The 57,671-nt window shown below is 45.7% G+C and carries 47 protein-coding genes and 1 other RNA gene (2 of these 48 cut by a window edge); 16 read left to right on the top strand and 32 right to left on the bottom strand.

Features of this window, described 5'->3' with window-relative positions:
- The 10 genes from QUA23_RS06880 to QUA23_RS06835 all read right to left on the bottom strand — a co-directional run.
- Positions 1-128, bottom strand: partial view of a methylated-DNA--[protein]-cysteine S-methyltransferase gene (locus tag QUA23_RS06880; RefSeq protein ID WP_333075283.1) — the 5' end (the start) only. The gene continues 802 nt to the left of window position 1, outside the view; only the first 128 of its 930 coding nucleotides appear in the window; it begins with the start codon at positions 126-128; the stop codon falls past the left edge of the window.
- Positions 129-401: 273 nt separating this feature from the next.
- The gene (locus QUA23_RS06875) at positions 402-908 is read right to left on the bottom strand and encodes a MogA/MoaB family molybdenum cofactor biosynthesis protein (protein WP_006632696.1); all 507 of its coding nucleotides are present in this window, start codon (positions 906-908) and stop codon (positions 402-404) included.
- An 83-nt stretch (positions 909-991) separates the two neighbouring features.
- The gene (gene psb28 / locus QUA23_RS06870) at positions 992-1,327 is read right to left on the bottom strand and encodes a photosystem II reaction center protein Psb28 (RefSeq protein WP_333075282.1); all 336 of its coding nucleotides are present in this window, start codon (positions 1,325-1,327) and stop codon (positions 992-994) included.
- Between the two features lie 202 nt (positions 1,328-1,529).
- Entirely contained in the window at positions 1,530-2,990 is a 1,461-nt protein-coding gene (locus QUA23_RS06865; protein WP_333075281.1) for a DUF1565 domain-containing protein, read from the bottom strand.
- Positions 2,991-3,297: 307 nt separating this feature from the next.
- A complete protein-coding gene (locus QUA23_RS06860) occupies positions 3,298-3,894 on the bottom strand; it encodes a Uma2 family endonuclease (protein ID WP_333075280.1) in 597 nt (198 codons plus the stop codon).
- A gap of 208 nt (positions 3,895-4,102) precedes the next feature.
- Positions 4,103-5,113, bottom strand: coding sequence for a PD-(D/E)XK motif protein (locus QUA23_RS06855; protein WP_333075279.1), 1,011 nt, complete (start codon positions 5,111-5,113; stop codon positions 4,103-4,105).
- Positions 5,110-7,890 carry a Z1 domain-containing protein gene (locus QUA23_RS06850; protein WP_333075277.1) on the bottom strand — a complete coding sequence of 927 codons (2,781 nt, stop codon included), beginning with the start codon at positions 7,888-7,890 and terminating at the stop codon, positions 5,110-5,112. The genes QUA23_RS06855 and QUA23_RS06850 overlap by 4 nt, the downstream gene beginning before the upstream one ends.
- Positions 7,891-7,940: 50 nt before the next feature.
- Positions 7,941-9,170 carry a DNA cytosine methyltransferase gene (locus QUA23_RS06845; protein ID WP_333075276.1) on the bottom strand — a complete coding sequence of 410 codons (1,230 nt, stop codon included), beginning with the start codon at positions 9,168-9,170 and terminating at the stop codon, positions 7,941-7,943.
- Positions 9,171-9,755: 585 nt separating this feature from the next.
- Entirely contained in the window at positions 9,756-11,483 is a 1,728-nt protein-coding gene (locus QUA23_RS06840; protein WP_333075273.1) for a hypothetical protein, read from the bottom strand.
- Between the two features lie 124 nt (positions 11,484-11,607).
- Positions 11,608-12,453: an SMP-30/gluconolactonase/LRE family protein gene (locus QUA23_RS06835; RefSeq protein WP_333075271.1), complete on the bottom strand. Its 846-nt coding sequence runs from the start codon at positions 12,451-12,453 to the stop codon at positions 11,608-11,610.
- Positions 12,454-12,853: 400 nt separating this feature from the next.
- On the opposite strand from QUA23_RS06835, the gene QUA23_RS06830 reads away from it, so the two are divergent.
- The 6 genes from QUA23_RS06830 to QUA23_RS06805 all read left to right on the top strand — a co-directional run bounded on the left by QUA23_RS06830 (position 12,854) and on the right by QUA23_RS06805 (position 21,149).
- Entirely contained in the window at positions 12,854-15,988 is a 3,135-nt protein-coding gene (locus QUA23_RS06830; protein ID WP_333075269.1) for a BTAD domain-containing putative transcriptional regulator, read from the top strand.
- Between the two features lie 192 nt (positions 15,989-16,180).
- Positions 16,181-17,389 carry a flavin monoamine oxidase family protein gene (locus QUA23_RS06825; protein WP_333075267.1) on the top strand — a complete coding sequence of 403 codons (1,209 nt, stop codon included), beginning with the start codon at positions 16,181-16,183 and terminating at the stop codon, positions 17,387-17,389.
- Positions 17,390-17,634: 245 nt separating this feature from the next.
- A complete protein-coding gene (locus QUA23_RS06820; RefSeq protein ID WP_333075266.1) occupies positions 17,635-18,156 on the top strand; it encodes a DUF4242 domain-containing protein in 522 nt (173 codons plus the stop codon).
- A gap of 151 nt (positions 18,157-18,307) precedes the next feature.
- Positions 18,308-19,039 (top strand): pre-peptidase C-terminal domain-containing protein, encoded by a 732-nt coding sequence (locus QUA23_RS06815; RefSeq protein ID WP_333075265.1) that lies wholly within the window; start codon positions 18,308-18,310, stop codon positions 19,037-19,039.
- Positions 19,040-19,274: 235 nt separating this feature from the next.
- Positions 19,275-19,994, top strand: a complete 720-nt coding sequence (locus QUA23_RS06810) for a peptidylprolyl isomerase (protein WP_333075264.1) — start codon at positions 19,275-19,277, stop codon at positions 19,992-19,994.
- 81 nt (positions 19,995-20,075) lie between these two features.
- On the top strand, positions 20,076-21,149 hold the full coding sequence (locus tag QUA23_RS06805) for a class I SAM-dependent methyltransferase (protein WP_333075262.1): 1,074 nt from the start codon (positions 20,076-20,078) through the stop codon (positions 21,147-21,149).
- Positions 21,150-21,476: 327 nt separating this feature from the next.
- Here the strand turns inward: QUA23_RS06805 and QUA23_RS06800 are convergent, their stop codons facing one another.
- Entirely contained in the window at positions 21,477-23,201 is a 1,725-nt protein-coding gene (locus tag QUA23_RS06800; RefSeq protein ID WP_333075261.1) for a zinc metalloprotease HtpX, read from the bottom strand.
- A gap of 226 nt (positions 23,202-23,427) precedes the next feature.
- Here QUA23_RS06800 and QUA23_RS06795 point away from each other — a divergent pair, with 226 nt between their 5' ends.
- On the top strand, positions 23,428-24,711 hold the full coding sequence (locus tag QUA23_RS06795) for a glutamate-5-semialdehyde dehydrogenase (RefSeq protein ID WP_333075260.1): 1,284 nt from the start codon (positions 23,428-23,430) through the stop codon (positions 24,709-24,711).
- On the opposite strand, the gene QUA23_RS06790 is transcribed toward QUA23_RS06795, so the two are convergent.
- The gene (locus QUA23_RS06790) at positions 24,696-25,721 is read right to left on the bottom strand and encodes a radical SAM protein (RefSeq protein ID WP_333075259.1); all 1,026 of its coding nucleotides are present in this window, start codon (positions 25,719-25,721) and stop codon (positions 24,696-24,698) included. The genes QUA23_RS06795 and QUA23_RS06790 overlap by 16 nt on opposite strands.
- 46 nt (positions 25,722-25,767) lie before the next feature.
- The gene (gene tcmP / locus QUA23_RS06785) at positions 25,768-27,084 is read right to left on the bottom strand and encodes a three-Cys-motif partner protein TcmP (RefSeq protein WP_333075258.1); all 1,317 of its coding nucleotides are present in this window, start codon (positions 27,082-27,084) and stop codon (positions 25,768-25,770) included.
- 301 nt (positions 27,085-27,385) lie between these two features.
- Here tcmP and QUA23_RS06780 point away from each other — a divergent pair, with 301 nt between their 5' ends.
- Complete coding sequence (locus QUA23_RS06780; RefSeq protein WP_333075257.1) at positions 27,386-28,753, top strand: serine/threonine-protein kinase; 1,368 nt, start codon at positions 27,386-27,388, stop codon at positions 28,751-28,753.
- 153 nt (positions 28,754-28,906) lie between these two features.
- Entirely contained in the window at positions 28,907-29,263 is a 357-nt protein-coding gene (gene folB, locus QUA23_RS06775) for a dihydroneopterin aldolase (protein WP_006632705.1), read from the top strand.
- 105 nt (positions 29,264-29,368) lie between these two features.
- Here folB and nuoK read toward each other — a convergent pair whose 3' ends face one another.
- From nuoK to QUA23_RS06720, 11 genes are all read right to left on the bottom strand, one after another.
- A complete protein-coding gene (nuoK, locus tag QUA23_RS06770; protein WP_228042566.1) occupies positions 29,369-29,674 on the bottom strand; it encodes an NADH-quinone oxidoreductase subunit NuoK in 306 nt (101 codons plus the stop codon).
- Positions 29,675-29,753: 79 nt separating this feature from the next.
- Entirely contained in the window at positions 29,754-30,377 is a 624-nt protein-coding gene (locus QUA23_RS06765; RefSeq protein ID WP_333070831.1) for an NADH-quinone oxidoreductase subunit J, read from the bottom strand.
- Between the two features lie 116 nt (positions 30,378-30,493).
- Complete coding sequence (gene ndhI / locus QUA23_RS06760) at positions 30,494-31,069, bottom strand: NAD(P)H-quinone oxidoreductase subunit I (RefSeq protein ID WP_333042046.1); 576 nt, start codon at positions 31,067-31,069, stop codon at positions 30,494-30,496.
- Between the two features lie 103 nt (positions 31,070-31,172).
- Complete coding sequence (gene nuoH / locus QUA23_RS06755) at positions 31,173-32,291, bottom strand: NADH-quinone oxidoreductase subunit NuoH (protein ID WP_333075256.1); 1,119 nt, start codon at positions 32,289-32,291, stop codon at positions 31,173-31,175.
- A 351-nt stretch (positions 32,292-32,642) separates the two neighbouring features.
- Positions 32,643-33,033, bottom strand: a transfer-messenger RNA (tmRNA) gene (gene ssrA, locus QUA23_RS06750).
- A 179-nt stretch (positions 33,034-33,212) separates the two neighbouring features.
- On the bottom strand, positions 33,213-34,991 hold the full coding sequence (locus tag QUA23_RS06745) for a serine/threonine-protein kinase (protein WP_333075255.1): 1,779 nt from the start codon (positions 34,989-34,991) through the stop codon (positions 33,213-33,215).
- A 61-nt stretch (positions 34,992-35,052) separates the two neighbouring features.
- The gene (locus QUA23_RS06740) at positions 35,053-35,289 is read right to left on the bottom strand and encodes a type II toxin-antitoxin system prevent-host-death family antitoxin (protein ID WP_333075254.1); all 237 of its coding nucleotides are present in this window, start codon (positions 35,287-35,289) and stop codon (positions 35,053-35,055) included.
- A 94-nt stretch (positions 35,290-35,383) separates the two neighbouring features.
- Positions 35,384-35,827 (bottom strand): hypothetical protein, encoded by a 444-nt coding sequence (locus QUA23_RS06735; RefSeq protein WP_333075253.1) that lies wholly within the window; start codon positions 35,825-35,827, stop codon positions 35,384-35,386.
- A gap of 137 nt (positions 35,828-35,964) precedes the next feature.
- Positions 35,965-36,492, bottom strand: a complete 528-nt coding sequence (locus QUA23_RS06730; protein ID WP_333075252.1) for a GNAT family N-acetyltransferase — start codon at positions 36,490-36,492, stop codon at positions 35,965-35,967.
- Positions 36,493-36,533: 41 nt separating this feature from the next.
- Complete coding sequence (locus QUA23_RS06725; protein ID WP_333075251.1) at positions 36,534-38,534, bottom strand: glycosyltransferase family 39 protein; 2,001 nt, start codon at positions 38,532-38,534, stop codon at positions 36,534-36,536.
- Positions 38,535-38,815: 281 nt separating this feature from the next.
- A complete protein-coding gene (locus QUA23_RS06720; protein WP_333075250.1) occupies positions 38,816-39,394 on the bottom strand; it encodes a hypothetical protein in 579 nt (192 codons plus the stop codon).
- 361 nt (positions 39,395-39,755) lie between these two features.
- Here QUA23_RS06720 and QUA23_RS06715 point away from each other — a divergent pair, with 361 nt between their 5' ends.
- Together QUA23_RS06715 and QUA23_RS06710 are read left to right on the top strand one after the other, a co-directional pair.
- Positions 39,756-40,088 carry a DUF565 domain-containing protein gene (locus QUA23_RS06715; RefSeq protein WP_333075248.1) on the top strand — a complete coding sequence of 111 codons (333 nt, stop codon included), beginning with the start codon at positions 39,756-39,758 and terminating at the stop codon, positions 40,086-40,088.
- A gap of 202 nt (positions 40,089-40,290) precedes the next feature.
- Positions 40,291-41,451, top strand: a complete 1,161-nt coding sequence (locus tag QUA23_RS06710; protein WP_333075320.1) for a glycerate kinase — start codon at positions 40,291-40,293, stop codon at positions 41,449-41,451.
- A gap of 208 nt (positions 41,452-41,659) precedes the next feature.
- Here QUA23_RS06710 and QUA23_RS06705 read toward each other — a convergent pair whose 3' ends face one another.
- Positions 41,660-42,028 carry a hypothetical protein gene (locus QUA23_RS06705; protein ID WP_333075246.1) on the bottom strand — a complete coding sequence of 123 codons (369 nt, stop codon included), beginning with the start codon at positions 42,026-42,028 and terminating at the stop codon, positions 41,660-41,662.
- Between the two features lie 327 nt (positions 42,029-42,355).
- Here QUA23_RS06705 and QUA23_RS06700 point away from each other — a divergent pair, with 327 nt between their 5' ends.
- Positions 42,356-42,883 (top strand): orange carotenoid protein N-terminal domain-containing protein, encoded by a 528-nt coding sequence (locus tag QUA23_RS06700; protein ID WP_333075244.1) that lies wholly within the window; start codon positions 42,356-42,358, stop codon positions 42,881-42,883.
- Between the two features lie 249 nt (positions 42,884-43,132).
- Here QUA23_RS06700 and QUA23_RS06695 read toward each other — a convergent pair whose 3' ends face one another.
- Positions 43,133-45,001, bottom strand: coding sequence for a PAS domain-containing sensor histidine kinase (locus QUA23_RS06695; protein ID WP_333075243.1), 1,869 nt, complete (start codon positions 44,999-45,001; stop codon positions 43,133-43,135).
- Between the two features lie 398 nt (positions 45,002-45,399).
- Between QUA23_RS06695 and QUA23_RS06690 the strand changes: the two genes are divergently transcribed.
- Together QUA23_RS06690 and QUA23_RS06685 are read left to right on the top strand one after the other, a co-directional pair.
- Complete coding sequence (locus QUA23_RS06690) at positions 45,400-46,119, top strand: response regulator transcription factor (protein WP_333042026.1); 720 nt, start codon at positions 45,400-45,402, stop codon at positions 46,117-46,119.
- A 483-nt stretch (positions 46,120-46,602) separates the two neighbouring features.
- On the top strand, positions 46,603-48,255 hold the full coding sequence (locus tag QUA23_RS06685; protein WP_333075241.1) for an alpha-amylase family glycosyl hydrolase: 1,653 nt from the start codon (positions 46,603-46,605) through the stop codon (positions 48,253-48,255).
- A gap of 110 nt (positions 48,256-48,365) precedes the next feature.
- On the opposite strand, the gene QUA23_RS06680 is transcribed toward QUA23_RS06685, so the two are convergent.
- Positions 48,366-50,999: an EAL domain-containing protein gene (locus tag QUA23_RS06680; protein WP_333075240.1), complete on the bottom strand. Its 2,634-nt coding sequence runs from the start codon at positions 50,997-50,999 to the stop codon at positions 48,366-48,368.
- A 361-nt stretch (positions 51,000-51,360) separates the two neighbouring features.
- Positions 51,361-52,164, bottom strand: coding sequence for a DUF2267 domain-containing protein (locus QUA23_RS06675; protein WP_333075239.1), 804 nt, complete (start codon positions 52,162-52,164; stop codon positions 51,361-51,363).
- Positions 52,165-52,713: 549 nt separating this feature from the next.
- Between QUA23_RS06675 and QUA23_RS06670 the strand changes: the two genes are divergently transcribed.
- Positions 52,714-53,172, top strand: a complete 459-nt coding sequence (locus tag QUA23_RS06670) for a response regulator (RefSeq protein WP_333075238.1) — start codon at positions 52,714-52,716, stop codon at positions 53,170-53,172.
- Here QUA23_RS06670 and QUA23_RS06665 read toward each other — a convergent pair.
- The 3 genes from QUA23_RS06665 to QUA23_RS06655 all read right to left on the bottom strand — a co-directional run bounded on the left by QUA23_RS06665 (position 53,126) and on the right by QUA23_RS06655 (position 55,967).
- A complete protein-coding gene (locus QUA23_RS06665) occupies positions 53,126-53,557 on the bottom strand; it encodes a DUF2294 domain-containing protein (RefSeq protein ID WP_333075236.1) in 432 nt (143 codons plus the stop codon). The genes QUA23_RS06670 and QUA23_RS06665 overlap by 47 nt on opposite strands.
- A 108-nt stretch (positions 53,558-53,665) precedes the next feature.
- The gene (locus QUA23_RS06660) at positions 53,666-54,043 is read right to left on the bottom strand and encodes a BON domain-containing protein (RefSeq protein ID WP_333042016.1); all 378 of its coding nucleotides are present in this window, start codon (positions 54,041-54,043) and stop codon (positions 53,666-53,668) included.
- A 265-nt stretch (positions 54,044-54,308) separates the two neighbouring features.
- On the bottom strand, positions 54,309-55,967 hold the full coding sequence (locus tag QUA23_RS06655; RefSeq protein ID WP_333075234.1) for an alpha-amylase family glycosyl hydrolase: 1,659 nt from the start codon (positions 55,965-55,967) through the stop codon (positions 54,309-54,311).
- Between the two features lie 840 nt (positions 55,968-56,807).
- Here QUA23_RS06655 and QUA23_RS06650 point away from each other — a divergent pair.
- A complete protein-coding gene (locus QUA23_RS06650; protein WP_333064000.1) occupies positions 56,808-57,056 on the top strand; it encodes a hypothetical protein in 249 nt (82 codons plus the stop codon).
- 163 nt (positions 57,057-57,219) lie between these two features.
- On the opposite strand, the gene QUA23_RS06645 is transcribed toward QUA23_RS06650, so the two are convergent.
- Positions 57,220-57,671: the 3' portion of a cyanophycinase gene (locus QUA23_RS06645; protein WP_333075232.1), read on the bottom strand. The gene runs 394 nt beyond the window's last position; only the last 452 of its 846 coding nucleotides appear in the window; its start codon lies off the right edge, out of view; its stop codon occupies positions 57,220-57,222.

Genomic DNA, 57,671 nt, shown 5'->3' with positions numbered 1-57,671 from the left:
TCACTCAGTCCTATGTGTTGGGCCACAGTTGCCAGATTGGGCTGGTTTAGGTGGTGTTGTCGCATAAAGGCGATCGCCCGAGCAATCCGGTGATAATCTTCGCTAGCATAGACACTCGCATTCTGCATCGAAATCATCTAGTGTAAGTCAAGGGAATTTTGATGTTTCCTCACTTTAGCCATAGAGCAGGCTCAAAGCCACCCGTTTCTTGCGGTGAATTTAGTCAGTAGATTTTAGATTGAAGAGATTGAAGAGATTGAAGAGATTGAAGAAAGCTACCTCACCGATCGACCCAGGGGCTGGCGATGAGGATGAGCGAGCTTTTTTCTCGATCCGCAGATGAATCGGGGGGCTTGTAACCAAATTGCTTGATTGTCAATCAATTAACCGAACTTTCGCCCTCACCCACCGCGCAACTGCGTCACCAAGTGAACTAATTCTGGTAAAATTAGCTTTTCCACAGCTAGTTTCACGCCATTGCTAGAGCCCGGAAGAGAAAAGACTAACTTGCCTTGATACACGCCTGCAACTGCGCGAGAGGCGATCGCCCTCGAACCAATTTCTTGATAGCTCAAAAACCGAAATATCTCACCAAATCCTGGTAAAATCCTGTCTAGCAAACTCTCCATCACATCATAAGTCGTATCTCGGGGAGCGATGCCCGTGCCGCCGTTAAAAATGATTGCATCCACATCTTCACGCTGGGAAAACGCCTGCATTTGCAATACAATTTTGGCCGCATCATCTTTAACAACAGTGTAAGCTACCACCGAGTGACCCGCATCTTTTAGCAGCTTCTTAGTTAACAAGCCACTATTGTCGGTTTCAGCGGAGCGCGTGTCGCTAACAGTAATGATAGCGCAGTTTACGGTTATTTTAGATAAGTCGGGGTGAGGAATTTGCGTCATAGTTTCTTCTTCTAAGCAATCGGCAACCGGCAACCGGCGATCGGCTAATTACCAATTACCAATTACCAATTACCAACTACCCATTATGCCTTGCTAAATCCTAAACCGTTTGCTTCCGAGTAGCGTTCCATGAAACGGATAAATCGATCCCATTCAGCGGAACTTTTCATTATATAAAGAGCTTCCAAACCCGCAGGCTGACCGTTGATGAACTTAGCCTTAACCTCGCGAGTGAGGAGTTCGCCTTCGTCGTCGATCAGGTACATTCCAGTAATGTCTTCGGTACTGGTGCTGCTGAGAGCTTTGGGATTTTCAAAGAGAAACGTGGCAGTGCCTTGCTCTCCGCTTTTAGAACGGGTTAGGCGCACTTCGGGCACAACATCTTCGTCTATACCCCGAGAAAATTGAATTTTAGCCATAATCTGACACTCGAACCTTAAGGATTGCTTAATTTCTTAATGTTTAATCATAAAACGATTCGGGTACTCGCAAATCAAGACTTGGGAGAGTGGGAGTGGGTGAGAGTGGGTAAGAGTGAGGCAATCGGTGACAAGGGCGAGAGGATATGGGTTGGTTCTTTGTACCCCAAGAAGTTATCCTCTCCCTTGTCTCCTAATTCCCTCAGACGATGTAGGGAGAGTTAATGGGCTCGGTTCGGTTTGTGGCTACCAGAGTTTGGTAGATGAGGGCGGATATCTCGCCACGGGTGATGTCGTGGGCGGGAGAAAACTTTTCGCGCGCGGGATAGTTGACCACGATTTTGCGCTCTGTGGCGGTTGCTATCTCGTCGGTGGCAAAACTGGGAATCTGAGCTCGATCGACATAAACGCTCAAAGAATTAGGGTTGCCCCCCGCCAACTGCAAGCCGTTTACCAAAGAAACGATCGCCTGAACTCTAGTCAAATTCTGCTCCGGGCGAAACGTGCTGTCTGGATATCCAGCCAAAAAGCCAGCTCGATTAGCTTGGTCGATCGCTCCCTTGGCCCAAAAATCCGGCGCCACATCCTTAAAAACCGTCGCCTCACGGCGCGGCACCAATTCAAACGCCTTCGCCAGCATAGCCGCATACTGAGCTCTAGTTACAATCTCGTAAGGTTGAAAAGTGCCGTTGGGAAACCCGCTAACAATATTCATCTTTGCCAAGCGATCGATAAAATCCTTGGCCCAATGCGTGGTGATGTCACTAAACTGTAGCTTGCCAGGAGTCGGAGTTGGCGTCACATTGCCCAAATCAAATAAACCTTTCACCCGCGAAGAATTGAGCTGATTTCCCACCGCAGAAATCTTAACCCCAGTCGCGTTTTGCAAGTCTAATTCACCGTTATTTTGAAAAATATTGCCGCCCAAATCTTGAGCAGTACCAATATCTGGCAGCGACTTCCCCACCGCAGTCAAACCGTCTTCGGTATTTTTTTCAATGCGATTCTTACGCAAAATCGGCTGAGATTCCCCCGCTAAAACGATACCGGATCGATTTTCCAAAATTTGGTTATTAGCAATCAAAGGAGCCGACTGAGCTTGCAGAGAAATGCCGAAACCCGTCTTTTGAAAAATATTGCGCCGTATTGCTCCTTTAGCAGTTCCCGCCGTAATTACGCCAGCGGCTGAGTTTTCCACAAATATGTTGTCGAGAATCGCAGGATTAGCAGTGCCCGTGGCAAAAACGCCTTCGCCCTTACAAAGTGTGAAAGTGCAGTTAGCCACAGTCGGAGAAGTTGACTCAATCCAGACTCCTGTGCCGCGACTATCGAGATTAGTAACAGTTACTCCGCGCAATTCCGAATTAGTTGCTAGCAGTATCGTGATATTTTGGCCCGCAGCGGTGGGACTGACAAATTTGCCGCTGCCTTGAATCAGAATGCCTCTACCTTTGTTAGCTTCATTGCCAATAACTTTTACTCCAGAGGGAATTTCCAAGGGGAATTTTTCGCCACTAGCAGCGCTGTAAATTCCCGGTGCTAACTCAATAGTGCTTCCCGATGCAGCGCGGGCGATCGCGCGGGCTATAGTTTTGAATGGGGCCGATTGGGTGCCCGCTCCGGCATCACTGCCTGTTTGCGGGTTGACGTAAAGTGTTGCCATGTTTTTGTTAAAGAGATAATTGGCGATCAAGCTTTTGTGCAATTTTCATTGTCTGCGAACTTTACCCCGGATTTATATTCACCTTTGATTGCGGAGATTATTTAATTGCCCGATATCCGCAACATTACCTCTCAGGAGTGGCAACAGCAGGGGGATTGCCCCTACAAAAGACTGTATTTCTCGTTCCCAGCAACAGCAGAACCAGACTTATTTAAGAAGTCCGGGATGTGGGGATGCTATTTTTTCCAGATGTTGCCAAAACCACTAAAATTTCGAGCGCCAATTAGGAAAATCGAACGTCTTGCTGTCATGTAATATCGATCGAGATTCCCTGGCCAAAAACCTTAACCGCTTCAGCCAAATCCGTTTCACCCATTAAAATGCAGCGTCTTAGCAAATCGATATCCAGCGTTTCCAATCCTGACAGTTGACTCTGAATTACTTGCTCGTAGCCATCTTCGCGGAGATGATACAGCCGCAGCGTGCCATCTTCCCAAAACCAGATTTCAGGCACGCCCAAAGCCCTATATTTTGGCAACTTGCTCAGTCCACCGCTAGTATAAACCACCTCGATCGACAAATCGGGAATCAACTTAGGTTCTCCCAAACAAAACGATTTGTCTGCTTGAGTAGAAGCTTCTCCCGTCTTCTCCTGCGTCATTGAACCAGAAGGGTAAAACTTAATACCTTGTTGCAGCAGAAAAGTGGTCACCAAGTAACCAATGATTTCAGAAAAATTTTCGTGTTGGAATCCCGGCATCAGAATCTCGATCGCCCCTGCGAAAAAAGACAACTTTATGCCAGGGGAATCTTCCGAAACCTTCTGGATTAACTTGAATTGCTCCCAAGTGCCGTTGAGCACCACTCGCCCATCGAGAGTTTCCCGATCGAGAACTTGTGTCATTGACCCGCACCATTATCTCCTATCGGCATTATAACGCATTGTGCGATCGCTCCTAAAGAAGAGCCATGCAGCAATTGTAGCTGAGGAATCCGAACAGTTCTTTCTGGTTTTTGAATATAACAGGAGCGACGCGAGTCTTAATTTTGAAATATAGCCCTCAAGGGCAGCAAATGGGATTAGGAGCAGATTCGGTATTAATTTGGCTTGTTCACTCATGGCTGCCGCTGATTAGAGAAATTACATCTAATTCTGGTATTGAAAAGCGTCGGCACTCGGCAACGCTGATAGTGTAGCGAACATCGCCAACGCCATTTCGGATATCCGATTCAATAATTCTGGGAAAATCTCTCTCGACTTTGAAATAGTTAACTTCTCGTGGGGTATAGCCAATTTGTTCATAGTAGGGAATATGTATATCCAGATAGCCAACTTCAAAAAGGAGTATTTCTAATTCTTCTTTGGCTATAGGGTCGTTTTCTAGAAGTGATCTAAGACTGGCGACAATATCCGGTAGAGATTCACCTCGTTTTTGTCTAGCATCAAGGGATAGGTGCAGTAAAATCAGTGCGCCCGTGCCCGTATCATCTAGTTGCCGTTCGCTGGAGATCGCTAGTTTCTGATGCTGTTTAGCTGTAGTAGTTTTGACTTCAACAGCACAGTGTTGAAACTGGAAATCTTGTTGAGTTCCTTTTGCACCCGTCCAGCATTTGACTCCTTGGCGAGAGCCAATTTGAGGAATAACAACCTGTAGCAAAAACCAGAGTTCACCATATAATCCTTGCTGTTCCGCTTGGCTAAGTCCTTCAGGGTTATGTTTTTCTAAGAATGCTTGCCATCGCCGCAGACGGGTAAAGAAAGCCCCTACAGCGTTTTGCTCATCCGCAATTGGGGCAATTGCATCAACAATATCCTGTACTAATGTTGTAAAGATATCGCTGTAACGCGAGTTAATAAGTACCAGTTGCAGGGTGACCTGGGCATCATCATCACCTTGCAGGGCTACGCGCCTAACCTCAAAGCAGTTAGAATTAGGAAAAACAGCAATTTTACCGATTGATTTTTGACTCACCCGCATCATCAGCAAACGTGCATTAGAAGGTCTTTCAATAGCGAGATAAACATCGTATGCAACCTCTGGCAATAGGCGGCGGATGATATAGCCAGAAGGTACACTTGCAGTATCCTCTTCCAGTAGTTTCCAGGTATTTTGCACCGTCATGGCTGACCAAACTCCTGTTGCCAGTAAGGATTGTTAACCATATATTCGACCATCTGGGCTGTTTTGCTATCGGGGAAACTTACCACAAAACCGATGACAGGAATTTCCGACTTGATTTCTTCTGGATCTAGTGGATAAAGCAGCAGTAAGCCGTTTGTTGGGGGACGCTTGGAACGCAGAGTTTTTCCATCAGGCGTATTACTAGAACTTGGTGGTTTACCAGCTTCTGCTCGCCGCCGCCGGGTGATTTCGAGAATTTCGTCACGAGTTTCTTGAGAGAGATCGAGCCATTCATCGGTTGGACTCAGTAGGCGAGACTTGATGAGACGATATTCGTGAGAAGATTCAGAAGAGGCATCCCTACGCAAAGTTAAACCAACTTCATTTCCGGCAATATTTCTCTTATTTTTGGCTCGATTACTTGAGATAAGAACGACAGTCCAAGAGGTAAGTTCATGCGGGAGTTGAGCGTTGATGTATTTGACGAGGAGTGAAGTATTTGCCAGTTTACAATTATCGTGAGATTGATAACCTGACAGAAACTCAATGACTTTTTCAGAAGGAACCTCCGCCCAGATATAGTTACCCTTTTCTTGTCTGGGAGATGAGCCAAGGCTTCTCAGTAGTTCTTCTGTGACCTTAAGATTTTTCCGATTTATATTCTCATCTTTGTGTAAAATTGTGGTCTCGCTGAGGGTTCTGGTGTAAGACAGTCGCATGACAGTACCAGTCTTCATCTTATTCGCCCCAGTAATTACCAAACCCTGCGGGTGCGTGCGAACTTTTAAACCGAATTCATCAGGTGTCGCTCCGGCATCAGCCATATAGTCAAACTCCTGCCGGAGTTCCTCACTGGCAACAGTGATGTGTTCGTACCATTCAATTAGCTCATCAGTTGTGTACAATCGGCAAAGATCGATATATCCCGGTCTGTATCCAAACCATCGACCCATCTGCATCAGGGTGTCGTACATTTTTGATGCTCGGAGATAATAGCTGACACTTAGACCTTCCAAGGTTAGACCACGAGACAATTTATCACCGCCGATCGCAATAACGCTTAACCCTTTGTCTTTGTGTTCCCCGTAGTCTAGTACATCTTTGGCTGTGCCGTTTATTTTCTTAACCTGAATCTTAGAGGCAGCCCGGTGCAGTAAAGGTTTGACTTCTTGCCAAGAAACTGAAGTTAGTTTTGGATCAGCTATAGATGAGAGTATGAATGAAGTCGTTGGCACAAAGTCTTCTTTCCATAACTGCTCAAATTCTTCCTCTAGTTTGCCTGGTGCGTTGCTGTCGCCGTATCGCAGTCGTTTTTGTAGAGAAGTCAACTCGTCTTTGACTTGCTTTGCTACCTCGGATTGGACAGCCGTAAAACGGGCGACATGAACTAGCATGGAGTTGTGTTCGTTCTCCTGTCCTCGCACAATTCTTGCAGCGCAACAAAGAATAAACGCCCTAATTGCCTGCTTTAGAGACCCTGGAAGTTCACCCGGAACGTGACCTTTTTTGTGTTTGTCCGGCATCCATTCTTTTTGGTCTTCCACTGTTCGGATGATACGCAAAGCTTTTGATGCTTCAGGACCAATAGCCGGCTCGGTGTCCAGTCCAAATATCTGCACTGGGCCGATGTAGTTTGATGGTGCAGGTAGGTTGATAATAAAACTACGTGGAAAGAGATCCTCTCCAAATTCGGGATTTTTTTTCTCTGGGTCTGGATAGATGAATATGTTAGCAAATGGTGTCGCTGTGTAACCCACATAAGCACTCTTTTCAAAACTGTAAAGGAGCTTCCTGATTAATCCATTGATTGCTGAAACATCATACTCTTCCTGAACTTTGCCATTTTCATCGAATAGTGGGGGATTTGTGTTGATCGAGGCATTGTCGGCCTCGTCATCAATGACGAGTAACGGAACTCCTCTGACAATTCGTTTTCCTGATTCTTCATTCACAATCCCGCGAACGTTCAATGCCCATTTCAGAAGATTAGTCAGTACAGATTTGTTCTTTTTAACAACAAGCAGAACTGGATCTGCACCGCCTGGAATTGTCCCATTCTGATTTGCTACCCGCTGGTTAAAATCACCTTTCTCAGCACTGCTTGTAGCTGAATGAGCAATCAGCAACTTTTCAGTAAGGATTTTTCCGGCACCCATCAAGGAATTTTGCCCTCTATCGAAAGCTCTGTTAACCTGTGAATCGCGTCCGAGAAAACCTTCATCTAAACGAAGTTGCGTCTGGCTCCGCAAGCTGTTCTGGATACCAGCAAGCACAATAATCAGTTTATATCCTGCATCAACCGCCTTGCAGATCAGACCAGTATAGTTTGCTGTTTTTCCAGACTGAACCTGTCCAACAACCATTCCTCTCCGATCCCAAGCTCCTGGACGCAAGGGGGTCTCTAGGCGTTCAAGAATAGAGTTTGTCAACTGATCTAAACCACTGGTTGTTGCTCGTGCCCAGCCCTTTTCTTCCTCCAAATAACGTTCATAACGGTTCCAGAAATCCCAATTAATTTCACTGTTGCGGTCAGCCAACCAAGGGATGTGATCCTCTTTTTTATTTTCTAGTACAGTACCTAGACCCATCCTGATGTTGCAAAGAGTTTCAAGTTCCCGGACTAGCTTTTCCTCCTCTACCTCAAATGTACGACCATTATCGTTACTGAGCATGGTGAGAACAGATTTAACTTTTTCCTGAATGATTTGTCGGGTGGGTGTCTGTTGGTTTTTCAAGTAAACTTGGGTTAGCTGCCGAGCCATCTCATAATCGTTCATTTTAGGTTTCCTCCATTTGTCTGCTTTTAGTTGTGAAATGCACTTGAGGTCTACCTGAAGCTAGCTTGACCCATTTCAGACTGAGCCTCGTAGTAGGCTTGTACTTGTTTTACAATTGGTTTGGCGATCGCTTCCGCTAAAAGAGGTGGTACAGAATTCCCAACTAGCTCAAACATTCTCGTCATAGGTGCATCAAATATAAAATGATCGGGAAAACTTTGAAGTCTAGCAGCTTCTCTTACAGAGATACTTCTGGTTTGTGTTGGATGGATATAGGCCAAACAATCTTTCTGCATATGTGCCGTTAGTGTCCATGAGGGTTTATCCCAGTGTAAGCGTTTATACTTATCCTCAAAACTCCGCTCGCTGTAGCGTTTTAACTCATCAGGGATATTTTTATATATACCTCCTTGAGGCATGATGCTAAAGATATGCAAATCTTTATCATTATGCGATCGACACATATGATTCATTACCGTATCATAAGATTGAGCTCTCATTAGCTTTTGATAGTCGGATTTAGGCGAAAAATGGTAAGCTTTAGGAACGTCTATTTGCTTGGGGGCAGTGCTTTTCCTCTTCAAAGGTAGACTTATAGGCTCTAATTCTGGTAAATCTCCAATTGCTTCCCCGACAGAGACAGGAGAACTTGTATTCACATCGGGAAACTCGAAAGTTAGATTCGTATCTTTACGCCTACCAACAATAAATAAGCGTTTGCGGATTTGAGGGACACCGTAATCAGAAGCGGTTAGAATTTGATCCCTAAGATCGTAGCCTGGATAATCATCGCTTTTTGTAATCAATCCATTTTCTAAATCTTTTTTCAACCTAGAAAATATCCAATGATTGCGGAGATAATTGACGTTTTCAATTACAAAAAATAGAGGCTTATAATATTGAACTACTCTCACAAAATCTTCATACAAAAAATTTCTAGCATCACTTTCGATATGTTTTCCTAAAGACTTCATTTTACCCTTGCCTACGACTGAAAATACTTGGCAGGGTGGGCCCCCAATTAAAATATCAATGTCTCCCGGCTTCAACTCCAGCTTACTCAAATCAGTAATAGATTCGATAGACTGAGCATCACGCATCAGTGTACACTTAGGAAAGTTTCTATGATGAGTTCTTATAGCATGAGGATTTTTATCAATTCCCCCTAAAATTTCACACCCAGCATTCTGAAAGCCTAAGCTCATCCCACCTGCACCGCAAAAAATATCGAGTACAGTCGGTGATTTTATATTTTGTGTTTTTGGTTTTACTTCTGGCATTGTCAATAAAAAACTACGCGATATTTTATAATTTTACATTCATTTGTAGCTGTTGGATCGTAAAAATTAAAATATGTATTTCTATTGAATATTGATATTAGAGAACAATTTGTTTTGCAAGATATCAAGATATTTAGAAAACAGTGATAGCAACTATACAATTATTTTCTGCCAATTCGCCCTCTCTCCAAAACCCATCAAACACCGCTGACATCGGCTATCAACCGACAAAGCGGGAACCTTCTTAAACCTCGCCCCACAGTTGGGACATTCCAACAGCAAGCATAACTGATGCGGAGCCTGCTTCGCAGGAATTTCCCTAACACACCCAGTCACCGTCTTCAACTGCCACTCAATCTTATGACAAGGCGACTCAGAATAACAAGCCCCACACAACCGAATCGGTTCCTGTTTCATCCCCACCCCAGCAGGCGGTAACATCTGCACTAACAGAATAATTAGAATTTTCTAACCATTCTAATTCATGTTGCATATCTTCCCAATCCTCTAATTGACTTTTTTATAGTTCCCAGTCAGGGGATGGTAAGGCATTTATTTCTGGGTGTTAGCCGTCTTAACTCCAGCCTATTTCACAATACAAGACGCCTCCAAAACCACGACAATTTCATTTTGAAAAACAGCACAGCTTGTGATTGCTGAAGCTAAGGCGGGAATTTTCCCTTGTTCGAGAGAAAGCCTCGCCTCCTGTGTAGAATCAAATTGATTTAGCCAGCCATCATCCTTTATATACTGAAGAGTCAAAGCATTGCGATCGAGCATCCAAAAATCAACTCCATAGCTATTAATGAAACTTTGCAATACAGCTCTATTGGGAGTGTATTGAGCGCGAATTAAATCGTTAAGTCGCTGTCTATATTTGCTGTAGTAGCCTTTCTGATACGGCACTGCATATTCTTTGGCAACCAGAACCGAACGCTGACTAAATGTTGGCAAATGATCCGTATCGGTCGCGATCGAAGCAATCAGGATATCTTTAGGTTGTTGCTTAAAAAATTTGTACAAACTCGGCATTTTACCTTCTACATATCCGACTGTAGGAAATTTTTTGGCAAAGCAGGGATAAAGCACGACTGCGACAGCGATGGTCACTGTCGTAATTAGTGCAACTAGGTTTTTTACATCAAATCTTGTTGCGCTTGTTGCTGCCCAATGACCGACTCCATCGATAATTAAAGTTAGGGCGATCGCCGTTATCAACACAACAATAAATCGCAAGCTGTAGGCAGTATAGCGACCTGGTTGATACAGCTTAAAAATGGTAGCATGAGCCGCAAAAAACATCGCCGAGGATGCTAAAAAGAGCTGAAGCAAAAGCCAGATTTTGCTTTGAATCTGATTGGCTAAGGGAAAAGCCGATCGCAAAAACAGCAGCAGCGGAAATAACAGCCCGACACAGTGAGTTACAGGCGTAAACAGCGACTTGGGAAACATCCCGCTGCCCCGCCCTGTCAACCAATAATCTTTGGGGTTTGGATGAAAAAAAGGATTTCTGCCGTCTGGTGCAAATTCGACCATTGGCTTCGCTTCTGCTGCAGTATAAGTTGGGCCAAATTCAGAGTTATCTAAGGCATAGGGCAGCATTACTAGAAAAATAACTCCCAAACCTGTAGTGCAAAATAGGTAATTAGTTCGATCGCCCGACAAGCGCAAACCGCCGTTTTTCCAGGCTAGCAGGCGCAAAACTAAAATTCCGGCAGCAACCAAGGCGTAAGGAGGATAGAATAGTCCGATAAGTGCGATCGCCCCCAAACAAGGCAGCAACGAACTGCGCGACAAATAATATAAAAAACCGAGGAATATCGGATAGATAAAAGCTCTTGGCGTTGTAGAAGCCAAATCATCTGTCATCCACATATGCTGATTTAACAGCAAAGATGCAATAAATCCAGTCATCGGCACTGGCAGCATTTCTAGGCAAAGACCAAAACAGTAATAAGTCGAGATTAATGCGAGAAATAGCGGCAATATTTTGTGAAAAAATAGCGGATGAATGCCAACTGTTGCGGCTAATTTGTAGAGGGTGCTGTATCCTGCGGGGGCGACTGATTGAAAGTAATTAGCAAGGAAATCGTTGGGGAATAATTCAGGATCGACAAACCGCATCATCCAGAAAACGTGCTGCCTCGCATCGTCTTGCACTATATACTCGGCCCTGAAGGCTTGCTTGAGTCCTAAAAAACCATAAAGTGCAGCAAATGTCAAGCTCAAAGTCAACCAAAATATTGTGTGAGATCGGGATTTGCGATCGACTGTAGCAGTTAGAAATTTGTGCAACCGAGCTATTAATACCATTAGAGATTTGAGATTCGAGATTAAAGAATCGGGAATGACTGATTTTCAAACCTACGATTATATCATGCCCGGTCAATTACCCCTAATAAAAAGCGCTTTACTTTCAAGTTCGCCCGATTTTAGATCATTTTCCAGGCCGCACACCCGCAATTTTAAGGCGAATCCGATACAGACTTGTATTTGCCGTAATATAAAGCGTTTTGCGATCGCTTTCTCCCCAAGCCACATTAGTCGCCGTCTCAGGAACAGAAATCTTCCCCAAAAGCTTACCATCCGGCGAGAAAATCCACACTCCCCCCGGCCCGGTGCTGTAAACATTCCCCTCTACATCAACTTTTAAACCGTCGGGAACCCCCCCTTGAGTAGCGTCTTTTAACTCCGCAAAAAGCTGCTGGTTAGTAACAGTTCCATCCGGTTTTACATCAAAAACAGCAATGTATCCCGCTTCCGAGTTATTGACATAAAGCTTTTGCTCGTCTGGTGAAAAGGCAATGCCATTCGGCAGCACCAAATCCTTAACCAGCAGAGTTAATTTCCCGTCGGGTGCCAGCCTGTAAACACCGTAAAAACCCAATTCTTCTTGGTCTTTACTAACACCGTAGGACGGATCGGTAAAATAAATGCTGCCGTCGGATTTAACGACCAAATCGTTCGGGCTATTGAGCCGCTTGCCCTCGTATCTATCCGCCAATGTGATAACTTTGCCGTCCTTTTCTGTGCGCGATACGCGGCGATTTTCGTGTTCGGCAGTAAGCAAGCGGTTTTGTTTGTCTAAAGTATTCCCGTTGGCTTTTCCCGAAGGCCTGCGAAATATCTCAACTTGCTGATTTGAGGCGAATTTATAGATAATATTGGCGGGAATATCGCTGAACAGCAAAAAGCCGTCTGGATGCCAAATCGGGCCTTCTATAAATTGGAAATCCCCAGCTAGTTTTTCTAATTTCGCGCTGTCATCGAGAATACGTTGCATGGTGTTTTTTTTGTCCTGGCTTTCCGTTTGGGCGGTCAAGTTGGTCAAATCAGATGTTAACTGGTTGGACAAATTTCTGTCCTTGAAAGGTTTTAACAGATGATTTTTGAAAAGCGTGTTGCTGAATGCTAGAGTCAAAACTATAAACAAGAGGCTGAGGGTAGCAATTTTGGCGATCATGTTTGCCTTGTTAATTGCATTGAGTGAGAGTCGTAGTAAAAGCGATCATACCGCACCTATATTACATTTATATTAAGAATACAAAATTGTGGCTTCAACAGACCGCCGCGCGGATAACATAGTATAGCAATGTCATTTAAATTTGCGATCGCCACCTGCTGACATTCCTGAAGTTGACACGCCGGAGCATGGATTAAAATCACAAATAATATCTAGCTATATGCTTTCTACCTTAGATATCAAACTACTAGGCGGATTCTGCCTTTCCTGTGCAGACAAGCCCGTTGTCGGTGTCACCGCAGAGCGCCCGCAAGCTTTGTTGGCTTACCTGGTACTGCACCGCGATATCCCGCAAACCCGTCAGCGGCTTGCCTTTCAATTCTGGGCCGATTCAACGGAGGCCCAAGCTCGCACCAACTTGCGCCGGGAATTGCATCACCTGCGTCAGGGACTCCCCGATGCCGATCGCTACCTGCTGGCGGATGCCAAAACCCTGCAATGGAATCCCCATGCGCCTTTCGTGCTGGATGTGGCTGAGTTTGAACGGGCATTCGCCGCAGCAGAAGCAGCGGAACGAGCCGCAGATGTTAACGGTGCCAGAACAGCCTGGGAGCAAGCGATCGCGCTTTACGGCGGTGATTTGCTGCCGAGTTGTGAGGATGAGTGGATTTTTCCAGAGCGCGAACACCTGCGACAGAAATTGCTCCATGCACTCGAATCTCTGACTCGCCTGTCGGAAGCTCAGGGTGATTATCGGGCTGCAATCCGCTCTGCACAGCGCTTACTGGAGATCGATCCGTTGCACGAAACCAGCTACGCAGCTTTGATGCGATCGCACCATTTGAACGGCGATCGCGCCAATGCACTGCAAGTCTACCACCGCTGCATGACTTTGCTGCGCGAGGAACTAGGAGTTGACCCTAGTGCGATCACTCGCAAGCTCTACGAGCAACTGTTGCTGGAAGACGCAGCCCCCGACATTCAACCCTCCTCTCACTCCGCTGGGCTACCGCAAACGACTTTGTTTCCCTCGCCTGTGGCTTTGTCGCCTCTAGTGGGACGCGATCGCGAATGGGCATCGATTCAGCAGTGGGCAAACCCCATACTGCTTGGGAAATGCGGCGCGATCGCCAGCGCTGAGGCATCGCCAGTGCTCTTGTTCGCGGGCGAACCCGGAATCGGCAAAACTCGCTTGCTGGAGGAGCTGCGATCGACGGCACAGACGGTGCAAGTGCTGTGGGGACGCGGATTTGCGGCCGAGATGGTGCGACCCTACGGCATCTGGATCGATGCGCTGCGATCGCTTGCGATGCCCTCCACAGGAAACATTCCGCCGGAGCTAGGTTTCTTGCTCCCAGAACTCGGTCAACCAGCGCCAGCCTCGCCCGATATGCCTCCGGCACCCTTGCGCGAACGCAGTCATCTATTTGATGCAGTGGTGCAACTGCTGGCTGAATGTGCCGATCGAACTCCGGTGCTGGTAATTTTAGATGACATTCAGTGGATCGATGAAGCTTCATCGGCATTGCTGCACTACGCCATCCGCTTGCTGAGTCATAAGCCGGTTTTATTCGCCTGCACCGGGCGTTCCAGGGAACTAGAGGAGAATTCAGCCATCTGGCGGGTGGTGCAGGCCCTGAGACGAGAGCGACGGCTGCTAAGCCTGGAATTGCATCCTTTGGATCGAGAACAAACCGCTGAACTGATTCGCAGTGTTCCAACGCTCGATCGGACAAATTTGTCTTTAGAAGTTGTGAATCGTATATTTATTGACAGTGGGGGAAATCCCCTGTTTGCGCTGGAGGTTGCCCGCGCCCAGGGCCAGGATCACTCGACTCACGGGCAGGATTTGGAAGCTTTGATCCGCGATCGCCTCCACCAATTAGATGACATGGCTCGCGAATTTTTGCCTTGGGCTGCTGCATTGGGGCGGAGCTTCAAACCGACAGCGGTGGCTCATGTGGCAGACTATCCGCTGCCGAAATTGCTGATGGCGATCGAACAGCTCGAACAACAAACCATTATCCGTCCCAGCGCCTCTATCGGTGCCGAAATGGGCTATGACTTTGCTCACGATATTGTGCGTCAGGCTGTCTACCGGCAGTTGTCACAACCGCGCCGCCATTTGATACATTTGCAAATTGCCCATAAATTGAATCAACTCTCCACACCAGACGGTGCCTGGGCTGGCGATATTGCGCGTCACGCGGCCATGGGGGGCGATCGACAATTGGCAGCGTCTAGCGCCTTGTCGGCAGCAGAACGTTGCTTGAAAGTGTTTGCCTACGCGGAAGCATCAGAATTGGCTCAGCTTGGGATTGAGCAGTGTCAAGGACTTGACGATCGCACTCGCATTCAATTGCATTTAAAATTGCTGCGGGTTAGCGCGATCGCAGGCGTTACGGGCGATCGAGTTTCTCAACTCGACAGCGAGCTGCACCGCTTAATCGATGAAGCCAATGCTCTAGGTTTAGAAGAAGCAGAAGCCACGGGACTTGAGGCATTGGTGATCCTGCATTTCGATCGCAGCAACTTCGCCAACGTTCACCAACACTCGCTGCGGGCAGCAGAGGTAAGTCGGGCATCCAGTCCAGCTACTGCCGTGCGATTGCTGGTATATAGCGGGTCTTGCTTGGCGGAAATTGGACGGGAAATGACGCGGGCAGAAGCATTGTTGCTGGAGGCGCAGTCCCTGGCGGGGAGAGTTGGCGCTAAAAACATCGGAATTGCCCAAGGGTTGGGGGCTGTACAGCGCCATCACGGGAACTATGCGGAAGCGCGAACTCTGTTGCAACAGGCGTGGCAATTGGCTGCGGCCCAGCAGGATCGCTGGTGCGAGTTTTATAACCTCACCTATTTGGCGATGACGGAAATGGAAGCGGGCGATCCGGCTGCGGCCTTGCCTTATTGTCAGGAAATGGCGATCGTCGGAGCCAAAATTAAAGGCGAAGGTAGTGAAGGTGCGATCGCCAATGCACTTTTAGCTTTAGCAAACTATCAGCTTCAGCAAACTGGAGCCGATGCTGCTTTGGAGCAGGCGATCGCGGCTTTGCAGCAGGTGGATGCGAAACGGATGCTGTCTTACGTGCTGATTGGGGCCGCCCAAGTCGATTTAGAGTGCGATCGACCTCTTTTGGCAACAGCCCGCGCTGAAACTGCTTTAGAAGCTGCTCAGACGGTCGATCATCCCAGCGAGATTGCTCTGGCTTGGGCAATTTTGATTGAGGGTGCTTTAGCTTTGGGCGATCGAGAAGGGGCGATCGCGCGGTTTGAATCGCTGCGCGATCGCATCGATCGCCCTGCGCTGAGTTTCCGCGCCCGCACTGCTGTCGATCGGGCGATCGAACAGATTTAGTCATTAGTTATTAGTTGTAGCGAACTGCAATTAGGGATGGTGTTCATCACATGGAAATTTACTTTACTTTACTTCATATCGCTCATCTAATTTTTTAAACTCTTTAGCTTGTTTGGTAATTGTTTCATATTCCGCTTTTTTGCTAAGTTAGGCAAAACCTTTAGTATTACTGTAATTATTGGCTAGACCGCTATGTTTAAAATGAATCGCCGTCAATTTCTATTAAGTAGCGCTGTAACGTTTGGTGCCGCAATAGCCCATGCTCAAGTTAAAGCTCAAAACTCTCGAACTCCAGGAGCATTAGAGAAAGGACTATCCTCTCAGAAAGTGATCGTCGTCGGAGCGGGGTTGTCTGGTTTGGTTGCCGCTTACGAGTTAGCAGCAGTAGGTCATACAGTAACGGTTTTAGAAGCCCGCGAGCGAGTAGGAGGGAGAGTTTTGACCTTGCGAGGCAATTTTAGTGATAATCATTTTGTAGAAGCGGGAGCAGCAAGAATTCCATCCTATCACAATTTAACACTTGGCTATGCTCAACATTTTGGTTTGACTCTCAAGCGTTTTTTACCACCGGATGGGCTTTACATTTCTGTGAAAAATGGGCAACGTCTTCTGATTCCTGCTGATGATTTAGCTAAAATTATACCGGGCGGAGACCTATCAAAAGTTGCTAAAATTGCTCAAGGTTCAGATCGATTGCCCCAAGCATTTGCTACCGCTCTAGTTGATAAAATTCATCTAGGATCTGCGGTTACTCGCATTGAACAAACTTCTTCAGGGGTTCAAGTCTTGTGCCAATCAGGACAGCAATACACTGGAGACTGCGTAGTATGTACTGTTCCCTTGCCAGTCTTGGGACAGATCAACTTTCAGCCTCCACTATCACCTCAAAAACAGCTTGCTATCGCTGGCGGTTATAATTATCGCGCAGCGACACGAATGTTTGTTGAATTCTCCGAAAGATTCTGGGAAAAAGAAGGATTGAATGGTTGGGGGTTGTTTGACGATCGTCCTGAAGAACTGTGGCAACCAAGTTGGGATCTTCCTGGAAAAACAGGTATTTTGGAAGCTTATCTGAAAGGGGAAAATGCCATTGCTATGGATGCCCTCGCCCCAGAACAACAATTGCCTCAACTACTACAGCGATGGGAAAAGATTCTCCCTGGTGTAAGTGCTTATCAGGGCAAGATGACCAGTTATTCTTGGGCTAAAGATCCTTGGTCGAGGTCTGGTTGGGCATACCCGACTGAAGAGCAAGAAAAAAAGTTTTTTGATGAACTTGGAAAGTCGGAAGGTAAAGTCTATTTTGCTGGAGAACACACTTCTACTACGAGGGGATGGATGCAGGGCGCATTAGCATCTGGATTGAGGACTGCTCAAGAGATCCATCAGGCAAGAACTTAATTTTCTGATATTTTTGTAGGATCGCACTATCATTTACAGATTGGCTGAGAATGCGATCGTAGAGCAGACTTTACCCACGTTTATACTGGGGGGGTGACAACTCGCTCACTTTGTCCACTGCGAGGCGCTGAAAAAATTCGGGTGAGAGTGAGGAAAATCATCAATCGCTACAATTAGTCATGAGTCAGTAGTTAACAGTCAACAGTGACCAATCAACAGTCATTACTAATTAAGAGGAAGTAATTATGTCTCTTATCAAAGTTGAAACCGTTGCCGATCGACCCATCACCGCAGAAATGTTAGCTGATACGCGAGTTTTGGATTGTCTTGGGGCAAGAAATGCCAAGTGGTGGTACTCTCTACTCTCAGCCGATCGCCATCGCATGATTTGCACCTTTGAGGCACCAGATGCAGAGTCTGTGCGACAAGCTTATCGCCAAGCCGATGTTGGATTTAGCAAGGTTTGGACAGCCCAAGTTATTGAACCTGAAGGTGTGCCACCTGTATGGAACGAACCAATCCTCAAGCTGTTGGAGGGAAGCTATCCGAATGGCTTTACCGATGAAGAGTGGAACGAAGCCCAGCGATTAATTTTAGCCTGCTATCAGGAACTGGGTATTGAATGGGTGCGTTCCTATGCGTCGCTGGATAAAACTCGTGTGGTGTGGGAACTGAACGCGCCCGATGCGGAAGTGATTCGAGAAGCCCACGGTAAAGCTGGAATTCCCTTCGATTGCGTTTGGTGTGCGGAAGTTCTCAAACCTTGAATCCGCGCGGACGATCGCGCTTGGATGCTTTGGGAACGCTTCGAGAACGCTTTCGGAACGGTTTCGGAACGATTGCCTCGTTAGATTGATATCAAGTTAAGCAAACAACCAGCAAATTAACTAATCCCTTTACACTTTAAGGAGAAATAAAATGGCTGAATTTGACCTTGGTACTTTAATCCGCAATGCTAATCCCGTAGGCAAGCGTGAATTCGTGGGCAATACCGATATTAAAGATACCTACAGTTTTCGTGTGGAGAACGATAACAATATCAACATCGCCCTGACGAATATGAGCGCTAATGCCGATGTTCGATTGTTCCGAGACTTCAACGGCAATGGTTTACGGGATACCAACGATTCAGAGATTTCAACATCATCAATTCGTTTTGGCAACCAACCTGAGTCAATTAACGTGTCATCTGCCCTTAACAACGTTGATGCAGGCAGCTACCTAATTGAAGTCAATCGAGTTGGTACTGTTAATACCGAATACGATTTGAGAGTATCAACCAATGCCATTAGCAAACCCAGCAATCTAGTCACAGCGGAGACAGAGGTGGGAACCCTGACTGCTTCCCGCACGTTCAACGAAGCGATAGTTAACTCTGATACCTCTGATACTTACCATTTTGCTGTCAACTCAAGCCGCAATTTCCGCTTTAATCTCAGCGGTTTAAGTGGGGATATGGATATACGGCTGATTAACGATCGCAATAACGATTCAGTGGTAGATTCAAGTGAAATAATTACCAAGTCAATTGCGACTGGCAATCAATCTGAGTCAATTACTCAGTTCTTGACTCCAGGTAGCACCTACTATCTCCAAGTTTATCAACACACTGGCGTTAGCAGCTACAACCTAAACATGACTCCTGTCTAACAGCTAAAGTGTGTTTTTAAACCAAGAGATCTCCCCTAACTCCCCTTAAGAAGGGGGAAGAGCATTCAAAGTCAACCCCTACTGCCCTTAAGAAGGGGAAAGATTCACTCAAAGTCCCCCTTTTTAAGGGGGATTTAGGGGGATCGGAATCTGAGAGATCGAAGTCAAAATCCGTGTTCTTCCTTCTCTCCGTTACATCCGTTACAAAATCCGTTGCCGAACTTCCTTCTGCTATATGAACGCAGTTTTACAAATTGGAAATCGCACTATCAATGGGGAGGGAATTATTCCTCGACTTGCCAGCTACCAAATGCTGCCCCAATTATGTCGCGAGAGCATCATTGATGAAGCGATCGCCCCCATCGATTGCACCGCTGAAGAAATCGTGAATGCCAGCCAGCAGTTCTACGAACAAAATCAACTGATCGACGAAACCACACAGCAGCTTTGGCTAAAACAGCACGGAATGAGCCGGGAATTTTTAGAGACTGTTTTCATTCCGCGACTGCTCAAAATTGAGAAATTCAAACACCAAAATTGGCATCACAAACTAGAGTCCTATTTTCTGCAATGCAAGCGATCGCTAGATCGAGTCATCTATTCTTTGATTCGGGTTAAAGACGCAGAAATGGCGCGCGAACTGTATTTTCGGATTCAAGAAAAAGAGCAATCCTTTGCCGAACTGGCGCGCGAGTATTCCCAAGGCCCAGAAGCTCAAGTCAATGGAATCGTTGGCCCGGCAGAACTCGGCACAATCCACCCGAATTTGGCGCATCTGTTGGCGATAAGCCGGCCCGGTCAGCTTTGGCATCCTATCCCTGTAGAAGGATGGCTGGCGATCGTCAGATTAGAAACATTGATTCCGGCTCAGTTCGATTTAGCGATGCGTCAACGTTTGCTGCGCGAATTGTTTGAAACTTGGGTGCAAGAACAGATAGGTGAAATGTTGAATTGACGGGCAGGAATCTGACGCTCGTACCCCTGGCAACATCCAATCTTCCAAATAGAAACTTTTGAATACCATCACGCTTAAATTATGATGACACAAACATTCGATCAAACCAAAGCAGAAGCATTCGCCGGACGGATGCTGGACATTCTCAACAGTGGCGCACTCTCCGTCATGATTTCGATCGGGCATCGCACCGAACTGTTTGACACAATGGCAGAATTGCCGCCCTCTACCAGTCAACAAATTGCCGATGCTGCCGGATTGAACGAACGCTACGTGAGGGAATGGCTCGGTGCAATGGTAACGGGTCGCTTAGTGGATTATAATTCGATCGACAAAACCTACACTTTGCCGACAGAATATGCAGCATTCCTGACACGGGCTGCGGCTTCTGACAACATTGCCCCTTTTGCTCAATTCATTCCGGTGTTGGCATCGGTGGAAGACCGGATTATTGATTGTTTCTACAAAGGCGGCGGTGTACCCTACTCAGAGTTCAAACGTTTTCATGCCGTGATGGCAGAAGATAGCGGTCAAACCACGGTATCTGCTCTATTTGACCACATTCTGCCGCTAATTCCCGGACTCACCGAAGCGTTGGAAAAGGGTATTGAGGTGCTAGATGTCGGCTGCGGCTGCGGGCGAGCACTCAACAAGCTGGCTGAAGCCTTTCCGAATAGCAGATTCACAGGCTATGATTTTTCGGGAGAAGCCATCGCCAATGCCAACACGGAAGCCCAACTGCGGAAGTTGAATAATATCCAGTTTGAGGTGAAGGATGCCGCGACATTGGATGAGTGCGATCGCTACCATTGGATCGCCACATTTGATGCAATTCACGATCAAGCCAGACCCGATATTGTACTGCAAAACATCTACAAAGCGTTGCGTCCCGATGGTGTTTACTTGATGCAAGATATCCGCGCCACAACGGATGTCGGCGGTAATCTAGAGCATCCCATTGCACCGTTGCTCTACACCATTTCTTGTATGCACTGTATGACAGTTTCTTTAGCCTACGGCGGCATGGGACTGGGAGCGATGTGGGGTCAAGAAAAAGCGCTGCAACTGTTGAGTGAAGCTGGGTTTAGCAGCGTTGAAATCAAGCAACTAGCCCATGATTTCCAGAACGACTATTATATCCTCAAAAAGAGCTAAAATCATGTGCAAACTTTGTGCGCTCGGTCAACAATTGCAGAACAAAAAACAACTTAAATCCGGGTTGTTGGATGCCAGCCAATTTTCGGTCTTCATCGATTTGAAACAATTGTCCTCCACACCGGAATTCAAATCAGCTAAACCACCTAACAATCCTCAGTCATCAGTTAAGCCCTTGGTTTAACACTCAGGGATTCTAATCAGGAAGATGTTAATCTCTCAATTGCTTAAGTTGACACGAATGCTTTCCTGCTTAACTCTGACTTAAGGCGAATAAAGTCTTTACTATGAACCTGTTGGTAGTAAGGACTTTATTCGTTTCAACTTTCAAGCTGGAAATGAAACAAATAGCACCGCAATACCAAGAACGATCGCCACTATACCCATTACAACAGACCAGAAGCGGTGATAACTCTTAACCGTAGTACCGCTATCGCTTTCAAGCTGAATCAAATCCATCCAAGGTGCAACACCCCGACGGAACCAACCCAAAGCGCTAACATCCATTCCAATCAAACTTTCAACCCGTTTCATGCCAAACAAAAAATTACCAATTGGCCCAAAACGAGAAGCATAGCGCAGATAAATCATTCCCGTTCTGTCTTGCAGTTTCAAATCAGAGCCGAAGGTATAACCCGCATCGCCGCGACCAATTAATTCGCCTTGCAGTTGCGCCGGTTGACCCCGCAAAGGACTTGCATAAGGGTCAGACATTAAGGTTAAAACATCCAAGTGTTCTGCTTCTTCGTAATTGGGGAACATCACCAAAGTCTTGAGCAAAATTCCCGCACCCAAACCGATTAAAGGACAAGCAACCATCATCATCGGGTTTACAGCATACAGGGAAATGCCGATCGCAAAACCCACCGCTAAGCCCAGAGTTTCTGCACTGTACAGCAGCAAATCGAACACAAAATTGCCGTACAATCTCCGCTTGCTCAAATCGTTGCCTTCGCCGACAATCCGGCCCATGTCAAACTCAATATCCAAGCCTAATTGTTCGGCATAAGTGCTCAAAGCGCGAACTCGTTTACCAGTCAGCGGGTGAGTAGAGTTCAACTCCATCCACCAACCCCAGGGATTAAACATATCCCACAGAAACACTCGCCCAATTTTTTCCGGTTCCGAAGTAATTCTGTAAGCAGTGCCGGTAGATGTGGCAGCTTTGGCATCGTAAATGCCTAAAGCGCGAGTTCCTTCTAATAAGCGGCTGGGTTCGGTTGCTCTTTGTCCTTCTTCCAGAATACCGTAAGCAATTTTTACCAAAGCGCGAGACAAAGCGTTGGGGTTGCCAGTAGTTTCGGCAGCAAAATGGTCGGCAAAATATTCTCGCGTCCGCGACAAATACAGCAATAAATAAGTGCCGGCGATGTAAAACAAATAAGCAACAGCAGCTACAGTACCGGCAGCATCTTTAGCTTTGTCGCCACCACTTCGACCCATTCTTTGAGCTGTTGTGTAAATTAAATAAGTAATCTGCACTAAAGTCGAAGCTAAAGTCATTACTGCAAAGTCCCAGTGGACGATGTGACCGAGTTCGTGGGCGTAAACAGTGGCAATTTCCTCGTCGTCTAAATAGGTAAAAAGACCTTGACTGACGACTAAGCGAGCGCTGTTGGGAAATGAACCGTAAGTAAAAGCAGTAGGGTTTTGGTCGTCAATAATTCCTAAACGGGGCTGCTGGAGTTTTTTCTGCTTGCAAACCTTCTTAATAACTTTTGCTGTTTCGGGACTTAGGCTTTCTATTTCTGCTAGGGAAACCCAGCGAGTATGGTAGAGCCAATTTTGGGTTAAGTCCATCAAGTAAGGCGATAGGAAAAAAGTAGCAAGGTTAAAAATTAGAGTTATCGGAAGTGCGATCGCCAATCCGGCGACTGGATCGGGACTGTTGAGAATTAAAACTGATGCTAAGGATAGCGCTAACACCATACCAAACAGCAGGCTGATGGTGACGCCGGAAGCTAAAACGAGATTTCCGCCAGTTTTCTGTATCAGTTTAACGCCGGCTTTGGCGGCTCGCCCTGCCTTGCGTAAAGGGGCGTGAGATGACATAATACTCTCCAAAGGTTATTGACAAAAGGAAATGATCGTGGGATTTTATCTATACTTCACTGTTTTAACCTGTTAATGCGGATTGCTGTAAGGGGTCTCAACAAAAATATAGAATTTCCTCTAGAATTGTTAAGACTGAAAACCGCCCCGAAATTTATTTGTGCGGATTCAATTCACAACTCAAAATTCAAAACCCAACAATCAAAACTATTTAAAAGTTACTGCCATGTCTATTATTGAAATTGCCCAAAAAACGCGCGTATCTGCTAGAAAATTGGCAGTTTTGTCCGCTGATGCCAAAAATCACGCTATAGAGGCTATAGCTAAAGCTTTAGAAGCTGCTGCGCCGGATATTGTGGCGGCGAATGCTGCTGACTGCAAGGCGGCTGAGGTTGATGGAATTGCGAAACCGCTGTACGATCGCCTAAAGTTGGATGAGAGCAAGTTGAAAAGTGCGATCTCGGGCGTGCGCGACGTTGCGAAACTCCCTGAGCCGATCGGTGTCGTGCAAATCCACCGTGAATTGGATACAGGATTAATTCTGAAGCGCATCACCTGTCCTTTGGGCGTTTTAGGCATTATTTTTGAAGCGCGCCCAGAAGCTTTAATTCAGATAGTATCCTTGGCAATTAAATCAGGAAATGGCGTCATTCTCAAAGGCGGCAAAGAAGCAGTCCGTTCCTGCGAAATCTTGACAAAAGTGATACATCAAGCATTAGCAGAAACTCCTGTTAATCCCGAAGTCGTGCAGTTGCTCACCACGCGGGAAGAAACAATCGAACTGCTGAAAATGGATGAATATGTAGATTTGATTATTCCCAGAGGTTCTAATTCCTTCGTGCGGTTTGTGCAGGAAAATACCCGGATTCCCGTGTTGGGACACGCCGATGGAATTTGTCATTTGTACGCAGACCAAGCAGCGGATATTCAGAAAGCCGTAGAGATTTCTGTCGATGCAAAAACTCAGTATCCAGCCGCCTGCAATGCCATTGAAACCTTGTTAGTTCACAGTGCGATCGCCCCCAAATTCCTGCCCGCAGTTGCCGCAGCTTTGCAGCAGAAAAAAGTTGACTTGCGGGGAGACGAAAAAACTCGCGCCATCCTCGAAAATATTGCCGAAGCTACAGAAACAGATTGGTCTACAGAATACAGCGATTTGATTTTGTCAATCAAAATATTAGATTCTGTGGAAGAGGCAATTAACCATATCAATACATACGGTTCCAGACACACAGATGTCATTGTTACCGAAGACAGCGAAGCCGCCGAAACTTTTTTAAATGGAGTCGATGCGGCCGGAGTTTATCACAATTGTTCGACTCGATTTGCCGACGGTTTCCGCTACGGCTTCGGTGCAGAAGTGGGAATTAGCACGCAGCAAATGCCGCCTCGCGGGCCTGTTGGTTTAGAGGGGTTGATTACCTATAAGTATCGAGTTGTTGGAGATGGCCATATTGCTGCTAGTTATGTAGGGAAAGATGCTAAGGGGTTTACTCATCGGGATTTGTAAGCATTTGAGTAATTCTTGTGCTTGGTGCTACTAGATTTTCCCTTAGTCCGTAAAGCTGTGAGACTATCCCACTTTTCTACTGTCGGTTTATACAACCAATGCTCTAGTTTAGCTTCATCCACATATCCTCTTAGTTCGGGATCGGGCCAAATGTGTAGTCGCTCTTCACACCCCACATCTTTTGCTGCTTCTTCAATATATCCCCATTGTTTGTGAAAGCATTCTGCCCATGATTTTCTAGTCATAATTGAATGAGCAAAATCTAAACCTGCTGCTGTCATCCGCTTACCATTACTCCCGCGAGCATTAATGGGTTCCCAAAAAATAACCTCTGGATTCAAATTCATGATTTTCTCTAGATATCTTTTAAAGTCATCCAATGTCAGGGTAGGAGGAGTGGGAGCCATTGCAACATACAATCTACATCCAGCTTCATGACCTTTTAGCAAAGCTTCATAGCGTTTAGAAGGTGGAGGTGATTGAGGTTCTATCTTGCGAATCAGCTCGTCATCATCTAGGTATGGCAAACTCATGCCAACTGTCACATTAGGATTTTTGAGAATTTCGAGATCGTTTACCCACAATAAACCACGAGTTAGAATTCGGACTCTTTTGTTATATTTTAATAGAACCTCGACGGTCTTGCGAGTTATATTTGCCGTTTGCTGGTTTTGATATGGGTCAGTGCCCGAACACAGTAAAACTACTCCTTTTCCTTCTGGCGTCTCGCGCCAAGACTTTTTGCGACTTAGGTTTTTTTCTAGTAACTCGGGTATATCTTCACGAACAAAAAGATACTGTCCCCAGTCCATTTGAGGATTGCTTACTCCCCTTTCCCGTAGTTGTGCTTGCTTTGTCCTAATTGCTGGCGTTGAGGGTACATAACAAAAGGTACACCCGTGCAGACAACCAGAGGCTACGTTAATTACATAGTCGCATAGTCCCTTCTTATTAAGCGCACTCTCTTGCAGTGGATTGACAATTTTTTCTGTGCCTTTGACGATAGACATTATATGCCTCTGTTTATGGTTGTGAGATTTTCTGGAGCTTAGTTATTTAGGAATCAGATGTAAAAAACTTACTTTTATAAAATAATGAAATTTGATATTTTTGGGGTAGTTTTATTATATCATTTTTTTGCAACTTGACTCGCTTACCGCTTAATAACTTATCCTTTCTCCAAACTTCTATTTCTTTATCATCAATATATCTGTTGATATATTCATTATAGAGCCTTCGGTTAGCTGGATTAAGTACCATTGTTCTTTTCTTTATTTCTCCAAAAGAAATACCTTCGGGATTTTTTCTGATTAAATTTCCCACATCTCGATCTAACTTATCCATACAAACTTCATAACTATCTTTGGTGATATTCAATTGGAGAGAAATTTGATTTTGATTATAATGATCAGCAGTTTTAAGTCCATATCCATATATTTCATAATGGTATTGATAATCTAGATTGTTCTCTAAATCAAAGCAATCTTTGATAACTTCCAATGCTGTTAAGTTCTTAGAAAGATGCAGTAGATAGTATAATACATTACTTTCTCCTTTAGGAATCAGTGCAAAAGTAAAAACATATTCGGATTTACCTCTTTCAATAAAGAGCTTGACAGTTTGGTCTCTCAAATAACACTGTTCTCCCATGCTTGTGTCTTCTAACTTGGCTTCTTCATAATATCCATCTGCTTCAAGAACTTCTTCAAAAGCAGATTTCAGTGTTGTGTATCTTTCAAGAAGAAATCTTTTGATATAAGAAATCATGTAAGTATATAAAATTTCCGAACCCCTGAGATTATTTAAGTCTCTAATAGTTCCCATTGAAACATCTGTCCAACCAAATGGATCTAGCAAAAAGAAAGAATGACCTCTACGAGTTTCAACTGTAAAAATACATGATTTTACTAAATTTTCAAATTCTCCCTGTAGAAATTCACATTCCTCTATCCTATCTCCATAACCCTCATTAAATGTATGCGGTTGTTCGTCAACTAATTCTCCTAAATTCGCTTTAATCATTGAATAATTTTGGAGACAACTCAGGTGCGATTTTTTACTATCTATAAAAATAGATTTTACATTTAATGGTTGTGAATAAATTCGTTTGGATTTTTGATGTGCTTTTCTTACAGCTTTTATAATTTTAATAGGAGAACCTTCCCATTCATCACTACCATCTTTATACATACCGCCCCCACAAAAGCCATCTATAAAAGTAAATGTAGTTTCTCCAAAACGAGTTTTTTCATAAAGTGTATATATTAGGTTTTTAATATATTTTTCGATAATTTGATGTTTGGATTTAGTATGAGGATCTATTGTTGGAATATTACTTCCGTCTGCACTCCATTTTGGCTTTGAATCACTCATGTTGATTATCTGATAAAATAAAATTAGTGACATAACTTATTTATCAAATATTACCAGATAGGTTGACCAGGTGCAACTACCTCAATAAAAAGTGTTAGCTTTCTTAAATTTCGGGTCAATTCGTGCCTGAATCAAGCTACAAAGTCTAGTGTGTCAATCAGATAAGATTGACATAATTAGCTGAAGTTGTGCAGGAAGCTGGGGCTAAATCCAGCGATCGCCCTTGCATTCAAACAAACTTAGCTACAATAAGCTATACTGTGCTCGGCGACTCCCCAACTCGAACAATTTGCCGTTGTTTATGTCTAACTCCTCCCTCCTCATCCCTGGTTCGACTCTCGAAAAACGCTACCGCATTCTCCGCGAATTAGGCCGGGGTGGCTTCGGGCGCACTTACCTCGCCGAAGACATCAACCGCTACAACGAATCTTGCGTACTCAAAGAGTTTTCTCCGGTGGTTCACAGCCCCAAAGCCGCCGAATTGTTCGATCGCGAAGCGAGTATGCTTTACCACCTCCAACACCCGCAAATTCCAAGGTTTCGAGAACTCCTGCGAACGGATTTTGGCGGGAATCCATCTTTATTTTTAGTGCAAGATTATATCAAGGGTCAAACCTACGAAGAAATATTGATATCGCGGCAGCAGCAAGGTAAAAATTTTACCGAAGCCGAAGTTACTCAACTGCTATTTCAGCTTTTACCAGTTTTAGAATACATCCACTCAAAAAATTTAATTCACCGCGATATTTCCCCGGATAATATTATTCAGCATGAGGCTGACAAACTACCATTTTTAATTGATTTCGGTTCCGTTAAGCAAATCGCAGCCAATGCCGTAGTTCAGTTTAACGGACAATCGGATACGGCGATCGGGAAACAGGGTTATTCGCCGGCCGAACAAATGCGACTGGGTAAAGTTTCTGCTGCTAGCGATTTGTATGCTTTAGCCGTCACGGCTTTGGTACTGCTAAGCGGCAAAAAGCCTCAAAAATTGTACGATATCAATAATAAAACTTGGGATTGGCGATCGCACGTCAGTGTCAGCCCAAATTTAGCCAGCGTATTGGATCGCATGTTAGCAGAACAACCGGGCGATCGCTACCAATCCGCAAAAGAAGTCCGCGAAGCACTCAAAGATCCAAAACTATCTCACATTGGCAGTATAATTTCCCAAATGGTGACAATGAACTTTGTCGGCCGCCCTTTCAAAAACGCCACTCAAACTGCTACCAGCAATCATACTCCTGTTAACCCAAACCCTCAAATTGTTAAAAACTACAACATTTTCCAGTTAATACCTTGGAAAACCCTAGGGAGTTTAAGCGTGGTTTTATTGCCGGGAATGTTAGCTTTTAGTGTAGTCAAATCTGGTTTCACGTTGCCCAAGTTGCCGGAGTTACCTAAATTTTCTTCCCCCCAGCAACCTCCCGATACATCCTTAGAGGAAGCAGAAATAATTCGTCAAGAAAAGATTGGTAAACGACGCAAAAATCTCAACATTGATCAAGATATATTCTATCAAAAAGTGGATGAATTATATTACAATAAATATCCAGAATTACAAGGGCGCAGCTTGACAGAAAAGCCAGAAGATGCTGAAATTAGGCGGAAATGGTATGAAGTTGCTGAGGATTTACTCGACAAGTTGGAGAAAGGAGGAGAGTTATAAAATTTAAGATAGAATAAGAGTGATTGAACCGCAGAGGGCGCAAAGAGCGCAGAGGAAGAAGGAAAAGGGCAAAAAAAGAGAGGGAAGAGAAAGAGAACTTTATCTGGTTTAATACAAATTGGTATAGGCAACGCACTTTTAGTTTATTGCAAAATGGATTCTATTCAACTTACAGGAATTCGCTGTTACGGATATACGGGCTATCTGCCGGAAGAGCAAGTTTTGGGGCAGTGGTTTGAAGTGGATGTTACTCTATGGCTGGATTTATCGCAAGCTGGAAAAAGTGATGATATTCAACATACTCTTGATTACCGCAGCGCCATTACTCTGATTCAAAAGCTAGTCAAAGACTCGAAGTTTTTATTAATCGAACGCCTAGCAGATACTATTGCTCAAGCGCTTTTAGAACTACCGTTAGTCGAAAAAGTTAAACTACAACTCTCGAAACCTGCTGCCCCCATCCCTGATTTCGGGGGGAGAATTACTCTAGAAATTACTAGAAGTCATTAGTCATTAGTTCTTAGTTCTTAGTCCTTAGTCCTTAGTCATCAGTCTTTAATCTGCATTAGTTTGTTGCTAATGACTGATGACTATTGACTGATGACTATTGATGAATTACCACTTCAGCAAGTTAAATTCTTCCATGTCTACGGTATTGCGGTTGCGATAAATCGCCAAAACAATTGCCAAACCTACGGCAGCCTCAGCCGCCGCTACCGTAACTACAAACACGGTAAATACTTGCCCCTTAATTTGTACAGGGTCGAGATAATTGGAGAAACCCATCAAATTGAGATTGACAGCATTCAGCATCAACTCGATCGACATCAACACGCGCACTGCATTTCTGCTGGTAATCAAACCGTAAATACCAATACAGAAAAGAGCGGCGGCTAATAACAGGAAATACTGGAGTTGCAGTTGCATAAATTTTGCGATTTTGTCTCAATCTAAAGTTACTACAAAACTAACACTATGGTGCGCTTAGCGCACCATAATATTACTTAGATTCTGGCGAAGACACATCTCCGGCAGAAACTAATTCGCGAGGTCTTTCCGGCAAACTCAAAGCAGGTGTTTCGGATAGCTTCTTTGACAGTTCATCCGGGAAGAAATCGCGGCGCGCCAACACAATTGCTCCCACCATTGCCATCAACAAAAACACTGATGCTAACTCGAAAGGCAGCAAAAAGTCGGTGAAGAAATGTTTGGCGATAGTGACGATCGAACTTTCGGCAGGTGCTCCCGTCGTCGCGACAATAGCCCAAGGAGTAGACACCACCATCGTACCCAAAAGCGCAAACAAGCCTACGCAAACTACTGCTGTTGCTACTTGACGCACCCAAGCGTTGGGAATTGTGCGGAAATCTTCTCGCTTGTTTACTAGCATGATGGCAAACAAAATCAAGACGTTAACAGCGCCAACATAAATCAATACCTGCGCTGCTGCTACAAAGTCGGCATTCAGCAACAAGTACAAGCCGGCAATACTAGTAAATACGCCGCACAGCAAAAATGCTGAGTAAACGATATTTGAGAACAGCACTACTCCTAGTGCTCCTGCAATCATCATTACCGACAGTATTCCAAATGAAACAATTTGAACCCCTTCAGCTAGATTCACAATTTTTTATCCTCAATTATTAGTTTTCTATTGTTCGTTTTTACTCATTAGTTAGCAGTCATTAATAATTGGTTATTTCACTAATGACTGATGACTGCTGACTAATGACTAATTACTTACTTTTCGATAATTTCCTCTGGACGCAGACCGGCGCGGCGATCGGTGTAGGAAACTTCATGAGGGTCGATCGCACCTTTCGGCAAATAAGCGAATTCCCGCATCGGTGTCACCATCGGATCGTCTGTAACCTTGTAGGGTAAACGTCCGAGGGCCACGTTGTCAAAATTCAATTCGTGACGTTCGTAGGTGGCCAACTCATACTCTTCTGTCATCGACAAACAATTAGTCGGACAATATTCTACGCAGTTGCCGCAGAAGATACACACTCCGAAATCGATACTGTAGTGCTTGAGTTGCTTCTTCTTAGTTTCTTTGTTAAATTCCCAATCCACTACAGGTAAGTTGATCGGACACACCCGAACACATACTTCGCAGGAGATGCACTTGTCAAATTCAAAGTGAATTCGACCCCGGAAACGTTCCGAAGGAATTAGTTTCTCGTAAGGATACTGCACCGTAATCGGCCGGCGTCTCATGTGGTCAAAAGTAACAGATAGCCCTTGACCGATATACTTAGCAGCTTGAAGAGTCTCTTTGGCGTATTCGCCTACTTGATTGAGGAATTTTAGCATGGTGTTCTCTCTCTGTACTTGAGTTTTTGGTGATTGATAATTAATAATAGGTAATTGGTTAACAGCTATTTTTGTTTTGCTGTTGCCCTTTACCTATTATTAATTAACCGCCAAAAGCAAAGGGAAAGGCAAGTTTCAAAGCTGCGGTCAATAGCAAATTAACTAGAGCAACGGGAAGTAAAAACTTCCATCCCAAATCTAGCAATTGGTCGATCCGAACTCGCGGCAGAGTCCAGCGGAGCAGAACTGCCAGAAACAGGAAAAAGTAGGCTTTCAGCATCGTCATTGTAATGCCCAGCAAGCCAGTAATTACCTGCAACCAAGGAGTCGTCTCGCTCAATCCCAGGGCATTTGTCAGCACTTCGACAGGGATCGGGCATTCCCAACCGCCGAGGTACAAAACTGCTACTAGCAGGCAAGAAAGGACGAGGTTAACGTAGGAAGCGATATAGTACAAAGCAAATTTCATGCCTGTGTACTCAGTCTGATATCCTGCTACCAATTCTTCTTCTGCTTCCGGGAGGTCAAAGGGCAAGCGTTCGCATTCTGCTAGTGCTGCAATCCAGAAAATCAGGAAACCTGCGGGTTGCCGCCAGATATTCCAGCCGACAATGCCGTAGCCGGCTTGCTGGTGTACGATGTCGATCGTACTGAGGCTATTGGACATCATCACGACTGCCAATACTGCCAAAGCTAGGGGAATTTCGTAGCTAAGGGATTGAGCCGCGGCTCTGAGTCCGCCGAGGAGGGCGTATTTGTTGTTTGAAGCATAGCCGGACATCAGCAAGCCGATCGGCTGAATGCTAGACAGGGCAATCCACAGAAATATCGCTGTCCCCATATCGGCGATCAGCATATGCTCTCCGAAGGGCACGATTAAGTACGAGAGAAAAACTGGAATCACCACAATTACCGGACCTAGGGTAAATAGCAGCGCGTCAGCTTTCGCCGGTACAATGTCTTCTTTGAATACCAACTTCAGACCGTCAGCAACGGGTGCTAAAACTCCCAGAGGGCCGATGAATTCCGGGCCTACCCGCTGTTGAGCGGCGGCGGAAATTTTCCGTTCCAGCCAGACGCTAGTGAGTACCCCGAAAACGGCAGCGACAATCATCAGCAACATTGGCAGCGGTAGCCAAAGCACTTGGGCGATGTCCGCCGGTAAGCCCAAATTCATGAGGGCTTCTACGAAACTTCCTTGTAAGTCAATTCCTGGGTTCATTTGTCCAGCTTTTGAGCGATCAGCATATAATTTTTCACCCGTCCTTCGTAGGAGTAGGCTTAGAAATCGGGGTCTTTGTAAAGATTTTTAATGCTTTACCGCCTAATAGTATATCGCCCGACAGGCTCCTAGAACGCACAGACAGGGTGAAGTTCTAATTATATGAGCCTGCAGCGTAGCTAATGGATGGGTAATTTATGTATTTTTACTTAGCCGATCGAGCCGAGCGATTTTAGGTTTTAGGTTTTAGATTGAATGCCAAACAAAAGGGCCCAGAGTTAACTCTGAGCCCTTTTAATGCTGTAAAGTGGCTTTCAAATGGCTTAAACCATTGATTTTACGTCACTTGTTTTATGGAACTGGGCAGAATCGAACTGCCGTCCAAAGCGGGTATTTACCTTCCGATCGTTCACAGGTTTATCCCCTCTAATCCTCGGGGCGGGAACCATCTTTATCCCAAATGGGGGGATTTTCTAGTGATTGCTTTCCTAGCTAGCCGACTAGAAACGTTTAGCTAAGGCATCCGTTGGGGGTTGTTATGCTACCTTTAACGGAGTGAGGTGGCATACACTCTAAACCGAGCTCAAGAAGTTTTTAGGCTACAGCTACGGCTTTGCGAGCGAAAGGAACGATGTTGTTCGCATTTACTATTTTTTTTGAGCCGATATTAACGAGAGTAGACTCCCTCTCGACCTGCATCACGGAGCAGCTTTCGCCACCCTGTCGAAACCATTACAGCCCCTCGTGTGTTCTTTTATGATAGACAATATTTCGTGTTGCGTCAAGTCAAGGGATTTTAGATTTTGGATTTTGGATTTTCGATTGGGGATTAAAGAAACCGGGTTTTTTGCGGTTTTTGTCGGCTTTAACGAAGTCTTGGAGCAAAAACCCGGTTTCTGACCACCCCTGCGTAATTCCTAATTAATGCAAGTTTTCGTCCCAGACGCCGATGTAAATCCGATCGCGCTCGTTGCGTTCGATCATCCCTTCGAGCGAACCCTTCCTAAACGTAAACCGATTACTCCGGCGTTGCTGCACGTCGCCCAAGCCTTGCAAAATTTCCCTGCTGGCGCCGCCCACCATCCCGTTTAACGCGGTTCGCACCACCAAATCGTCCACCGACTGGGCAAAAGAACCCTCTGTTTGTACTAGCTCGCCCGAATCGCGATCGTAAATGTAGCCGAGAGTAATCCGATTGGGCAATATTTCGTAAAGTGCGGTGCGAGTATTCGGCCAATAGCCCCGCGCTTGAGAGTCAGTCGGTTCTCCCAATTCGGATAAAATCTGACTTTCCGCCGTACCAACGGCATACCCAGGGATTGTGGGAGTCTTCTGATAATTGGTTCCCGGTTGTTCGCTGGGTGCGGGCGATCGATCTGGCGGCAACTCTTTGTCAACAAGTTTTTCCGTTGGTGTGGGTTCGACAGCCTCCGGAGAAGGCGCTGGTGTTGGCGCTGGGGCTGGTGTTGGCGTTTCAGCAGCAGGCGCTGGAGTTTCAACAGCAGGCGCTGGAGTTTCAGCAGCGGGCGCTGGAGTTTCAGCAGCAGGCGGCGGAGTTTCTCTGGGAGTCGGGGCTGGTGTTGATGTCGGCGCGGGAATTGGTGCGGGGTTCACACGCGCGTCTGGATCGGCGGGGGTCGAAGTGCGATCGTCCTGGGCTACCGGTGCGGGTTCCGAAGACTGCCGGTTGAGGAAAACCCTAGCAATCCCGACTAAACCTGCAACAATAAGTGCGATCGCCACGAACCCCAAAATCCACCAAACCTTGCGGTTGTTGTTCCCTGAAGGCACCACAGCAGGCGCTGTTCTCGAACCCGCAGGCGACTGAGGCCCGTGTCCCGGAATCACCGCCACCGTCGGCCCGGTGCTCGGCGACGCTGCACCATGAGGCTGCCCGTGCAGCAGCGACAGCCACTCATCCACGGTAGCAGGGCGATTTTGAGCTTCTACCGTCATTCCCCGCATCACCGCTGAGCTGACAGCCGCACTTAGCTCAGGCCGCAAGTCGCGGGGTGATGGCATCGGTTGGCTGGTACGCAAAATTGCAGCCACCGGCACCTGTGCTGTCAGCAGAGTATAAAGCGTCGCCGCCATACCGTAAACATCTGTGGCGGGCGTATATTTTCCTTGAGCAAAATACTGTTCTGGCGGCGCGTAGCCGTCGGACACCATATTAGTGTGACTTTGGGTTGCACCGGGAGTAAACTCGCGGGCAATGCCAAAGTCAATCAGCACGACTTCCTGAGTACCTTGGCGCAAAAGAATGTTTTGCGGCTTGACATCTCGGTGCAGCAAACCCTTTTGATGAACAACTTTTAAAGCAGAGCCAATTTGAGTGATGTAGAGAATTGCGAGATTTTCTGGCAGCGGATTATTTGAACCGACTACATCGCCCAAATTCTGACCGGCTATGTAGTCCATCACCATGTAAGGCTGTCCGTCTTCCACAAAGAAATCGCTGACGCGGACAATATTCGGATGAACGCAGGAAGCCAACCGCCTCGCTTCGTCTTGAAACTTGCGATCGAACTCAGCAAAATTGGGTTGCTGCCGCAGAGATTCGTTGAGGGTTTTAATGACTACAGGCTGTCCTAAATAGCGGTGATTTGCCCTGAAAGTTATTCCAAAGCCGCCTCTTCCCAATTCTTGTTCGAGGGTGTACTTTCCACCCTGTAAAGTTTTGCCGATTAGCGCATCCATAGGTTCAGGCGATCGCGTACCAGATAATATCGCTGATTATTGCACGTATGGTCGGCTCTCCTCACCAGTCCAAAGAGCGATCGCAATCCTCGATCGGCGTTGCCATTCCTTCCCGAATTGATTCCCGCATCCCGGGCACTGAGAGAAGATACAGTGTTTCCTCAACATATGCGGAGTCTGATTCAGATAATAATACTGTATTGCTAGTCTGTCCTGCGATCGCGATCGGTTGATGCGACTGACTCATGGGAGCGATCGAATGCTGCAACTGCTTTTGAGGTTCATTGATTGGAATCATAGTCTTCCACCTGTCTAAATACACTAGAGCAGCTTTTATGTTTTATACGAGCTTTAAACGGATGTTAGTACGTCGAAATATTGATTAAGCATTTCTATTTCAGCAGCGGTGGTTCTTTGTTATTCAAAATAGCCCACGCAGCAGTAATTTGCCATTCATAGGCGGCTCGCGAATCGTTTCCAGATGCTGTTAAGGTGCATTGTGTTGCATCATATGCACTACTGCCTGCTGCCTCAGCAGGTGTAAGAAAATATGATGGATAATCGAAATATCTCATACCTCCATCTATATAATCGCAGGCAACCCCCATTGAAGCCTTTTCTGCATTTTCCTGTGTCGGCTGCTCGATCCATTTATTGGCTAAAGAGATGAAGTAGCGTTCTCCATTATCTTGGTCTTCGCGTGGTAACTGTTTTGAGACGTAGTATATAGTTTGTCTCACAACTGCCTGCTTAAAGCTGAGTTGCTGCTTTTCCCTCATTACTTTGACTAATCCTTCCAAGACTAACGAGGAGAGTTTGTTGAGAATGGAAACCATTGTAGGCTCCGAACTTCGGGTTTTAGGTAGTGACTAGATTATAGCTTTTATTCAATCTGCCAGATTTAATGCTCCAACGGAGAACCTTCAAATTACCGCCAAAACCAATGGCTTAAACAGCGAAACGGCGTTAAAGTTCAAGTCGGATGATATTCATCCCTGCTTATTTGCCATCGCCATATCTTGCCTTCTTCAGGATCTTCCACCTCTGCAATGAACTTCATTCCCACTTTTTGCAACACGCTATTCGAGGCATTTTTTTCAGCTAAAGTGTGGGCGATGACTGCTTTCACCTCCTCGTGAGCGAAAGCATAATCGATCATTCCCTGTGCCACCTCAGTTGCAAATCCGCGATTCCAATATTCGGAAGCAATTTCATAACCTATCTCTATAGTCCCCGACTCATCAGGTGAGCCTGTGAAACCTCCATTGCCGACAAGCACTTGATTTTTTGGATGAATAAAGAAGTAGCTGTGCCAGTCAGTTGGAGGCGGATTGGATTCGGAAGATTCGTCAACAGGGAGGGAAAATGCTTCCGGGAAAAGAGGCCAGCTATCAGGCACTATGACATTTAAAATTGCTGCAAGCTCGCTTTTACTTCGTAAGAAAGCTTCTATGTGAATCCTTTCGACGGCAAGTAGTTGAAGATTCTTAGTTGTAATCATTTTTCTACCTTGTTTAACAAGTATGAGTCACACTATAGGCACTATCGAAACGCTTGTCTCGGAACCCTGGCGAGTTGGTAAGCGCCTCGACTTTCCAACAATTGATATTGATTTGGCTGCAATCCTAATTGCACAAATTTCTCTGGATATCCCAGCAACAAAATAGAGGGAGAAGTTGGGTTTTTAGATTGCTTAATGTAGTCGATCGCCTTTTGGACAGCTCGGTAGTAAGTCACCGGCTCTTGGGTATAAAAAACCAGACTTGGTTTCCAGAAACCAACCATAATAAACTCTTCCCCTGGCAGTTTTTGTTGAACTGCAACCTGCGCTAACTGTCTCAGAGGTAACTGGCGGTTGATATCGACCACTTTGTAGGCCGGAGTAAGACCAAAGATGATAAATGCTACTAACCCGATGAGGTTAGCAACCAAAATCCAGCGCTGTTGCCGCTTCCACAGTAAAAGTGCGATCGCCACTGCTGTAATTATCCAAATCGTACCGCCGACAATCAGTAATCCCGACTGCTGAATTGCTTGGGGGAAATTGGGCATTGCCGGGTCGTCTCCCAGCCAGTTGTAGCTGTAGAAAGTTGCTCCGGCTACAATTAATAAAAATATGACATTAAAAATGTATGTAACTAACAGCCCTCGCGGTAAAGAATTAGGTTTCTTTTCTAACTTTATCCGCCTGTTTTCAGGTTCGTTGCCTGCAATAATATCGCTCCACAGCAGCGTTACCAAAATCGCAGCGGCGGGGATTAAAGGCAATACATAACTGGGCAATTTGGTCACGGCGATCGTGAAAAAGCCAAAGATGCAGCCGAACCAAAATAGGGCAAATAAACTCAACTGAGCCGATCGCGGTTGACGACGCCAGTAACTGCGCTGCCAAAAACGGGTGCGGGCGATCGCCACAGGCAAATAAATCGACCAAGGTGCAAAACCCACTAGCACTACAAAAAAGTAAAAATACCAAGGCGCCGAGTGCTTGTTGACTACTCCAGTAAAACGCTGGAAATTGTGATAGCCAAAAAAGCTGTCAATATAAGTTTGACCGTTGGCTAAAATAACGAAAATGTACCAAGGCAAGGCGATCGCCAGAATAATCAAGATTCCCGGCACCGGACGCATTTCGCGCCAAAGTTGCCGAAATTTTCCCAAATAAAGCCCGAAGCTGCCAACAATCAGCGCTGGCACGACAATTCCCACAGGCCCCTTAGCCAAAATTGCTAAGGCAATTAATACGTAAAAAGTCAGATACCACTTATTGGGAAATCGGGAAGCGGAAACGGGAGAAAATTCTGCTTTTTCTCTCTGTTCTTCTAGAGTGTAACCGAGGAAAAATGCGAGTAGTGCCGAACACATACAACCGACTAATAGCATATCTGAAACGCCAGTCCGTCCCCAGGCAATAGTTTGGGGATTTAAAGCTATTAGGGCCGCACCAATCCAAGGAGTAGAAAAAAAGAGGGGAAGACGGGGAGTTTTGAGTTTAGAGTTGTTATTCTCTGTTTTTTCTTCCGGCTTCCATCGGACTTCTTCCTTCTTCCTGACATCCGTTAAATCCGTTACAGAATCCGTTGCCGAACTTCCTTCTTCCTTCTTCCTTCTTCCTTCTTCCTTCGATAAGGTATAAAATCCGAGGCAAGTCAGACCGATCGCGCACAATGCCGAGGGAAGACGCACAGCCCATTCGTTAACGCCCAGAGTGCGGTAAGCCACCGCCATCAGCCAGTAAATCAGCGGCGGCTTGTCAAACCTGGTTTCGCCGTTGAAATAAGGAGTGATGAAATCCCCTGTCACCGTCATTTGACGCGCAGCTTCGGCAAATAACGGTTCCGTTTCGTCAACTAAGCCGATGTTGCCGAGATTCCACAAAAAAGCCACCGAGGCGATCGCGCACAGCCATAAAATTGATAGCAGCAAAGGTGCGAGCCTCTTCGAGGGCTTCGCTAACGGGCGATTTCTAAACTCTGACAAATTTTTAATAACTTCCTTCACGGAAACTTCCTGCGATTTTAGATTTAAAATTTTAGCTCGCATAGAGAGTCTACCGAAAGATTCGCATTCTCGAAACTCCCAATTCGATCGAATGCGGTTCAACTGAGATGTTACACCATTCTCAATAAGGCTTTTATGGGCGGGCTAGAGCAACCCAACTCCTACTCCCCACAACAAAATTCACTCTTTGTGGAACAGGCATCTTGCCTGTTCTTTATAATGATGCCGCTATGTGAGTTTAACCTCCCATAGCGGCACCATTCTCAATAAAACCGTATCAACCGGGTTTCTTGACCAAAATCTCGGCACTTGCAGCTAAGTGTTCACGGCTGCAAAATTAATTGCCATTCTCCGGCTGTGCTGTTCCAAGCGGGTGAGGATGTCTCCCCGGCGACGAAAGGCCCCCAGTAGCGGCGAGAACCATCCTGAGCAAAAACCACCAGAATGTCTCCTCGTTTGACTTGTAACTTGCCCTCCGGCAGCGATAGCATCAGTCCCTTGCCGCCGCCTTCCCCCGGCGCAAAATCCCAGTGCGCGGGTTTTCCATAGGATTCCTTGGCTTGCCGCTTCGACAGCAGGGCTACTCGCACTGGGTGTTCGCTGCGGTTGCTGACGCGCAAAAGGCCGGAGGCTTTAGCATTTACAGGGACTGAGGAAAGCAATTCCTCCTCTGGATCTGGGGGGGTTGGTGTTGAATCGGGTTTGGACTCGCTGGCGGTGTCGGCAGAAGCTGTCGCGACTGGGGAAACGGGGGGTATTGGGGGGAGTGCGGTGGCTTGTGAGGGCCAATCACTCGACTGATTTGAACCGTGGGAGATAGTGATTTCAAAACGTCCTAGAAACATTCCTGTAATTAGGACGATCGACGCTCCAATTACGATCTGGTAAATTTTAAGATTCATAAATTTTAGGCTTACAGGATAGACTGCACCGGTAATGAGTCTTAACTATTTTTAATGTAAAACCAGGGGCTGCTGTGCCACAAGATACACTTACACTTAATTACTTGACCGTTCTCGGCTATAAGTCCGCGATCGCTCAATACCATCTTAGATGTTAAATTTGAGATTTTAGATGGCGACATACTGACTCCGGTAAGGATTTGGAGTTGGTCGGGAGGGTCATTTGTTTACTCATCGGTATAGCTTTTAATACCAGTTGAAAAAAAGAGTACCACTATAGGCCCGTACTCCCAACCCCAATATTCATAAGTCATTCCGCATCTCAAATCTCAAATCTCAAATCTCAAATCGTATAACTTTTATGCAGAATACCCGAATTAACAGATTAATTGATGTTTTGGGCGATCGCTTCCGTGGCTGGCTGAGCAATCCTTGGCGGCGGATTTCGCTTCTGATAATTAGCCTGCTGTTCGGCACTTTTTTGGGAACAGCTATTTCGACCATCGCGGGACAATCTGCGGATTGGGATATTATCGCGGCCGGGCTGTTGGTGTTGTTGACCGAGTTGGTGAACTGGCTGGTTTACGGCGGCCCGCGGCCTGCGGCAGGTTATTTGTGGGTGGAAATGCTCAATGCTCTGAAAATTGGTCTGACTTACAATTTATTTGTCGAGGCTTTCAAACTAGGTTCTTAAAAAATAGTGAAATATTTGTCTGCTGTAGATAGTATTTATATAAAGGTGTTCTTAAAAAAATTTTAATTTGAACTAGGGTCGGAATTTTTGAACTCTCCACGAGCGGAGTGGGGCTTTTATCCGTTTTGAGTGGGGTCAAATATTTGTCAATTGCAGATAGGATTTGTACAAAACCCGCTCTGGCATCAAGAGTTTTGAGAAGATGGATCGATCGACTGTAACGCCTGTTGAAATTTTACATCGGTGGCAAGCCGGCGATCGCCCGATCGCGCCCGACTTCGAGCACCTGGCTTTTTGGGAACTGGCGGATGATGTGCGATCCTCTTCGAGGGCTTCGCTAACGCGCGCTTTTGGGATTACTCCCGACAATGTAGCCGATGTTGTCCGCTGCAAAACCGATTTATTCTTTTCTCTTCTTGACGAACTGCATACTTTCCCCGTAAAGTCAACTGTTTTCCTCGAAACTTTGTGGAATCTGTGGCTGCCGCTGGCAATGCAATTATCGACTGCCAAACAAAGTTTAAACCGTCCTTTAATTCAAGGAATTTTAGGAGGGCAAGGAACGGGAAAAACTACTTTATGCCAAGTTTTGAGGTTGATTCTGCGAAAATTGGGATATTCTACTGTCAGCCTTTCTTTAGACGATCTTTACAAGACTTATGCCGATCGCCAACAACTCCAAAAAGCAGACCCGCGTTTAATTTGGCGCGGCCCTCCCGGCACTCACGATATTGACTTGGGCATCGAAGTTTTAGACAAGTTGCGCGGTTCTCTAACTCACAATTTAGCAGGACTTGACAATCCCAAATCTGATGCCTTCAAACCCGATTTAATTAATAAAAATATAGAAATTCCCAGGTTTGACAAATCTGCCTATGGAGGTGCAGGAGATAGAAGTCAACCAGAAATTATTTCCGGTGCGGATATTGTACTTTTTGAAGGTTGGTTTGTCGGTGTGAATCCGGTGGTTGATGCCAAATTAAACGAGTTTTTGGCGACTGCACCGTTTCCGATTTCCACAGAAAGCGACTGTCAGTTTGCGCGCGATATGAATGCCAAGCTGCACGACTATCTGCCGCTGTGGAACCGATTAGATCGGTTGATGGTTTTGTATCCCCAAGATTATCGCATTTCTCAAGTGTGGCGCAATCAGGCGGAACGCGAAATGATGGCGGCGGGGAAGTCGGGAATGTCAGAAGCTGAGATTAATCGGTTTGTTGAATATTTCTGGAAAGCGCTGCATCCAGAGTTATTTATTAAGTCGATGCTGGAGGGCGATTGCGTGGATTTAGTAATTGAAATTTTGGGCGACCGCGCTGTCGGCAAAGTTTGTCGGGCGATCGACTTAAAATTAAACCTTTAAGGATACAACAAAGTTGTGTCCCTACCCTATTGCAGCCTTTAAGGACACAACAATGTTGTGTCCCTACTGTATGGCAGCTTATCGTACACTCACTTGACAATTCAGAACTTATGCAAAACGTGATTTGACGCGGGAATTATAGGGGTAAGGCGGGGCATCAGCACCCTATAATACAGAGGTTTTGCATGGAGGATAGAGAATTTCTAAATTAACTGCCGGGAGTACCAAGATCGATCGCTTTCTGCATCAAATCGTCGGTAACTTCGCCCGGTGTACCAGCAGGCTTAATTTCCTGAGCCATCGAACGAAAATCATTGGGATTGCCGCTTGTATCTGCCGGCTTTGCACTATTATCTTGAGCAGCGGGAATAGGAAATTTAGGTGCAGTTGCAGCGGCGGCAGCTTGAGCGCCGGCACCTGTGCGATCGATGTCACTAACGCTGAATTCTTTTGAAGCTTCGTAGTCTGCTGATACATCAACGGTCGGCAACTTTTGTTCTCCAGCTTCCGCGTTTTCAGTGATCTGCTGAGCGTCAAAGTTTTCAGTGTTATTGACTTCTGTATTGATTTCAGACATAGCCGACTCCTTGGTAGTTTTATTTAACAATTCACTGTATCAATTATTACTTTACTCCCCGGCTTTTTCATCTACCCGCAGATGTATCGTTGGCTTCTATCTTAAGGATGATTTATTCTAGGTTAGTGCCTTAACATTACATCACTTTCCGAAAAGAATGCAGCTTTAGCCAAGCTCCCAACCCATACATACTAAGCCATTCCTCATTGTTTAATCTCAAATCTCAAATCTCAAATCTCAAATCGTATTACCTCTCGGGGATGGTGACTTGTACTTACAAATCTTGATATTTGTATATTCTGGAAGCATTTTTAAGGAATTTTGTTTATGAACTCACCCGCCGCGACCAATCCTCACTCTCTCTCCAACGACACTCAAAACATCGTTCAGGCAATCAACGGGTTGGGTACAGATGAAAAACTGGCGCTGCTCTATTTTGTTTATGAAAAAATGGGAGACTCAGTTACACCAGCAGCTCCCGCCGCCGCCGAACCAGAATTAGCTCCCATGCTGCTGGATGATTTTTACAAGCTTTCCCATGACCAACAACTGAATATAATGCGCGGTATTGTCAACCGCGACGACACGCCCTATTCTCACGCTTACGGAGCTTTAACTGCTAACAATCAGTTGGTGGTTTGGTATGCTTGGGCTATTGGTATGGGGGAAACAATTGTCGATATCCCCGAAGGATATGAGGCAACTGAGGCTGTCAATGGCGTGTTGGGTCAAATTGAAGGTCTTGAGTTTGAACAGCAAATTACAGTGTTGCGCGACGTAGCTAATAATATGGGCTACACCGATGTTAAACCAATTGCTACTCAGTCGGAAGTAGGGAAAACTTCTAGTCTGTAGATAAGAGTCTGCTGTTGCAACCTATCCTACACAAACTCTCCTCCTAGCAGAGAGGGACTCAAGAATAAAGGGATTACCCAAAACCTCTATATGTAGGGTGCGCCGAGGTGTACCCTACCGCTATAATTACTAGGTAAAACCTTTTTTTGCTCTTACTCATATTTATTCTTTCGTGTCTTAGAGAGGGACGAAAGTTTTTGTATGAGCAGTTAAAATCGGCTCTTCTGAGAAATATAAAAAGGTCTTCAGTCAGCCACTGAGTGTTTTAGGGTAAACTTTTCGCGGGAATTCCATCCGAAATATCGAACCTTTTTTGGGTTGACTTTCGGCAGTAATTGTACCGTCGATCATCTTGACTAAAGAAGCACAAAGAGCTAGTCCTAAACCGGTGCCTGGATAGTAGCGAGTTGTGGTTTGGTCGCCTTGGTGAAACTTGTCGAAAATGTGGGGAAGATACTTTTCACAGATGCCGATTCCTGTATCCCGAACGGTGATCGTTAACCGATCGCAATTTAATTCCCGCACCTCAATGTAAATGCTCCCCTCATGCGTGAATTTAACCGCGTTGGAAACGAGATTCACCAAAATTTGCCGCAGGCGTAACTTGTCATTAACTATTAACTGATCCTGCAAGCCGACGCTGACGGCCATTGGCACGTTCTTATCAGTGGCTTGATTTCCGAATTCCCGGGCGACATCCATTACTAAATGCCCTAAATGAAATTTTTCAATTTTTAATTCAGTGCGGCCACTCTCGATTTTGGAGAGGTCGAGGATATCGTTAATTAGCAGTAGCAGGTTTTTGCCGTTATGTAAAATGCGCCCCACCATTTCTGTTTGCTGGGGGGTCAGCAGTTGTTTGTGCTGGCGCAGCAGCAATTGGGAAAAGCCGATAATCGAATTCATGGGAGTTCGCAATTCGTGGGACATAATGCCCAAAAATTGCGATTTTAACTTGGCTGCTTCTAGCAGTTGCAATTTTTGCTGTTGAATGCGTCGCCCCTGATTTTCCAGTTCTTCCTGCTGGCGAATTAGCAGCTCGTTTTGCAAGTCTAAAAGCTGTTCCTGTTTTTTTAATTTTTCGATCGCCAGCGCGTTGTTAATCGCGATCGCAGCTTGTTTTCCCATCACCGCCAGCAGTTGCTGAGTATGCCTGTCAATCGCCCTGCTGTCTTTGCCGTTGCCGATGGCCAACACACCCAAACGCCCGCTTGGCGCCGACTCGATCGCCGCAGCACAGGCCGCCGCCGGCAGCAAGCCGTCGCTCGACTCCGACCGCAACAGTACAGACTCTCCCGTCGCAAATGCTTTCCACAGCAGCTTGTTTTGCACGTGCGGGGTTGTGCCCTCACCAAAGTTTTCCGTGCCCCCGACAGCGCTGACTTTGAGGCCGCTGCAATCGTACTCCAGGAGAGCAACTAGGCAAAATTCCGCTCCTGCGATCGCCTCTACAGTCGCATCCGCAATGCCTTGCAACAACTGGCACAAGCTACCCGCGCGCTGGCTTAACAGATTTGTAAATCGATCGATCGCGTGCAACTCGTGTTCCCCGTCCCGTACCGTCCGGCCTTCACACAAATTTTTTGCTGTAAAATTGTTTTCCGAGGGCACTTGAGCGGGCCAAAATTCTGGTTCTGCTTGGGGTTCGGCTGGAGTTTGTTGGATGGCGTCGATTTCGGTGTAGGTTCCCGCCCACTCCAAAACTTCCTGACTGTCTAGATTAGCGGGCGTTCCTGTGGCCAGGTTCCAGCGGTAAATGCCCTCTCGCGTCCGCAGACGAAATATAATTTCGTAACTTGACGGCGGGAACTTAGAAGTGTGCGATCTCGCCAAAAGACTAGGACGGTCTTCTGGGTGGACCTGCGCCAGATAGCCGAAACCCAAAGCTGCTGCTGCTGGTACGCCGGTGTACTCCTCCCAGCGCTGACAGAAATAAGTCGCCCAGCCGTCGGCATTTGTTTTCCAAACTATGTGAGGAATTGCCGACTGCAGGCGATGGTGCTGAGTTTCGCGGTCGCCAACTTGCGGTTGGGGGGATGTTATTTCAGATACTTTGTGTAAGATTTCAGAGTCGGAAAACTCCGACGGAAAAGACTTATTGCGGTCATACTGAGTCATAACAGGTTATATAAATAAGCATTGGACTTGAGCCCTAACACCGGCTAAAGACTCGTACTGCTAGCTTTATTGATTTTGACGTGCCAAGTGCATCAAAATTTTTTATACTTTAAACTTATCTCGGTAGTGATATCTTTACCTCTATCAACGGGCGGACAATGAGATAATTCAGTTAAACTGTTAAAACATTGAGAGCTTACCTGTCCAGAGGAAGGCTCGTGCAGGCATCGCCGCAAAATAACTTAAAAATTAACTTGCATTCTTGGCGGCTGCATGAGTATGCTTAAAAATGATGTGCAGCCTGTAAAACCCTAAATCAGGACACATTCTCAAATTTACTCAGTTTAGCTGAGTCAGTTGACGATATTTTAAAAGTTTAGCGGACTATTGGAAGAAAGATGAGTAAAATTCGCGTTGCTTTGATAGAAGACCATGACCTGACAAGAGTCGGCATCCGCACAGCTTTACAACAGCGTGACACGATAGAAGTTGTCGGCGATGCAGCTAACGCTACAGATGGATTGAAACTGCTTCAGTCTTCAAAACCTGACGTGGCTATTGTAGATATTGGGTTGCCGGATTTTGATGGCATTGAACTTACACAAAAGTTCAAAAAATCCGTAGCGGAGTCCGATCCAGATACAAAAATTTTGATTCTGACTTTTCAGGACAATGAAGAAGAAGTTCTGGCAGCTTTTGCCGCCGGAGCTGACTCTTACTGCATGAAAGATATTAGCTTCGATCAGTTATTAGATGTAGTAAAAGTAACTCACGAAGGTAATTCTTGGATCGATCCGGCGATCGCCCGTATCGTCCTGAAACAAGCTCGCACTCAGGAACCCGCACCGGAAGAACCGAAGGCTGAGGGCAAAAGAGTCACAATTAAGGCTGCCGAACCCGAGTTTAGTCACATCATTGAGACTTACCCTTTAACCGAGCGGGAATTAGAGGTTTTGGAACTGATCGTGCAGGGTTACAGCAATGCTGCAATCGCCGAAAAGCTTTACATTACTGTCGGTACAGTCAAGACTCACGTCCGCAATATTTTGAACAAGTTGTGCGCTGATGACCGCACTCAGGCTGCCGTTCTCGCCCTGCGTTCTGGCTTGGTTGGATGAAGCCTTATCATCAGGCAAAATCAAGTTAAAAGTAGGGTGCGCTGTGCGCACCTTACGGGCACTGATTTAGGGTGTGCAGTGCACACCGACTGACTAATTATTACCAAAAAAGTAGGGTAGGCAGTGTGCACCAGCCGAGCAATTGTTTGTTGTTAAAAAAGTAATAAATTTTAAATCCGCATCTATCCCAGTACAGATATTTTTTTCAAGTTAAAAAAGTAAGTATACCTTAAGATAGATGCTAAAAAACTATGATATTATTGATACTTATTGTTGAGCGATACCCAGTTAGATAAATTTCGCTCCCACTGCCAATATTGCGCGATATCACTTCATAAAAGGCGCAGGCCCAGGCCAGATTGGGATACTTTTAGGAATAGTTAAGCCTTAAAAAAATTATATCCGCAGAGCGATGCTGAGTTCGCTTAAATTAGCGAAATTAAAAGTATCAACTGTTACTGAAATATTTTAGAAAGAGGTATTATGGCCGCCCCAATTGAATTCAAGTTATTTGCTCCCTATAACAAAGGAGCTGCCTTGATTGGCTCTTTTTCTAATTGGGAAGAGATTCCGATGGAAAAGGACGAAGAGGGTTATTTCCGCACGCGAGTTGAGTTGGAGGATGGCGTTTATCAATACAAATTTCGCGTTCAGTCGAAAAGCTGGTTTCTGGAAGCGGATCAGTGGGTAGATATAGTCGATCCCTACGCGACTGATATCGACGATCCTACTCAAAACGGCCTTGTTCGGATCAAAGATGGCGATCGCATTGTCGATACCTACGTCTGGAAACACGACGACAAACCGCTACCGGCCGATCGGGAATTAGTGATTTACGAAATGCACGTTGCTGACTTTTCCGGCGGCGAAGACGATCCCTTCGCCCGCGGCAAGTACAAGCACGTTGTCGAAAAACTCGATTACCTAGTCGAACTCGGCGTCAACGCGATCGAACTCATGCCCCTCAAAGAATACCCAGGCGACTACAGTTGGGGCTACAACCCCCGCTACTTCTTCGCTGCCGAGTCCAGCTACGGAACCACAGAAGAACTCAAAAACCTGATAGACGAGTGTCACGGGCGCGGCATTCGCGTCATCATCGACGGGATTTACAACCACTCGGAAGCATCGAGCCCCCTCACTCAAATCGATCACGATTATTGGTTTCACCACGAACCCCGCGATCCAGACAACAATTGGGGCCCGGAATTTAACTACGAATTCTACGACGAAAACTTAGACACTTACCCGGCCCGCAGATTTGCTGGCGATACAGTCCGCTTCTGGATTCAAGAATATCATCTCGACGGCATTCGTTTCGACGCAGCGCGACAAATTGCTAACTACGATTTCATGCACTGGGTCGTTCAAGAAGCCAAAAGTGTCGCCGGTCCCAAACCATTTTATACCGTTGCCGAATACATTCCCGAAAATCCCAGCATCACGAATTTAGACGGGCCGATGGACGGCTGCTGGCACGACAGTTTCTATCACTCCCTAATTCCACAACTCTGCGGGGACAATTTTGATTTAGAACGGCTCAAAGAGGTAATCGACTGCAAGCGGCAAGGTTTCTTGGGTGCTACAAATGTAGTCAATTATTTGAGCAATCACGACCACGATCGCGTTTTTGCCGAATTGGGCGATCGCGGAATTTTGGATGAAGCGGCATTCAAACGGGCGAAGTTGGGAACCGTGCTGTTAATGACAGCAGTTGGCGTGCCGCTGATTTGGATGGGCGAAGAATTTGGCGAATACAAAGCCAAAACAATTGAGCAATCTAAAATTGACTGGACGCTGCTAGGAAATGACCAGAATAAAGGTTTGTGGGAATACTACAAAGGCTTGATTCACCTGCGTAAAAATAACCAAGCACTTTACACAGAAAACATCGACTTTTTCCACGAAGACCCCGACTCGAAAGTTTTTGCTTACACTCGCTGGAACGATGAAGGTTCGAGAGTGGTAGTAGTGGCGAATATGTCGGAAAATTATCTAGCAGGTTACAGCGTTCCCCACTTCCCGGCAAACGGAACTTGGCACGAATGGACAGGGAATTATGATATTGAATCTGGCGATGACAATATTATGATTGACTTGCCGGAATACGAAGCGAAAGTGTTTGTTTGGCAGTAAGCTGTCCTATCGATTTCGGTTGCACTCCTTATCATTTTTGACTGTTGACTGTTGACTGTTCACGGTGAGTCAACAGTCAACAATCACGGACGGTGCAACCGGAATTGATATTATTTACCAGATTGATTTTCTAAGCACAATTGGGTTATAGCCGCCGCCGGTATGGGTTTGCTAAAAAAGTAACCCTGACCCATATCGCAGTGATGCGAGTGCAAAAACGCCAACTGTTCTGCTGTTTCCACTCCCTCAGCAATCACCTGTAAATTCAGGCCCTGTCCCAAGGCGATCGCCAGTTTCACAATAGTAGCACCGTTGCTGCCGGTCACCAAATCTGCCACGAAGGATTTGTCTATTTTTAAATGATTGAGGGGAAAGTTTTTCAGAGACCACAGCGAAGAATAACCGGTACCAAAATCGTCCAGAGAAATGTGAATTCCCATGTCCTGCAACTGCTGCAATACCGACACGGTAAAGCTCACATCTGTCATGGCAATGCTTTCGGTAATTTCTATTTCTAAATATTCGGGATTTAACTTGGTTTCTGATAAAATTTCAGCGATGGTTTGTACCGTGTGAGGTTGCAGAAACTGCCGGGCTGATAAATTCACCGCTATCCGCATCGGCGGCAATCCCAGTAACTGCCACGCTCGATTTTGCAAGCAAGCAGTCCGCATCACCCATTCGTCTATTTGGCAGATTAATCCGGTTTCCTCAGCTAAGGGAATAAATCGATCGGGAGAAATCAAACCGCGTTCGGGGTGTTCCCAGCGAATCAAAGCTTCCATGCCGACTATTTTACCAGTCTTTAAATTTATTTGCGGTTGATAGTGCAGCACAAACTCGGATTTTTTTAGAGCTTTGTAAAGATGATTTTCTAAGTTAAGATCCTCGGAGACTTTACTGCCGATCGCCCGCGTGTAAAACTGATAATTATTGCGACCTTTCTGTTTAGCTTTGTACATTGCAGCATCAGCATTTTTCAGCAAAGTTTCTGCATCTTCTCCGTCATAAGGAGCCAAAGCAATTCCCAAGCTAGCCTTAATATAAAGTTCTAGACCCTCAAAATCAAAAGGACTGCTTAAACTCTGGATAATTAGCTGGCAAATTTTAGTTGCTTCGTCAGGGCTGTTGATATTGTACAGCAGCACAGTAAATTCATCTCCGCCCCAACGAGCCATCGAATCCCCCACGCGCAAACAGTTAGTCAAACGCCGAGATACACTTTGCAGCAACAAATCACCCACGGGATGACCGAGAGTATCGTTAACATTTTTAAATCTATCTAAATCTAGAAAGATTACCGCCAGCATTTCTCCATTTTGGTGAGCGCTAGCTAAAGCTAAAGACAGCCTTTCATTAAACAGTAATCTATTAGGTAAACCGGTTAATGGGTCGTGAGAAGCTTGGTGTCGGATCATCGCCTCGACGCGCCTCTGCATTGCAGCCATGTACAGGTGAGTTCCTAAAGATTGTGCTAGCTTCTGTTCCTCGCTAGTCCACTTTTGAGCTTCGCCTGTTTTGATTTCTTTCCAAGCTGCAAAGGACTGTCGGGGACGATCGTTCCGGGCGTCCGAACTGCAACGGCCCGCCCACAAAATTTCGGTTTTTATGGGGCTGCGAAAAACGGTGAGACAGCCGATGCACTGTTGGCGGTATTGCAGCGGTACTGCCAAAAATGAACGAATGGAAGCTGCGACTAAATTGGCAGATACAGATTTGAGTTGAGGTTCTTTAGAAATATCTGCAATTGCATACAAATGCGGTACGATAAAACTGGAAACATTGCTGTCAATTGAACTGTAATGCTGGGAATACAGATTTTCAAAAATATCTAATTGGCTTGTATGATTAGCAGTTTGTGTTCGATCGCCTTGGTTGTCAAACCCCATGATCTGCTGCCAAAACGGGCTGAGTTCAAGGTCGATGTCCGCGGGCTGCTGGCCACAGGTATAAAGCAAAGCCGGTCGATCGCCAAACTCGGCTGCAAGGTAGAGTCGCCCTCCCGAACCGTGCAAATGCTTGACTGTTTGTTCGAGAACTGCTTTCCGAATTTCGTTGAGTTCCAGAGGAGAATGCAGCAAACTGGTAATTTGGTTGATAACGGCTTCGTCACGCGCTTGCTGTCTAGCTTGACTCAGCAGAAAAGATTGGGCGATCGCAATTGAAAGTTGATCCACAAGCAACTGCACCATTTTCAATTCTCGATCGCTAAACCGTTTCGGTTGGCTGTGGTGAGACACCAACAGCCCCCAAAGCTGATTTTGATGCAGAATCGGCACCGTCAGAGAAGAACGTGCCCCCATAGCCTTCAGATATTCAGCGTGACAGGGGTCTACAGGACTATAGCTAATATCTTCAACTGCTAAAGTTTTGCCGGTTTCGGGACAATCTAACCGATTAATTGTTTGATGCTTCAATTCCACATCTACAATCACTCGCTGCCGCGCTTTGAGAAACATTTCCCGAGCACTCTTGGGAATGTCGCCTGATGGAAAGCGCAAACCCAGCATAGAGGACAAATTGTTGCCGTTGAGCGACTCAGCAATGACCTCACCGCTACCGTCGACCTCAAAGCGATAAACTTTTACTCGATCGCTCTCTAAAAAGCTGCGGATTTCTCTGGCAGTTGTCGTCAAAATCTCCTGCAGTTCTAAAGAGTTCCGGATGCGATTAGTAATTCGATTGAGTAAAATCTCTTGTTGTAAAGTCGATCGTGACATTTGTCTAACTTTGATGCGGGCCATGCCTTTTGATCTCCCGGGCTGTTGACAGCATTTTTGCGAGCCACAGTCTTAACTTGCATTGTATTATACATTACAACACTTTCGCGGCGTCTAGGGGGTTGACCTAACCCCAGAGCGAGAAACTCGGTTTATGGGAATATTTCGGCTTTTTCGACAAATTTCGGCGATCTACCGGGTTTTTCACAGCACTTACAAAGCAAGAAAAGAGCCATCAGAAAATTAGTGAGGACGAAAGTCCGATCGAGTTTAATCGCGACTTTCGTCCTCATTACAAAGCAATTCCAGAGTTACAAGACAAAAGGTATAGAGAAACCAGGTTGCTCAACCCGGCTGGTAAGTATTTATACCTTAAAATCTCTCATTAAGCCGACTCCCAAATTCCCCGAATTCTGTCGGGCAAAAAGCCAGCTATTTCCTGAATTCGCTCCTCGGACAACTCATCCTTCGTGGCAGAAAATACAGCCGCGATCGCAGTTTCCGGTTTTACTCCCGAAGGAAGTGAGCCTTCTAGTTCCACCCTCCGTGCAAACAAATTGCCATCGATCCCCGCAGGTGCAGGCGGGCCGGTCAAAGGCTGACGTATGCGGCTGAGCAATCCCACCAGCGGATTTGTATCTTTCCAGAGGTCTGCTATTTCTTGTTGCAGGGTTTTGTCATCCGTAGGCAAAACTTCTTTGTGCAATTCAGATTCCACGTGCTCGATGGCATCTTTTGTCATCACATCGCGCATGACCCGGTACACTACTTCGGTAATGTCCCTGGCATCAAAAATATCCTCCAAGTGACCGTTTACCATCACTTTTTCCAAAAACGGCATATCCTTTGAAGCGATAGGAACTGCCGATCCTTCGTGGTGGAGCGATGTCGGAGGATTCGTCTCCATTTTGTGTAACAGTTTGCGGCCTTTGTCTGTTAACTCAGCTTCTTGAAATGCGACTAAAGGCGGCAATACCTCAGTTCCTCCATAAGGCTCGCCACTAAACTGAGCTTTGATAAATTCTCTTTGGTTGAGGTAGTCCAAATGACCGAGCAATTCCGCTTCTGCCACCTCGTGACCGACGTATTCTTCCGCTGCGTTCCTAATTTCCGCCTCTCCCTTGCCGTTGCCGCTGCCAATCTTTTTGAGCAAAATGTAAGTCAGGTCGTCTCTGATTGGAATTGTCATTCAAACCTCCTAGGTTAATATCCGGTAAAGCTCATGTAAAAACTGATTTTTTTTACTGGCTTAAATTGTGATGATTACTACTTAAAAACATTGAAGTCTAAAGTAGAGTAATCAAGTATCTCTCAGCAGGTGGAAGTTAGGAAAATTAAGTGTCCGTTAGAATCTTCCTTTAGGTAGATCCCTGTATAGGAACCCATGTTTAATATTCTTAATATCCTAAAAAGCTGTCGCCACTAATTGAACGCTATTGAGCGAGGATGCTTTATTGGTAAGATTCTTTGTATTTAGTGCGTATTTTTTTTACCAACTGACGCGCTCTTAGCGCGTCAGTTGGTAATTCGTGCTGGGAGAGGTACAATTAAGCAGATGCTATGCGGTTAATCAACTGCGGTCCTTTAGCCAGCAGCTTGTAGCAATATTGTATCGGGTTAGACCAAAAACTGGTCATCGGAGAGCTACCAATACGAGCCAATCTGTTTCAAGTGCCGCAGCGCCACTTGAAGAATGCCTCGGAGACAACTTTTTTGATCGTCGTTTCGCTCGGCATTTATGAACTACCCTCATTGGAACAATAAATTGGAATCCTCGTCTTTCACTAGCGGTCAAGCCTCAGTTGACAAGCGTCCTTTAGTGTTGGCTGTAGACGACAATCCGGACAACTTAGAACTGCTGACACAAATACTCGATTTATTCGGCTGCGAGTGCGTGGTAGCAGTTGACGGGTACGCAGCTATTTCAGCAGCAGTCGATCGACATCCCGACCTAATCGTACTCGACATTTGCTTGCCGGATATAGACGGTATGGAAGTAGTAAAGCGCGTCCAACAAAACCCCGATATCAGACATATTCCGATTGTTGCTGTCACAGCACTAGCAAAACCAGAAGACCGCGCTCAAATTCTCCAAGCCGGCTGCGTGGAATACCTTTCCAAACCTTTTAACATCAAAGATTTAGAAACAATTATCCGCGAGCATCTCCACTCTCAAATGGTTTTGGTTGAGTTTTAGATTTATAATTAGAATCACGAACTTGAGGTGCAGAGTCCAAAATTGCGATCGTTCCAGTGCGGCCCGTCTCCAAGGTCGCATCGCGGAGCAAATCAACGACTCCCACGCCCAAAACCTTTTGGATTAATTCTTTCAGTGGCAATTCCAGAAGAGATTCTAATTGTGTCCGCACCTGCAACGCCAAATCTTGCTGACCGTTCTCAGCTAGCAGTTTTTCGGGTTGAGTAAGCCCATTTTCGACAACTATTATCAATTTGTTATCTAAAAGATTGCAGAGCGCCTGACTCGTTGAGTGTCCGAGTTGAGAGCGGTACAAAGCTTGAATTCCCTGCGAAAGAGTCCGTTCTAATTTCCCGCGAGTAGGTTCTAAGGTGTCCCCTGTCATATTTTTTATTGAAACCATGAGAGATAAAAAAAACAGTTAGCAGTTAGGAGTTAGCAGTTAAGTTAACTCCTAACTGCTAACTGCTAACTATTAGAAATAACCGTCGCGTTAGCCGACAGTAACTTCATTAGTTTCCACCCCAGTTGCACCCTTAACACCTTTAGCAATTGTCACCAACTTGTTGACAATTTCCTGACTGGGAACTGTACCTTTGAGAACCACAGTAGTGCCAAGTTGAGCTACATAAACAGTCTCAATATCCGCAACATCTGGATTTGCATCGAAAGCCTGAGCCACCCGTTTAGCTAAACCGCTTTGATCGTATTCTCCATTCAAGCCCATGCGTTCCGGCGGGATTGTCTGAGCGCTCGCAGCAGGTTGAGCTTGAGCTTGAGATTGAGCTACAGGCGCTTGGTAAGCAGGAGCGTCAACTGTTTCTTGATTTTCAAGTTTTTCTAAACCAAACAATCTTTTTAGCCAGCCCATAGAGTTTGTCCTCCGACAAAGTTTGTGTTAATTGACGTGTTAATTCACGGTTGGCAAGTCGCCCTGTAATTGTTATTCTCAATACCAGGAATTACGATCGCACTCTTGGATGCAGAAACCGAGTTTTTTTACAAAAAAGTATCGTTACAGCCATCCACCTAGGTAGAAAAACCCAGTTTGTTGAGCTTGGTGCGCCCGTCTTAAATACAATTTACTGTTGTACAACTGGACCGTTCATCTGCCTGGAGACATAATTCTCCCGCTCTCAAACAAATACTTGCGCTGACCATTCCGGCAAATCAAACTTAAACCCTTCTTCCCCAACTTCTACTATTTTGTTATACATCCACTCGTGCCAAGTTCCTGCCGCCGGAAACTTAGGAATGCAGTAACCAGATAGATAAGTATCCGAAAAATTAGCGACAACTACTGCTCGCGTTCCCTCATCGCTCCAGCGATAGTAAGCCAGCACTTTGGCTTCGGGATTTTCGTGGATGAATTCAATATTTTCGGTATAAAGTGCCGGAACTTTTTTCCGCAGCCGAATCACCTGTTTGTAGTATTCCAACAACTCATGATTTGGCTGATTTTTCAACAAAGACCATTGCAGTTTATTCGGCTGGTTGGGAGTTTGCCCAGTAGATTGTCCAAACTCTTCGCCCATCCACAGCATCGGTATTCCTACTGCTGTGACTAACAAAACCGCTCCCAATTTAGCGCGTTTAAAAGCCGCTTCTCGATCGATATCGCGAAAGCTGGCTTCGGCCAGCAAGTGGTCACGGTCGTGACTGGCTAAATAATTGATCGCATTAGTTGTGTTTTGATAGCCTTGTTGTTTGGGTTCTAGAACTTGCTTGAGCTTTTCGATATCGAAAGTCTTCCCCGCCAGGTTTTCTATGGCAAAAATGCGAAAACTTTCGTGCCAGCAGCCATCCATCGGCCCGTCGGCAGCGACGAGTTCGGGAAGTTCTGGAATGTGTTCTGCTATGTTGTAAAATGGCTTGTTACCGGCGGTTTTTTTCGCTTCACGAGTTATCCAGTGTAGGAAATCTCGATTGTCCAACTGCCGCACAGCATCGTAGCGAATGCCGTCGATATGATATTCTTGAATCCAGAAATTAACGACATCGCCGATGAATTTCCAAGCGGGACGAATGTCGAGTTTTGGGTCGAAGTTTTCGTAGTTAAACTCCGGGCCCCAGTAGTTAGCCGGATCTTCGGGATAGTGTTTGTCGCGGTAGTACCAATAATTGCGATCGATTAGCAATAAGGGACATTCTTCATCGCAGTGGTTGTAAATCCCGTCCAGAATCACCCGAATGCCCCGTCCGTGGCACTCGTCAATCAATTGCTTCAAATCTGCAGTTGCGCCGTAACTGGACTCTACGGCAAAGAAATCGCGGACTTTGTAGCCCCAGCTATAATCGCCCGGATATTCATTAACTGGCATTAGTTCGATCGCATTTATCCCCAAATCGCACAGATAATCTAATTTCTCCCTCACCTGCTGGAATTTACTGCAACTGTCGGAACCATCGGACTCGTCGGAAAAATCAGCAACGTGCAGTTCGTAAACGACTAATTCTTCATTATTGGGGAGTTCTTTGTCGTCGTGCTGCCAAACATAGGTATCAATAATTCGCGCGCCTGCTTTGATGCGAACTGTACTTGTATTAGTAGTGCGGTCAATTTCAGTCGCGTAGGGGTCATTGACTTCTACCCATTCATCCGGTTCCAAACAGGGACTTTGCGACTGAACTCGGAATTTATATTGATAAATACCGTCTTCTAACTTAATGTTAGTGCGGAAATAACCTTTGTCATCTTTTTCTAAAGGAATTTCTTCCCATTGGGAAAAGGAGCCGATCAGTGTAGCTGCTTTGTTGTTGGGAGCGAAGAGTTTGAATTCAATTGCAGCGGCCATGAATACCTTGTTTTCAGAACTTATAAGTGTGATTAGTATTAATTTTTACAATTTGGTAAATCTGTCGCCATCGTTCTTAAGAGTTAAACCTGTAACTCTTATGTTGTAAGGTACTTGGGGGCGCAGCCGGAAGATTTAGTAGTGCGAACCCTAGCGATTGAGTAAGGTGCGCCCCTAGGCACCCGGAAACCAGATTTTAATCAAAAATGTAGTTAAAGTAACTAAAAATTATTAAGTGCTATTTATGAAAAATAGTCCGGGCTGTTTGGAGTTGGTAGCCTGAAACCCTAGATTTTCCGTTGGTAGCGAACTTGCCTTAGAGCCTTGAACCCTTATTCTACGGTTGGCTATCAAAAACTGTCCGAAGTATTGTATGAAAAATAATTTAACTTTTGATAACTAGATAAATCGTGGTGAACATTTAAGATTTGTAACTAAAGAAACATTTTTTAGCGGACAGGAATAATACCGTAGAAAGATGTCATTTTCTGCGGAAACAGCGAGGATGAGCGTGTAATTATAAGGCAAGGGAAACCAGAAAAATGAATTCTTTATTCAACTGGGTTTTCCTGCGACTTTAAGCCAAGTTTGAGCCGAGAATAGCAATGATTATTTTTGCTTATGTCTTGGTAGCACTTGTTTTATAGTTTTTGACCGGCAAACTTTGTAGAACCAAAATCAGCTTTAACGACTGCTGCTACCCCAGTAATTGGTAATTGGTGAAAATCTCATTCGTCCCTGTTACCGGTTAGATATTCCGAGCAGTGGCTCTAAGGCTCTAAAAGTTTAATGTGGGATGTTGGCGAATTACCGTTACTGTAAAACTCTGGAGTGTTAAAAATGCTAAAACAAATGTGTTGGTTGCCCAGACTCGGAGGCAATGGAGAAAAGATATTGCACTTGCGTACCGATGCCCGTCAGGCGTGGCGGCCTTATACAGCTTTTCCGCAGTTTGCTGTATCCGACTACCGGGAACCGGGCGGTTCTAAGGGATGGGCAACTTATCAGAAGCTGAGAGTTCAAGGGTGGAATTTAATATCGACAGAAGAAGGGCAGCAGTCGATTTTTGGCGAACAGAAAAGTGCTTAAAAAATCTTAAACCGCACCAATAAAAGAAGAGGTATAATCCTCTTCTTTTTATTAGTTTTGGAGACAGCAACTGGGCTTTTAACCATCCTAGTTGGTAGAAGGGGTAAGGTGTAAATTGCTCACCCTACATATAATTTTAAGATGTTTGCCAGTTGCAAGTAAATTAGGCGGCCGCCGTTTCTCTGTCTGCTGTAGTTGCTACGCTATCCAACACCGGCTGGCGACTTTTCAAGTTAAACCGATATCCGTGGGGGAGGATGTGCAACTTGGCTCCGCAAATCGCCAAACCCTCATCCTTCAACCGTCCCTCCATATTGTCGTGGAGTTTTTCCGACTCGTCGATGACAGTTACAGCGCTTTCGCCAATGACTTCCAACTCGTCACCGTGGACTAAAATAGCTGTATTTTCGTCAATACCAAATCCCAACACAGCCGGTTGCAGCAAGAGTGCCGTAACTAAGCGACCCAGACGACCTCGTTGGGCGAAATGCTGGTCGATGACAACATTGGGAAGGAAACCCATTCCCGGGCCCATTGCTACCACATCAACGCGGGGATTTGTCTCCGAGTCTCCTTCAATAATCATCATGTCTGGCATCATCGCGGCGCCGGCAC

Origin of the sequence: Microcoleus sp. Pol1C5 (assembly GCF_036701115.1) — a bacterium.
In the GTDB taxonomy this organism is placed as follows: Bacteria; Cyanobacteriota; Cyanobacteriia; order Cyanobacteriales; family Microcoleaceae; genus Microcoleus.
The sequence above is the reverse complement of the archived record's forward strand: the minus strand, read 5'-3'. Positions and strand labels throughout refer to the sequence as shown.

Bases quoted from the DNA above. Each gene is read 5' to 3' on its own strand.
- QUA23_RS06875 (WP_006632696.1), bottom strand. From the start codon at position 908: ATGACGCAAATTCCTCACCCCGACTTATCTAAAATAACCGTAAACTGC.
- psb28 (WP_333075282.1), bottom strand. From the start codon at position 1,327: ATGGCTAAAATTCAATTTTCTCGGGGTATAGACGAAGATGTTGTGCCC.
- QUA23_RS06865 (WP_333075281.1), bottom strand. From the start codon at position 2,990: ATGGCAACACTTTACGTCAACCCGCAAACAGGCAGTGATGCCGGAGCG.
- QUA23_RS06860 (WP_333075280.1), bottom strand. From the start codon at position 3,894: ATGACACAAGTTCTCGATCGGGAAACTCTCGATGGGCGAGTGGTGCTC.
- QUA23_RS06855 (WP_333075279.1), bottom strand. From the start codon at position 5,113: ATGACGGTGCAAAATACCTGGAAACTACTGGAAGAGGATACTGCAAGT.
- QUA23_RS06850 (WP_333075277.1), bottom strand. From the start codon at position 7,890: ATGAACGATTATGAGATGGCTCGGCAGCTAACCCAAGTTTACTTGAAA.
- QUA23_RS06845 (WP_333075276.1), bottom strand. From the start codon at position 9,170: ATGCCAGAAGTAAAACCAAAAACACAAAATATAAAATCACCGACTGTA.
- QUA23_RS06840 (WP_333075273.1), bottom strand. From the start codon at position 11,483: ATGGTATTAATAGCTCGGTTGCACAAATTTCTAACTGCTACAGTCGAT.
- QUA23_RS06835 (WP_333075271.1), bottom strand. From the start codon at position 12,453: ATGCAACGTATTCTCGATGACAGCGCGAAATTAGAAAAACTAGCTGGG.
- QUA23_RS06830 (WP_333075269.1), top strand. From the start codon at position 12,854: ATGCTTTCTACCTTAGATATCAAACTACTAGGCGGATTCTGCCTTTCC.
- QUA23_RS06825 (WP_333075267.1), top strand. From the start codon at position 16,181: ATGTTTAAAATGAATCGCCGTCAATTTCTATTAAGTAGCGCTGTAACG.
- QUA23_RS06820 (WP_333075266.1), top strand. From the start codon at position 17,635: ATGTCTCTTATCAAAGTTGAAACCGTTGCCGATCGACCCATCACCGCA.
- QUA23_RS06815 (WP_333075265.1), top strand. From the start codon at position 18,308: ATGGCTGAATTTGACCTTGGTACTTTAATCCGCAATGCTAATCCCGTA.
- QUA23_RS06810 (WP_333075264.1), top strand. From the start codon at position 19,275: ATGAACGCAGTTTTACAAATTGGAAATCGCACTATCAATGGGGAGGGA.
- QUA23_RS06805 (WP_333075262.1), top strand. From the start codon at position 20,076: ATGATGACACAAACATTCGATCAAACCAAAGCAGAAGCATTCGCCGGA.
- QUA23_RS06800 (WP_333075261.1), bottom strand. From the start codon at position 23,201: ATGTCATCTCACGCCCCTTTACGCAAGGCAGGGCGAGCCGCCAAAGCC.
- QUA23_RS06795 (WP_333075260.1), top strand. From the start codon at position 23,428: ATGTCTATTATTGAAATTGCCCAAAAAACGCGCGTATCTGCTAGAAAA.
- QUA23_RS06790 (WP_333075259.1), bottom strand. From the start codon at position 25,721: ATGTCTATCGTCAAAGGCACAGAAAAAATTGTCAATCCACTGCAAGAG.
- tcmP (WP_333075258.1), bottom strand. From the start codon at position 27,084: ATGAGTGATTCAAAGCCAAAATGGAGTGCAGACGGAAGTAATATTCCA.
- QUA23_RS06780 (WP_333075257.1), top strand. From the start codon at position 27,386: ATGTCTAACTCCTCCCTCCTCATCCCTGGTTCGACTCTCGAAAAACGC.
- folB (WP_006632705.1), top strand. From the start codon at position 28,907: ATGGATTCTATTCAACTTACAGGAATTCGCTGTTACGGATATACGGGC.
- ndhI (WP_333042046.1), bottom strand. From the start codon at position 31,069: ATGCTAAAATTCCTCAATCAAGTAGGCGAATACGCCAAAGAGACTCTT.
- nuoH (WP_333075256.1), bottom strand. From the start codon at position 32,291: ATGAACCCAGGAATTGACTTACAAGGAAGTTTCGTAGAAGCCCTCATG.
- QUA23_RS06745 (WP_333075255.1), bottom strand. From the start codon at position 34,991: ATGGATGCGCTAATCGGCAAAACTTTACAGGGTGGAAAGTACACCCTC.
- QUA23_RS06740 (WP_333075254.1), bottom strand. From the start codon at position 35,289: ATGATTCCAATCAATGAACCTCAAAAGCAGTTGCAGCATTCGATCGCT.
- QUA23_RS06735 (WP_333075253.1), bottom strand. From the start codon at position 35,827: ATGGTTTCCATTCTCAACAAACTCTCCTCGTTAGTCTTGGAAGGATTA.
- QUA23_RS06730 (WP_333075252.1), bottom strand. From the start codon at position 36,492: ATGATTACAACTAAGAATCTTCAACTACTTGCCGTCGAAAGGATTCAC.
- QUA23_RS06725 (WP_333075251.1), bottom strand. From the start codon at position 38,534: ATGCGAGCTAAAATTTTAAATCTAAAATCGCAGGAAGTTTCCGTGAAG.
- QUA23_RS06720 (WP_333075250.1), bottom strand. From the start codon at position 39,394: ATGAATCTTAAAATTTACCAGATCGTAATTGGAGCGTCGATCGTCCTA.
- QUA23_RS06715 (WP_333075248.1), top strand. From the start codon at position 39,756: ATGCAGAATACCCGAATTAACAGATTAATTGATGTTTTGGGCGATCGC.
- QUA23_RS06710 (WP_333075320.1), top strand. From the start codon at position 40,291: ATGGATCGATCGACTGTAACGCCTGTTGAAATTTTACATCGGTGGCAA.
- QUA23_RS06705 (WP_333075246.1), bottom strand. From the start codon at position 42,028: ATGTCTGAAATCAATACAGAAGTCAATAACACTGAAAACTTTGACGCT.
- QUA23_RS06700 (WP_333075244.1), top strand. From the start codon at position 42,356: ATGAACTCACCCGCCGCGACCAATCCTCACTCTCTCTCCAACGACACT.
- QUA23_RS06695 (WP_333075243.1), bottom strand. From the start codon at position 45,001: ATGACTCAGTATGACCGCAATAAGTCTTTTCCGTCGGAGTTTTCCGAC.
- QUA23_RS06690 (WP_333042026.1), top strand. From the start codon at position 45,400: ATGAGTAAAATTCGCGTTGCTTTGATAGAAGACCATGACCTGACAAGA.
- QUA23_RS06685 (WP_333075241.1), top strand. From the start codon at position 46,603: ATGGCCGCCCCAATTGAATTCAAGTTATTTGCTCCCTATAACAAAGGA.
- QUA23_RS06680 (WP_333075240.1), bottom strand. From the start codon at position 50,999: ATGGCCCGCATCAAAGTTAGACAAATGTCACGATCGACTTTACAACAA.
- QUA23_RS06675 (WP_333075239.1), bottom strand. From the start codon at position 52,164: ATGACAATTCCAATCAGAGACGACCTGACTTACATTTTGCTCAAAAAG.
- QUA23_RS06670 (WP_333075238.1), top strand. From the start codon at position 52,714: ATGAACTACCCTCATTGGAACAATAAATTGGAATCCTCGTCTTTCACT.
- QUA23_RS06665 (WP_333075236.1), bottom strand. From the start codon at position 53,557: ATGACAGGGGACACCTTAGAACCTACTCGCGGGAAATTAGAACGGACT.
- QUA23_RS06660 (WP_333042016.1), bottom strand. From the start codon at position 54,043: ATGGGCTGGCTAAAAAGATTGTTTGGTTTAGAAAAACTTGAAAATCAA.
- QUA23_RS06655 (WP_333075234.1), bottom strand. From the start codon at position 55,967: ATGGCCGCTGCAATTGAATTCAAACTCTTCGCTCCCAACAACAAAGCA.
- QUA23_RS06650 (WP_333064000.1), top strand. From the start codon at position 56,808: ATGCTAAAACAAATGTGTTGGTTGCCCAGACTCGGAGGCAATGGAGAA.